Origin of the sequence: Vibrio sp. Y20_XG_PY13 (assembly GCF_024181925.1) — a bacterium.
In the GTDB taxonomy this organism is placed as follows: Bacteria; Pseudomonadota; Gammaproteobacteria; order Enterobacterales; family Vibrionaceae; genus Vibrio; species Vibrio parahaemolyticus.
This window is the reverse complement of sequence record NZ_JAMZAL010000002.1, coordinates 173,014-230,684: the sequence shown is the minus strand read 5'-3', so window position 1 is coordinate 230,684 and position 57,671 is coordinate 173,014. Positions and strand designations below refer to the sequence as shown.

The following is a 57,671-nucleotide window of genomic DNA, read 5'->3' as shown; positions in this document are numbered from 1 at the left end:
GTAATTGAGCATAAAGAGACGGATAATTGGAGCGAGTCACTCTACCCACTGCCAACCTACGCTGACCTAAAAAAAGCGAAAGTGGTACTAGAGGAGCGTAATCATGGCTAGGGCTAAGATTGAACAGCACTCTCTCTATTTGATGGGCCAATTAGTTGGACCGACTGGAGAAGCCATTACTGGCAATGGGCTTTATCCATTACCCGGTTTTGCGCTTGCCCTACCCGAGTTGGCGGTAGATAAAACTGCGGATGGTAGCAGTAGTAAGAACGAGTCACCATTATACTTCAGTGATTCATCAGGTCGGCTACAAGGCTGGAATACTAAGGTTCAATCTGTAAAAGAGCTTGATTGGAACAAACTTGCTTCTACGCCATTGGTTATCTCTAGCACTAAAGAGAAGCTGAAGCCGGTCTATATTCCACCATACTTAATGCCCGCTGCGGTTATGTCCGAAGATACTGATTGGACGAAACGCCTAGCACAATTAGCTAGAGAGGCCGTTATCACGAGTGCTGAAGTTGAAGTCTCACGTTTGCGTGACTGGCAAATCAGAGAAGATTTGGACAAAGATGTATCCGAGAGACGACTTTTAGTGCCCGAATTGGCCGAGTTTTTTATCCATAAAGCTGAAGCGGCAGAAGAGGAACTGTGTCAAAAAAAAGGCGCGTATAAACGTCTGTACGAACAAATTTATAGTGGAGACTATAAACATAATTTTTATTATCTGCGCATTCCTCAAGTTTGGACTATCAATCTTTTCTTCTCTGCCGACTATTTTGAGGGCGCGGAAGTTACTTTGTCTGGACAACCGGAAAACTTGATCATTAAAGGGGATGCTAAAGATATAGGCAATAAAATCACCAGTCGAGTGAGGCCAGTAACATACTATGATATTGCCAACCAAGCGAGTGACGCCCAAGATGCAGAAGAGGTGACTCAATATGTCGCCACATTTTGGATCACTGGCGGTCATCTAGATGATGATGAACAAATTAAGCAATTAGTCCGCTTTGATATAGATTTAGAGGGAATTAAGCGATATTGGGATGCATTACTTGAACCTTCAGATATCCAGATGGCTCAGGTTGCTAAGTTAAATCTCCCAAACAATTGCTACTCTTTGTCTGAGCAAGTCTTACACCTGCCTATTTATTCCATAGCAGGGCGCAGCATCATTGTGTCAGGTGATCCTATTTCTGTTGAAGAGTCGCTTTTCCAACATGCGCCAGACACGTTTAAAGGCTGGCTCGATTGGAGTAAAAATCTACCTTACACTAGCGAAAACAAACCTGCCAATGGTGTGCAACCGTCGATTAACATTCTCAATTCAATTGGTAAATATAAAGAGGTGATAGCCGCGTCAGCTTCTGGTGTGATGGACCCATTCAGTATGACGACGGTCCATAAAGCATTTAGCGCAGCTTTGAATCGAGAGCAAGCTGGAGATCCGCTCTTAAAGGCTTTAAAACTGGCAGTCGGTATTGATGCTAAAGCGAAGGGGTTCTTAGATTTTGCACAAAAGCTAAAGCCACCTGCGCAAGGTACACTTGCGCCTATTTCTGACTTAGCTAGTGCCCTTAACTGGTCAAATCACCTTGGGAATGCCTTACCGAGCGTTTATACGATTCCACCAGCGTTACAGCATTTTTGGCATAAGGTGGACGATAAGATCTTAACCCCTTTAAAGCCGGCCGTTCGGGCTATTGAATATGCACTTGATAAGCCTTTTGGCTTTGCAGAGCTTGTTTCTAGTGGCCTTGAAATTCCGAAAGGTATTGAGAATTCCGAGTCGGCGTTTAACGCCTATATTGATAAATCAAAGGAATATGGTCAGAAAACACAATCGGTAATATCAACACTTTTATTGAGTGATGAAAAAGATCGTCAGGCACTGCTTGAGTCTGAAGCGGAGCATAAAAAAGCGCTCCTTGAAGCATTCTCTGATAAAAGTGTAAGTCATAAAGTGCTGTTAAATGGTAGTCCGCTATTAGAAAAAAAACAGGCAAAAGAGGGTGAGGCAAGCTATCTCACACTGTTTTTTGAATTTGATAGTGCAAATGATGAACTTGCCAATTCTGATAAGAAGCTCGTTTCTAAAGTGGCCGAATATCTGCGTAATACAAAGTCAGAAATGTTGCTGAACATTGAAGGATATACGTGTGATATTGGCTCGGTGGAATACAACACTAAACTGTCAAAAAAACGTGCTGCGGCGCTTAAATCTTCTATTTTAGAAGATCTTGGCACTGATGCTATTAAGTGGGAGCATCGAATATCTGCCCTGGGTAAAGGCGTTTATGCCGATAATGATACGAGTAACAGGCGCTTAAGTCGTCGAGCGGAGATGAAGTTCTACCTCAACTCTGCTTTTGAATATCCTGCTTGTAGAAGTTGGCTGCTAGCTCTGGAGAAAAATCGACAGAAAGCGGTTTTAGCAGAGGTGAAAGTCCATGAGGAAATTTGGAAATTTTCCGGCCAAGCCTTTGATATTGCATTAGGCTTTGCTGCGCCAATGCTTGGTCCAGGAGCGGCGTTAGCATATGGGTTGTATTGGTCAGGCGAAACCTTGGTTTCTACTTTGGATGGTGCAGCCAAAATTCTTAATAAAGAAGTAGAAGAATATAAAGAGAAGCAGAAACGTTTTTCTGAATTTGATGTGGTAGGACAGGCGTTACTGTATCGCGGTTTACCTGCGTTCGATGAACTGAGTGTTGTTGGCAAGGCATATATAAAACGCGCTATAGCGCTCAATGGGCTGCTGCGATTGCTTCTACTTGAATCTCAAATAAAAGAAGAGAACAAAACAACGAATTACGTTTCGGAATATTACGCGGTTGATCACTTGACGTCAGGGCAAAGAGATCTTGATATTGAAGGCTATATAAAGACCTATCTTTTAAGTGATGATTGGGATTTGGGGGGGACTTGGCTTCCTTCTTTCCACCTTGATGAAGCTTGGCTAGAAACAAAGAATATTTACCGTAGTGCTTCGGAAAGTGTGCTGAGTTTTGCTGCAATGACGAGTTACGTAACATACCGAGCGAAGCAATCTCAGACTGGGATAAAAGCGCTTGAGCAATCGCAGATATATCAAAAATTCTGTCCTATACATACTATTGCAGACCCTAGTTTAACTAAGCTTAGATCGCTGTTAAAAGCGCCAGATTTATCTAAGCTCAATGACTCTATGTTTGCTGGGCATATGGTTTCGGTAAAAGTTAATGATGAATGGCTCCCGCTCGAAGACAGGATTAATAGCGGTGAAGCTATTACGCCGACTATGCCAATTAGAGTACTTATTATTCTTGATATGAAGGATGAAACGCTGACTAAGTTCAAAGAAGACGGTTTGCTAACTCTTGTGCCTGTAGGTGTTAGACCAGTGAGGCAAAATAGGTTTTTTGACGATTTGGGATCTTACACTATTGAGTATGTTCGTGAAATTGCACTGGAATCACTAGTTGAAACTGAGAGGACGTATTTAACAGAAAAACAAATGTTAGAGACGGATAGGATACTATACGGTGTTGTTGTAAGCCCTACTTATTACTTTGGCTGCAACATCATGAGTGGCATCAAGCCTATTGCTGATGATTACGGTAGCAAAGAGTGGAAGTCGGTGTTTGGTCAGGTAGATGAACAACACTCAGCGGCTTATGTGATGCGTTACCTTTTAGAAGTTGGTGTGCCTAACGTTGCTAAAACAGAAACAAAGCTAACATATAAAAGAGAGCTCGTATTTAAAACACAAGATGGTAAGGAGCTAACTTCTAGTACGGATAAGGCTTCCATCTTTAATTTAACAATGTCGAAAGAGCATGAATTCTTATATGAGAAAACCTTCTTAGCAAGAGCAGGGAAAAAAGCAGTCGAGTATCCAGAGTTATTCTCAGATGCTAAGGCAAACTTGTACATTTATGATGCTAGTGTGAAGAACCTTATTCCCGGAAGTAAGCACGACGATATAATGGAAGCGATCGGTTGGACGAAGAAGCAGCCATCCTATGATACTTCTGAAAAAGCAACGAAGCTGTTGCTCATCGTCAGTACAAAATCTGTTGAAAATGTTGAACAAATACTTGAACGAGGAGGGTTTGATCGTCACCGCTTACCTGTGGACATTCGTTTGAAAGCAAACGATGCAAGAGGTCTCTACAATTTTGAACATCAAGATGTAGATTTGTATCCATTAGGAAAGGTAGAAGTGAATCTCGAGAAGAAAGAGGTGTCATTCAAACCTAAATCAATACCGCAAAGCCTGAACGAGGTATCGGATCATCTTTCTAGCAACTTAAGTAAGCTTGTAAAGGACCTGGTAGTCAAGGAAGGAGGGCTATTCGATTTATCACCAGACTTTGTGGACACTGATCTATACGCAGTCGAGATATCACTGAAGTACACTAATGCAACCGGGAAAGAGATGACTGGCTTACGCCCGTTTATTACTAGAGGAAACGATGCCCCATACATCATGCTCGATATTGATGGGAAAGCTGGACTATCTTTAAACGCTTCATCACAAAGGCTCCCTGTTCGAGCTATAGATACAACGGCGCCAACTTTGTTCAACTCGCGAAAAATCCATTACAACCAGAGTTGGTATGAGATGAGTGAGAAGGAGTTTAAAGCTATTTCTGAATATACTGCAGGAACGACTGACAATGCTGATTCCAACTTAGCAAGTTTAAATCGTAGTAAGATGTCCCATAAGGCTACCCCTTTAAGTGTTTGGATGAATTCGGAGCCAATCATGAAAGATTACTCAGTAGCTAAGGAGCTTCCACTATCTGCACAACGAGAGCAAATACTCAAAAAGTGGTTGTTTGATGGAAAATAAAAAAACCGCCTTCGGGCGGTTTTTCTTTCCTTATCAATGGAAACTGAAGTAAGATTTTCTCGCTTCTCGCTTCTCGCTTCTCGCTTCTCGCTTCTCGCTTCTCGCTTCTCGCTTCTCGCTTCTCGCTTCTCGCTTCTCGCTTCTCGCTTCTCGCTTCTCGCTTCTCGCTTCTCGCTTAACCTGCCGCAGAAATGTCGTATTTCTTCATCTTATGGTTGAGAGTGCTCATTGGCAGCGCCAATTGCTCAGCGGCCTTCTTGGTGTGCCAATTACACGCATTTAAGCAATCGATGATCACTGTACGCTCGTATTGGCTGACAACATCCTTAAGGCTCTTTGAGGCGTCTTCTAAATCCGCTTGTGCTGGCTGCTCGTAAGCAGGTTGTTCTGGAGTAGGTGAGGCTGCTTTCACTTCGACAGTTGGTACATCTTCTGGGATTTGTTCGCCAAACTCAATGTGAGTAATGGTTTCAAAATCGGACAGTAGCACCGAGCGCTCGATGATGTTCTTAAGCTCACGCACGTTCCCTGGGTATTGGTAGGCAAGCAGCTGTTTACGTACATTGGCACTTAACCCTGGCGCTTGCGGCAAACCTAGCGTGTTGGTTGTGTGTTGCACGAAATGTTCAGCAAGGGGAATAATGTCCGACTTACGGGCTCTCAGGGGCGGCAATGTAATAGGGAAGACATTTAAGCGATAGAACAAGTCGGCACGGAATCCGCCATCTTTGATTTGCTGCATAAGATTACAGTGGGTTGCAGCGATAACGCGAACGTCGACTTCAATCTCTTTGCTGGTACCGATAGGGCGAACTTTACGCTCTTGCAGTACACGCAGTAACTTCGCTTGTAGTAGCATTGGCATATCGCCAATTTCATCTAGGAAAAGCGTGCCGCCGTTGGCTGCTTCAAACAAACCGACTTTGTCTTTGTCCGCGCCCGTGAATGAACCTTTCTTATGCCCAAACAGTTCAGACTCTAACAACTGTTCGGGAATTGCCGCACAGTTTTGTACGATCAAAGGCTGTTCTGAACGGTTGGAGTTTTCGTGAATGTATTTCGCGATCACCTCTTTACCAGCGCCCGTTTCACCACGCAACAGAACGTCTACAGGAAGAGATAGCACCTTATCAAGACGATTCAAGACATTGAGCATTTCTTCGCTCTCTGCAATAGGACCTTGATAGGCTTTCTGAGTACGTTTTTTGAGCTGAGTGTTCTCGCGCACTAGGGCTTGATTATCGGCACTGAGGCTTTTAATCACTTGCCCATATTGCTCTAACCAAACGGCTTGGCGAATATTACTCGCAGCCATACGACAAAACTCAGTCAAGGCTGCCTCGTTATCGATGACGTTCAAATCGAGTAAGACTAACAGCCCAATGGTTTTGCTTTCGCTATCAATCAAAGGCCAAGTCAGTAAGTTCTCGCTTTTTAGTCCCAATGTCTGCTCTGTTTGATAAATGCTTTCGCAGTCGTAGCCGTTGTATTTGTATAACTCGTTAATCAAAACCACTTCACCATTACGAATGGCAAAGTTAAATGGGTCGTTCTCACTAGCGGAATCAATCTGCAATGCCTCCCAAGGGTGGGAAACAATCGTTTTATCGTTATGGTGAGCGGTACTTGGAATCAACGCCTGTCCTGTCTGGTCCAAAACATAAATGATGCCGTGCTTTGCTAAGGTCATTTGTCTCGCAGCGGTCAACACGGCATCCAATGTTTGGGTAAGCTGGCTGCGATCAGCCAAAGATTGGCTGATCGCAAGTAGGGCGTTGCTAAGTTCGCTATGGTTAGCTGAACGCATAGGTCAGTGTTCCTTGCTCATCGACAGAAACTGTGATTTGCGTGTGTGAATCATCCTTATCATGCACCAATAGCTGTGTCGATAGCTGAGGCAGTAACTGACGGTTGATGACCGCGTCAATGTTACGTGCGCCTGTTTCAGCAAGGCGACAGTTACCTAGTACGAAATCGACCAAGCTTTCTTCGTAGTTCAGAGACAACTTGTGATGGTTATGTAGGCGCTGAGAAACTTTGTTTAGTTTGTGGTGGATAATTTCTGTCATTGCTTCGTCAGACAGAGGCACAAACGGAAGTACGGACATACGTGCCAACAGCGCCGGCTTGAAGTGTTGGTTCAAAGTAGGGCGGATGGCTTCTGCGATAATGTTAGCATCAATGTCTTTAGACTGGTGAACCAGAGATTCAATTTCGTGCGTCGCAAGGTTGCTGGTCATGATGATCAGCGTGTTCTTGAAGTCAATAGTACGACCTTCACCGTCGTTCAGCGTACCTTTGTCGAACACTTGGTAGAACAGGTTCAACACTTCTGGATCGGCTTTTTCTACTTCATCGAGAAGTACAACAGAATATGGACGCTGACGTACCGCCTCTGTCAGCATGCCGCCTTCACCGTAACCTACGTAACCCGGAGGCGAACCGATTAGGCGAGATACCGTGTGCTTCTCTTGGAACTCAGACATGTTAATGGTCGTCATAAAGCGCTCACCACCAAACATTTGATCAGCGATCGCACGAGCAGTTTCGGTTTTACCCACGCCACTAGGACCAACTAGCAGGAATACGCCTGTCGGTGCGTCTGGATTACCCAAGCCAGCTTTTGCGGTTTGAATGCCTTCAGACAGTGCATCGATAGCGTATTCTTGGCCTTTGATGCTTTGTGTTAGGCTCTCTTTCAGTTTTAGCGTGGTTTCTGCTTCGTCTTGAAGCATCTTACCCATTGGAATGCCAGTCCAGTCTGAGATAACGTGGCTGACTTCATCTGGCCCAACTTCAAAGTGAACTAATGGGTTGCCATTGCGGATTGCGTCTAACTGTTCTTGGCATGCTGAAATCGCAATGCGGACCGCTTCTTCATCCATTTCTGTATATGGAGAAACGTCTTGTTCTGAGTCTTCGTCTACAACAAGCTCTTCTTCATTTACTTTGCCAAAGACCAGTTCATGTAAGCGAGAGCGTAGAGCAATCATCTCTTGGATCTGCTCTTTTTCTTTGTGCCATTGCACTTCTTGTTCTGCTAGCTCTTCTTTTGTCGCTTCCATTGCCAGTTTTAGGTCTGGAATGTTAGCAAGGCTGTGCTTGTCGCCAGTTTGCTGCAGAGCATCACGCTCAAGGGCTTCAAGCTCGCGCTGTTGAGCTGCAAGTTCTTGCTGAAGAGTCTCAACAGAAGCAGGAATGGCATTAAGGCTGATGTTCACTCGTGCACATGCCGTATCTAGTACATCGATCGCTTTGTCTGGCAGTTGGCGACCAGAGATGTATCGAGCAGAAAGCGCTGCCGCTGCGGTGATAGCGTCGTCACGTACGTAAACATTGTGAGATTTCTCGTACGCCGGGCGCAGACCACGAATGATCAATGCTGCTTGCTCAGGAGACGGTTCGTCGAGTTTCACCAGTTGGAAACGACGCGCAAGAGCTGGATCTTTCTCAAAGTACTTTTTGTATTCCGACCATGTTGTTGCTGCGATTGTCTTTACTTCACCACGTGCTAGGGCAGGTTTTAATAAGTTAGCAGCATCGCTACCGCCCGCTTGGTTGCCGCCGCCAACAAGGGTGTGCGCTTCATCGATGAACAAGATGATCGGTGTTGGCGAGTTTTTCACTTCATCCAATACTGCATTTAGGCGTTTTTCGAATTCGCCTTTTACGCTTGCGCCAGCTTGCAGAAGACCCATGTCCAAGCCGTAAAGCTCAACACCTTTAAGGTTGTCTGGTACGTCACCTTGTACAATCTTAAGTGCCAAGCCTTCTACTACTGCGGTTTTACCAACGCCCGGCTCACCAACGGCAATAGGGTTGTTTTTACGGCGACGAGCAAGAATGTCTACAATTTGGCGGATTTCTTGGTCACGGCAGAAAACAGGATCGATTTCGCCTTTGCGTGCTTTACCAGTGAAGTCTGTCGTGAACTTGCTCAGTGCTGAACCATCTTCGCGTGCTTGAGTTTTCTCTGAAGTTGCGACTTGCGCCTCAATAGAGTGGCTTGTTAGTTCTGCAAAGTTACGTTTAAGGCTATCAGGGTTTACTGCTTCAAGGATAGACGCGTAACCATGTTGACCATAACGCAGAGGGTTGCTAACAAGAGTAAGGAGTAGGGCGCCAGAGCGGATTTGTGTTTCGGATAGATCTAAAGAAGAAACCAGCCAACTTTCTTGTAACCATTCGATTAATAAAGCAGAAAAAACAGGTTTGCTGCCATTTCCTTTGGCGTTGGTATCGAGTGTGGATCGAACCGATTGTCTCAATAAGTTCTCAGAACAATCAAAATGACTTAATAAGACGTCAAAATCACTATTTGGCCTTTCTAATAGACTCAGTAAATAATGCTCAATTTGAACTTCGTTTGCTTTTTCCGAGACTGCGAGTGCTGCGGCATCTTCTAATGCTACTTTAGCTATCGGGTGTAGACGCTGAATTAATGAAGAAAGGTTTATATTTATCATAGCCATTTTATTCTTTAGAGGAAAAGAGGTGACAGCTATTATACTAAAAGTGGTTACGCCATTTTTTTATCAAGATATTTTAACTATCGTTTTCTGGTGATTTGAATGGCTATGTCAGTGGGAATATTCATTACAAGTAATTATGCTTTGCTATTGTGAATTAATTATTGGTTAATACGACTAAAATGCCAGTGTTATTAACTTTATTTTGTTCTTTATATATGGTCATTTTAACTTTTTAAAATTGAATCAATTTATTATTATCTGATTCCAATTTATTGGTTTTTTATCCAATAAATTGGATGAAACAAATTAATCTATAATGGGATTTTCTTGTAACTTGTTGTTTTTGCTTTATTTTAAAAGTTGGCACGGAGTTTGATTATACCAAGTAGTCGCGGTGATAAGCGATTTGGTGATTTAAACAAAACAGATTTTAGAAAAGGAAATAGCGATGCCAACTCCAGCATATATGTCTATCAACGGTGAAACTCAAGGTCACATTACTAAAGATACATACTCTGCAGATTCAGTAGGTAACACATGGCAAGAAGCTCACGTTGATGAGTTCCTAGTACAAGAACTTGATCACGTGCTAACTGTTCCACGTGATCCACAAAGTGGTCAACCTACTGGTCAACGTGTACACCGTCCACTTGTTGTGACTAAAGTTCAAGACCGTTCTTCTCCACTACTATTTAACGCATTAGTGTCTGGTGAAAAACTTCCTGAGTGTTTGATTCGTTTCTACCGTACTTCAGTTCAAGGCAAGCAAGAGCACTACTACTCAATCAAGTTGATTGATGCGCTATTGGTAGATATCCAAACTCGTATGAACCACTGTCAAGATGCGGCAACAGCTGATCGCGTTACAGAAGAAGTTCTTAAGTTTACTTACCGTGCAATCGAAGTAACTCACGAAAACTGTGGTACAGCTGGTAACGACGACTGGCGTGCTCCACGCGAAGCATAATTGCTTTTTGCGTAAAGATTCAGGGCCAACAATTGTTGGCCCTAATTCGATTATTTGTATCAGGTAAAAGATATGGTGAATGACGTAGAATTTAAATTTGAAGTGCCAGGGTGTGGGCACGAGTTTCGAGTAGAAAGCTTTCAAGTAAATGAAGAGCTTTCGAAACCTTTTCACATAAGTCTCTCATTACTTTCACTTGATCCAGATATCTCTTTTGATTCGTTAATACGAAAAGCAGGTACACTGACTCTTTATGGACAAGGCTTAAGCGCGGCACGCATATTCAATGGTGTGGTGAACGAAGTTCGTTATTTGGGTACAGGCCGTCGCTTCTCTCGCTATCAGTTAGTTTTGGTTCCGCAGGCTTGGTTCTTATCACAACGCCAAGACTGTCGTATTTTCCAACAAAAATCAGCGAAAGATATAATTACAGAGGTGCTTGATGATGGTTCAGTGACCGACTATCGCTTTGAATTGTCTGGTATTTATCCACCAAAGGAGTACGCGCTGCAATACCGTGAGTCAGACCTACACTTTGTTCAGCGTATGATGGCAGAACACGGTATGTGGTATTATTTCGACCACACCGATTCAAACCACACAATGGTCATTGTCGATAGTAATGATGCCATTGCTCCACTGGTTAGCTCTCCTCTCAATGCATCTTATATTGGGCCGATCGTATATCATGCCGATAGTGGGGGTGTTGCTGACCGTGAGCATATCTCCGATCTCGAATTAGTTAACCGTGTCAGAACGGGTCAGGTTACTTACACTGACTACAATTACGAGCAGCCAAAGATCCCGCAAGAGATGACTCACGCAGGTGATCTGGACCAAGATTTAAAGCAGTTTGATTATCCTGGACGTTATGTTGACCCTGTAATGGGGCAGGTGAGAACCACTGAGTGGATGTCTGAGCACATTGTCGATAATCAGCAAGTAGAAGCGAGCAGTGATGTGATGCGTTTGGCGTCTGGTTACAGCTTTAACATCAGTGACCATCCTCGCTCTGAAATCAACCGTGATTACATCATGTTATCCGTCATGCACACTGGGCAAGACCCACAAGTGCACGAAGACGAAGCGAGTGGCATGCCAACTACTTACTACAACCAGTTCACGTGTATTCCACGTGATGTTGTATTCAAAGCGCCCAAGTTGGCGGCTCCAGTAGTGGATGGTCCGCAAACTGCGGTTGTAGTTGGTCCTGCAGGGGAGGAGATCTATACCGATAAACTAGGACGAATTAAGGTTCAGTTCCATTGGGATCGCTATGGTAACAACGATGAACATGCAAGTTGCTGGATTCGTGTGAGTCAATCAATGGCTGCTCCAACGTGGGGCGCGGTTTACTTGCCACGTATTGGCCATGAAGTCGTAGTGACCTTCCTTGAAGGCGACCCAGATCGCCCATTGGTGACTGGCGCAGTTTATAATGGTCTTCACTTCCCTCCGTACTCGTTGCCTGAGAATAAAACTCGTACTACGTTCCGTACGCAAACGCACAAAGGCACCGGCTACAACGAACTGAGTTTTGAAGACGAAGCGAACCAAGAAGAAGTCTACATTCATGCTCAAAAAGACATGTCGACCAAAGTTCTCAACAATCGTTACCGAGATATCGGTCAGGATGAGTTCTTAAAGGTTGCGCGTCATCAGACGAACGAAGTCCATGGTGATCATAAAGAAACCATTGATGGCCACAAAACAACCCAAGTAAACAGCACTTTTACCGAGACAGTAGAGCAAGACGTTACCGTTACATACAACGCCAACGAAACCCAATATGTGAAGAACAATTCTGATTTGGAAATTGGTGATAACCGCACAACCAAGATCGGCAAGAACGATGACTTGGATGTGGGTGAAAACAGCAACTTAACTGTTGGTGCATCAAAAAGCTCGGACATTGGTGCCGATGATAACCAAACAGTGGGTGGCAACTTAACCGTATCGGTAAAAGGCAATACATCTTACAAAGCCGATGGCGCGACACAGATCATCAGTGGTGACAAGATTGTACTGAAAACAGGCGGTTCTTCTTTAGTGATGAACAGTGATGGTTCAATCAAGCTCTCAGGGTCTTCAATCACCATTGAAGGCAGCGATAAAGTCGTCGTGAAAGGTGGTAACGTAGCGATTAACTAATGATGGAAAAACAAACTCTTATTAAAGAAACCATCACGAAACAGCAAGCCGATACACCGGCTTGCTTTTCGCGTTTTGGAACCATAGTCGCCATTAACGAATCAACAGGCAGTGTTCGCGTTGATTTTGATGGCAACCCATTTAACCAACCACTTACCGCAAGGTTAGGGCGTGGCTTTCGCCGCTCTGAATTGCAAATGGCTATCGACAATCGATTAAATTGTCGAATCGAATTTTTGAACGACGACTTAAGCTTGCCCCTTGTGACGGACATTTTTTTCTCCATTCTGGATGACTCTGATGAGTTTGTATTGCGGGCGAAGAAGATGGTCATTGAGACGGAGCAAGAACTGATCGTCAAAAGTGGTGAGACAGAAACTCGCTACAGCGGGCGTGATGGCCGTATTACAACTAAAGCGAAGTACGTTACTTCTCAAGCAGAAAAAGCACAAAAAATTCAAGGCGGAACGATCGCAATTAACTGATGACTATCAGTGTTAACTAATTGCTATCGCGTTATCGCACGCTAACAACGGATAAGTAGATGCGACAAAGAATTGGTGTCGAGCACCTAAAGGCACCCATAACCAATCAAGAAGTCGAAGGTGCGTTGGCCAAAGCTGAACGTGCTGTTAAAGACCTTTCCCAATTGCCAGATACATGGCTGGACTTCTGCAACGAAAAGCTGGCTATCACTTCTGAGAGCCTCGGTTTTTTGATCAGGCAGCGTGTTCAACTTCATAAACGTGGTTATCCGAGCCGTGAACTGGATTACCTGAAATTGATCGAACGCCAAATTGAAGAGCTCAAGCAAGTGTACTTGTCATTCTATCGATTAGCTCCAGGTCTGATTCATCAATTAAGAGGTCGAGAACCAGAAATCTATGCTTGGCTCACGCTACAAAAAGAGCTCGGTTCTGAGTTCGATAACCTCTTGTGTGGATTAAGTTTACTCGAAGAGTTAGACGCTCAAACCGCGATGGTCATTGTTACGCAATCGCCAGTTGAAAACATGGATAGCGTGATGTCGGAGCTCATTGAGGGCAAAGCGAAATCCAGTACGTTTTACTTTGAATACTTACGTGTCCGCCAGGCATTGAGTGTTGCGTTGATTAAACGTTGGCACAAAGCCGAAATTATTCGTTCTAATATCGCGCTACCTCTACTGGCATTGCAAGATGTGGAAGAGGGGATTGAATGGATTAATGATAATGTAAATACTGAACAATATCTGTTTGAACGTTTGATCACTAAACGTGACAGAGGCACATGGTTCCGTCAGTGTTTTGGTATCGAGCCGAGCGGTTTGCCTTCTGCACAAGTGTTGACCTTTGCAAAGCTATTGGAGATCAAAGAGTTTGAAGCGTTTGATATCTCCTCTTCATTAGCTCCCGTTGATTTTGTTCTGAGTGGCGATTGGAAGTTAGTGCCAGAAATCATCGAGCACTTGGAAAAACTGGAAGAGGATGAGGGCGAAATTTGGATTCAAGCTTTGTATGTGGTTTACGGAAAGCTTCTTCCCCTGACTCCTCAAGGTGTTGGTGTCGAGTATGAATGGGAAGAGATCGTCGATCTGCTCAATGAGTGGGTGGAAGATGAAAAATATATCCAAAACCTACCGAGCCGCTTGGGCTACGCATTGAGCTTCGAATCTACTTTAGCAGCGATGCAAGATGCCAACGTCGATGTCTTGTTTCGAGATTGGCTATGGCGACAAATTTGCATTCAATCTCGAGCCTACGTGCCTTGGGACATGGCGATGCCAGTTTACCAACAAGATTGGAATTTCAATAATCTAAAGGCCGCACCTTCTGCGAGTGAACGATTCAATTTAAGGAATAGCAATGCAGTTATGGGATATTGAAGCGTACCCAGAGCTATCGATTAAAGGCCGTTTTCAACGTGACGAAAACGGTGATGAAGTTTGGGTTGTGGTTGCGAAACGCACATGGCAATTCGACGGTGAGGTTTGGCACGAATTGGGTGACAGCGAAATCTTCGACGATCCCCAGTATTTGGGCGAAGAAGGTTTCTCTGCGATGAAGGTCGACCAAGAGTTCGCTTATACCAAAAACAATACGGATGTGCTTGTCTACGGCAAAGCTCGCAGCTACGCGAAAAAGCCAGTGACATACCAAGAATGTCGTGTGCTGATTGATGGTCATATCGATAAAACTCTCGCCGTTCACGGTGAACGCGTATGGGTTGAGCATGGCGGCAGCGTCACATTGAGCAAACCTGTGCCTTTTATTGAAAAGGATATCGATTACACCTGCGCAATTGGTGGTGATTTACGTAACCGAATTGGTGGTGGTGTGGCGGATTCGAACAAAGAACTGCTTGAGCAGAAAGTGCCTTCAGTGTTCTACCCGAGAGAAGAGTGGAGTTCTACTTCGAAAAACCTTCGGGTAGCGGGCTTTGGTCCTGTTCCTCCTTTCTTTGAATCGCGCCAAAAACTGGCGGGGACATTTGATGAGGATTGGATTGAAAACCGCAAGCCAATGTTACCGCTCGATTTTGATAAGCGTTTCTTTCAAAGTGCGCCTGCTGATCAACAATGCAAAGGCTTTCTTAAAGGTGGGGAGCGCTTGATGATGAGTGGTTTCTGTCATGATGACACGATTTCATTCCGCATTCCCAAAGAAAAGTACCGTGCAATCGCGACGTTCAAAGACGGCAGTTATCCAGTTGATATGGCGATGTACACTTTATTTGTTAATGCTGAAAAGAAAACTATATCAATTAGTTACACAGCTGCATTTCCTTGCCAGAGCAAAGAGCATTTATTGGTGTCGACGTCTATTACGAAAGTGGAAGAGGTAAGCGAACATGCATAATTCAGCAGGTCGTTACGTGCTGGGAATGGAAGTGATGACGCCTACTGGCATGAACTTGGATATTGCTACCAGTGTAGCAAATGCTGACTTAGCCAGATTCGACCAAGTAGTTGGCGAGGACGGAATTGAGCGTTTCACCTTTGCCAAAATTGAATACACAAAAGAAAGTGATTTGTTCGAAAAAACCTGTGAGTTAACGGCAAATTTATTGGATTCGCTTTTGACACAGCTGCCTCGTTCTTTGAAGCCGATTCCATTACTTATTGCTGTGCCTACGACAATTTCATTAGTGAAGATGCAAGAATGGCTTGGTGAAAGTGACTATTCTGACTTTCTTTCTGTGGTCGAAGCAGTTCACGCTAGTGGCCCTAGCTTCGTGCTACAAGCCATGAAGTCGTTGGATAAATACGATGCCATGATGTGTATTAGCGTCGATTCTATGGTCAACAGGATACAAGAACTCATCGACGATACTATGGTAATGAGTACCAATAATCCATGGGGTGTTATTCCAAGTGAGGGTGGCGCGGGCCTCATTCTTTGCCGAAGAAATACCGTAGAAACACTCAAACTTAAGCCTTTAGCGCAACTTGGTTATATCGATACAGAACTGAACACTTCAGACCGAAGAGGTATGTATCGTCTTGTACAGCGTGCGAGTAAAAAGCTTACTGCTTTCGGTGAAGTGTATTCTGACATGACGAACCTGCGCGCGCACAGTGAAGATTACGGTTTCGCGCTGGGTGCCAAAGCTGAGCGATTTATTAACCCAGAACAACCTTTGCTTATCAACGAGTTATGGGGCACGATGGGAAACTGTTCATCTCTTGCTCTTGGAGCATTTGCGGTTAAAAATCATCACTTTAACCAGCCCGTAACGCTGCTGATGTTTGACTTCTGGGGTGATAAAGCGCTACTTCAATTACTAGCGTGCTAATCATTCTTTGTTGAAATATATAATGAAAATGAAGTCATATTACGTTGTTGAAATTTTAATTTCTAAAACAACGTAATTCAAGTAGTGAAAGCGTAAGTCAAAGAGTCTAATAACTTAGTAATTATAACTAAAATAATAGGCTTACTGTTCGTTTTAAATACTACCCTTGAAACAAGGATGTTTCAGCAAATATTATTTCGGTCTAATAATATTTGTTCCATAAAAGAGTGCAAAGTGTCTGATATTCAGGGTGCAGCCAAAGGATACATTGATCAGTTGGTTGTTAAAGCCATTGAGAAAAAGAAACTGAACGAGCAAAGATTGGCGCAGAAAAATAAGCCAAAGCTTGAGTACGTTCTTTTTTCACAATTTGATGTATTAGACACGTTGCCATCTAAAAATGGTAGAACGACGGTTTACCACCTCGCAAAAAAAGGCCAACCAGAAAAACAAATTTGCTGCAAAGTCGTCAATGAAGACGCCCCAGAAGTCGCAAACAAAATGTTGGCGAATGAGGCAAGCAGATTAGAACTTTCTCAGCATCCAAGTGTTGCGGACTTTATTAAGTTCGGCAACGAGTTTGAACGACCATATTTAATGTATGAGTGGATTCAAGGCGAATCACTAGCGGAAAAAATGGAACGCTATTCTTCCAAAGGCTTTCGTCATGATCATATTGCATGGTTAGTTTATCAACTCGCAGGTGCGCTAGAATTTATGCACACTCGAGGTATTTGCCATCTTGATATCAAACCGTCGAATGTTCTGGTTAGTGAAGGCGACTACGTCAAGCTTATCGACTTTGGTGCAGCTCGTTATATCGGCGAGATTGAATCTCACGCGGAAGCGAGTTTAAGTTACGCGTCGCCACTTTATCTCGAGACGGGAACAACTGAGCCACAAGACGACGTTTATTCTCTTGCATTGCTTAGCGGTCACTTATTTTTAGGGGCGATTTTTGGTGATGCTTGGCACAAGCAATTAAAAGATCGCAAACGTCCTGCATTAATTCCGAACCATATTTGGAAGCTGCTCAAGCAAGTGATAAATAACCCAAGAGGGCATGGCTACACAGCTATTTCTTTTGCTCAGCAACTTGCCCGTATTGATACTCAATCCATCGACTCTCATTCTAATGCGCCCATTTTTAGTAGTTTGCGTAATGCGGATCTACTGCTGACTCATTGTAGACCTCAAGACAAAGCGGGCTATGGCCGCTTTAAAGTGCTTGAAGCGAGCTTGGTATTGAGTGTTGTAGCTATTACGGGTAATTACCTTTATCAACAAAGCCAACCAGAATGGAAAGCGATTGTAAAATCAGAACCTACGATTTCTAAAACCGAAACACCGTTGGTGAGTAATATCAAACCAGCGCAAACGGCGTCTTTTTTGGCTCAACCTCCTTGGATTATTGAAAAGGCTCTTAATGATATGGAAAAAGATGTTGTGTCGACAGCACCATATCGAGAAGCTTATCAAGTACAGCAAATGAAACTATCTGCGCTGTATAAACAAAACCAAGCACAATTAATGTCTTACCAAGCTTTGGCAGATGACTTGCCAAAAGAGTTGGTGGATTTACGCAAAGAGCTAGTCTTATTACGAGAAAAACTCGTTGATGATGGTGCGTTGTTTCCATACGCAGATAAGACTCTGACTCAAGTAATGGCAGGGTTAAACACAGCGTCAGTAAACTCGATGAAAATCTCCGCTGTTGCTGGAAGCAAAGATGAACGAATCGCCAATTTGATCTTGGATGGTGAAGCGAAGTTGGCTGATGAAGAGATGAAAGCGGCTTGGTTATTAAATCAATCAGAGGCTTACTTTTACAGCCAAGTGCTGCCAAACAAGGTGATGGCGAACATCAACGACTCTATTGAACAGCACGCAAAAGATCATTATTACACCAAAGCCATAGAAGAAGCGAAAGCCGCTAAAACGTACTTTGGAAATGCGCCAGAATTAAACAAAAAGGTGAAAGACCTGATCGTTGCTCGCAGCGAATACATTCTGTTTAGCACTGTGACGGAGCAATCGGTGTTTGATAAACAAAAACTTCACGATTCTCTGGCTGACCTTGAGCGAAATGCGCCGACAAAGTTTGGTGAAATTACTGAACTGCTTGAAAGCATGGCCACAGACTCTATCGATAAAAGTCATCAACTTTCTCGTCCTGCACGTGGTGCAATTGCAATTGAACGCGCCTTGAGAGATTACCTAGCAGAGGAGAGAAGTTAATGTCTGTGATCGAAATTGAACGTTTACTTGCGCCTATCTCTGACGTAAATCCTGTCGGTGAAGATGCTCGTTACGAGTTTTGTTATGAAATGATGGAATCCGAAGTGAAGAAGTTCGGATCCTTGTTTGGCGAAACGGTAGATTGGAGTGTCGTAAAAACGCACGCCACTGAAGTTCTTGAACACCACAGCAAAGATTTAAAAGCAATTTGTTACCTTGTTCGCGCGCTTACAGAAGAGTTTGGTCTGCAAGGTTTCGAGCAAGGTCTAAAGCTGCTTAGTGAAGCGTTAAATCGTTTTGGCGTTGAGCTGTACCCGTCGCGAAAACGGGGTAGAGATGGTGCGGTAGAGTGGTTGAACCATCAGTTTAAATTGGTGAGCAGCAGGTTTGCAGAAAGCGCTCAGTCATGGGATTTGGTTTCAGGTTGTATTTCGACTATCGAAGAAGTCCAACGTCAGTACGACGATATTTACCAAGACTCCGAAGCGGACTTCTTTGAAATTCGTAGTCAACTCAATGCGCTATCTCAACAAGCGACTGTCGATGAGCAAAGCGATGGTGCAATGGCTACCATCGAACAAACAGCTCCGCTAACGGCTTCACAGCCTGTAGCAGTAGAAACTCCGGCACAAAGTGAAGTTCAAACCGTTGTAGCAAAAGCGGTTCCGTCGGCTCCTAAACCTGCGCCAGTTAAGAAAACAGTAACAAAAGAAGTCGATGTTGATACGGATTTTTCATCGCCGACCGCTTCTAAACGTACACTTAAGAAAGTTGCGGAAGTTATGATTCATGCGAATCCAAGTGAGCCGCTAGCTTACCGAATTTATCGTCACCTAACTTGGGATGATATTGATGGTATTCCTGATCATCAAAGCAATGAAACGCCATTGAGTTTGGCTGTGTCGTCTGATCAGCAGGCTGAGTACCGCGATAAAGCCTCTCAAGAAAGCGACATTGATACAGTTAAGCGTTTGGAGCGCACGTTAACCGATGCTCCGTTTTGGCTGACGGGTCACTACTTTGTTTATTCGATGTTAAACAACCTAGGCTTTAATGACGCAGCGCTCGCTGTGAAGCAAGAAGTGAAGCGTTTTGTTGATTCATTAGAGGGCATTGAACTCCTCAAATTTAAGAATTCTATACCATTTGCAGATGAAGCAACGTTGAGCTGGTTATCGACTCAAGCTGCAACTTCTTCAAGTGCTCAATCTGTCGTTCAAACGATTGTCATCACAGATGAAGACTCACTGCCAATGGAAGATATCACCCTAGCCAACTTAGGGGAGTATGCCGCAGAACTCGCACACAAACTCGAACTGGATTTCTCGGGACGTGGGCAGTTTATGCTGCATTTACAATTGATAGCAGCTTACCAGTCTGTTGGATTATACCCGTTGTGTTTGCCTTACCTTGAAAAAGCTTGGGAAGTGCAACAAGCGTTTAATCTCGCGAGCTGGGAACCCCACTTATCGTCACAGCTAGAAGACCTGATTCGAAAAACACTGCATCAGTTATTCAGAAACAAGGATCTTTTGCCTGAGAAGTACGAAAAGTGGAAAGCAATTTATGACTAATTAAAGAGTTAGATAAGGAACTAATTATGTCACGTGACGGCTCGGTGGCTCCTAAAGAGCGAATTAATATCCGTTATGTTCCAGCAACTGGTGATACGCAAGAAGACGTTGAGCTGCCGCTGAGCATGATGGTGGTTGGTGACTTTACTGCACGTGCAGATGAGACGCCAATCGAAGAACGTACCCCAATCAACATCGATAAAGACAACTTTAATGACGTGTTAGAAGGCATGTCTCCAAACGTTAAAGTAAATGTTGAAAACCGCTTATCTGATGAAGAAGGCGCACAGATCGGTGTTGACCTAACGTTCCAAAATATGAAGGACTTCTCTCCGGAAGCGATCGCGAAAAGTGTACCTGAACTTAACAGTCTTCTTGAGCTTCGCGAAGCATTGGTTGCACTAAAAGGTCCTCTAGGTAACGTACCTGCGTTCCGTAAGAAGATTGCATCGGTTCTTCAAGACGAAGAAGCAAGAAAGAAACTGTTGGATGAACTAAGCATTGGCAACGACCAAGACGCGAAAGAAGAGTAAGGGATATCATGTCTGCAGAAGCACAAGCTCCAGAACAAGAAGCAGCCTTAGTTGAATCAGGCTCACTTCTGGATAGCATTCTTAACGAAACTCGTTTAAAGCCAAGTGATGAAGGTTTTGATGTTGCTAAACGTGGCGTAGAAGCATTCATTAGTGAGCTACTGAGCAGCTCGAATACAGAGAAAGTAGACCAATCTTTGGTTGACTTAATGATCTCTGAAATCGACCAAAAACTGTCTAAGCAAGTTGATGCGATTCTTCACAACGAAGAAGTTCAAGCGATTGAGTCAACTTGGCGTGGCCTGAAGTATCTTGTTGATCACACTGATTTCCGTGAGAACATTCAAATCGAACTAATTTCAGCGAAGAAAGACGAAGTTCTTGATGATTTTGAAGATGCACCGGAAGTGGTTAAGTCTGGCCTTTACAAGCAGATCTACACTCGCGAATACGGCCAATTCGGTGGTAAACCTGTAGGTGCGGTAATCTGTGACTACAACATGTCAGCGTCTTCTCCAGACATTAAGCTGATGGAATACATGGCAAATGTGGGCGCGATGTCTCATGCACCTTTCATAACGTCAGCATCGGCTAAGTTCTTTGGTCTGGATAGCTACGAAGAGCTACCAAACCTAAAAGATTTGAAGTCTGTTTTCGAAGGTCCACAATACACGAAATGGCGTGGCTTACGTGAACACGAAGATGCTCGTTACCTAGGTCTATGTACGTCTCGCTTTATGTTACGTACACCTTACTCTGTCGAAGATAACCCAATTAAGGCGTTTGACTACGACGAGCACGTAACAGATAGCCATGATAACTACCTATGGGGTAACTCTGCGTACGCGATGGCTTCTAAGATCAGTGAGTCATTTGCTAAGTATCGTTGGTGTCCAAATATCATTGGTCCTCAAAGTGGCGGTTCGGTTCATGACTTGCCAGTTTATAACTTTGAAGCAATGGGCCAAATCGAAACGAAGATCCCAACAGAAATCTTGGTATCTGACCGTCGTGAATACGAGCTAGCCGAAGAGGGCTTTATCGCTCTAACGATGCGCAAAGGTTCTGACAACGCGGCGTTCTTCTCTGCAAACTCTGTTCAAAAACCAAAAGTGTTTGCAAACACGCCAGAAGGCAAACAAGCAGAGATGAACTATAAGCTGGGTACTCAGCTTCCTTACATGTTCATTATCAACCGTCTAGCGCACTACATCAAAGTGCTACAACGTGAGCAAATCGGTTCATGGAAAGAGCGTTCTGACCTAGAAATCGAATTGAACAAGTGGATCCGTCAATACGTTTCTGACCAAGAGAACCCACCAGCAGAAGTCCGTGGTCGTCGTCCACTGCGTGCTGCTAAGGTTGAGGTATCAGACGTAGAAGGCGATCCAGGCTGGTATAAAGTATCAATGTCTGTACGTCCTCACTTCAAGTACATGGGCGCAAGTTTCGACTTGTCTCTAGTTGGTAAACTAGACCAATAACCCATTACTGAAACCATCAAGCAGCCAGTCTTCACTGGCTGCTTTTTTCGTAGGACCGAACATGGAAAAAGGTTATCGTCTTTTAGAGCGGATTGAACTAGGTGAGCCAAAAAACTGCTACGAGAAAGTGGTCTCCCACAAGCATTTGATTGAATCTATTCATTTGCATCTTGCAGATTTGCTGAATACGCATTCTGGTAATGCGATGATCGATAGTGAATATGGTTTGCCCGATTTTAATGACGTTCTGTCTAATAATACGAATCTCGTTCGCCACATCCAAAAGAACATCGCAGCGACCATAGAACGCTTTGAACCTCGGCTACTTAACGTCGAAGTTCACTATCGTGAAGACCACCACAATCCATTACAGCTCGGTTTTGGTATTCGCGGAGAAGTTTCCCATAACGGCGGTAAAGTTCCAATGTCGATCGATGTCTACATGGGAACCGACGGCCAATTCAACGTTTAGTAGGTGTCACTTGAGTAATAGTAAATACTTTCAAGATGAACTCACATATTTGCGCGAATCGGGTAGTGAGTTTGCCAAATATCATCCGAAGTTAACTCACTTTCTCTCTGAAGGAACATTCGACCCAGATGTCGAGCGATTGCTGGAAGGTTTCGCTTTTCTGACTGGACGTATTCGAGAGAAGATCGATGACGAACTGCCAGAACTGACGCAATCTCTGATGACTTTGCTGTGGCCGCATTACATGCGTTCAATTCCATCTTTGTGCATCAGCGAGCTAAAACCACATACGGGAAGTGTTACTGAAAAAACGGTGGTAAAACGTGGCGCAGAAATGGCCAGTGAGCAAGTGGAGGGCACGCAATGTCTTTTCCGCACTTGCTACGATGTGAATCTGTACCCAATCACGATCACCAACATTGAACAAACCAACAGCCGCACCAGTTCAGCGATTGATGTGACGTTGTCGACGGAGCATGGCCTAGAGCTGTCTCGAATTGGTTTAGATACGTTGCGTTTACACTTGCATGGTGAGATTCATATTACCCGCACTGTCTTCTTATGGTTGTTCCGCTACCTAGATTACGTCGAGCTAGATGTTGGTGGTGGCTACAAACATCGCCTAGGGCCAGAATATGTTAAGCCGGTAGGGCATGAAGAAGACGAAGCGCTTCTGCCTTACAGCAAAAATTCATTCGCGGGTTATCGTTTGCTGCAAGAATTATTCTCTTTGCCAGACAAGTTTATGTTCTTCGACATTACAGGTTTGGAGTGGCTAAAGGGTATTCCACAACGAAGCACAGTGAAAATCAAATTTCACTTTAAACGCGCATTGCCGTCAGAGGTTGTACTTAAAGATAAGCACTTAAGGTTGCACTGCACGCCGGCGGTGAATTTGTTTGAAAAAGATGGCGACCCAATTCGTTTGGAGCACCGTCGTAACGAATACAAAGTCCGTCCTCAAAGTAATTCGCAAGAGCACTATGAAGTGTATTCCATTGAGCAAGTTGAGAGTTGGAGCAAAGACGAGCGTCGCCGTAAACCGTTAATCGAATTCGAATCGTTCGAGCATCAAATCAACCAACGAGACAAGCGAGAATTCTACAAGTCGAAGGTAGGAGAGCGTGTTAGTGGAAGAGGCTTAGAGCGCTATATCTCGTTCCACACTCATAATGGTGATATTGCGGATTTAGGTACGGAAACCGTACTCATGAAACTGCAATGCAGTAACGCTGATTTGGCCGAACGTCTTTCGGTCGGCGACATTACTTACGCGACCCACAAATCGCCAACGTATGCGACATTTAAAAACATCACCAAGCCAACACAATCGGTAAGCCCACAGGTAAACGGCGAGCTTCAATGGCAGTTGATTGCCAATATGTCGCTCAATTATTTGTCTTTGGCAAACATTGATGTATTAAAAGTGCTGCTCTCGACCTATGACTTTCATTCTCGTGTTGACAGACAAGCTCACCGAGCATCGATTCACCGACTCGATGGCATTGTATCGTCAGAGATGAAACCAATTGACCGTGTATTCCGTGGCGTGTCTGTGCGTGGTAACCAGTTCAAACTAGTAACCAACTCTAAGTTCTTCGTCAATGAAGGCGATATGTTCCTGATGGCAACGGTACTGAACGAATTCATCCGTTTGTATTCGAGTGTAAACTCCTTTACCGAGCTAGAAGTATTTGATGAGGCAACCGGCGAAGTATACAACTGGAAAAGCTTAATCGGGCAGCAGACGATTCTATGATTAATACACTTTCTGAAAAATCGAATGAGTTTAGTTTTTATCAAGCGGTTCTTTTGCTCGAGAAGCACTACCAGTTTGAACCAAACTCTAACTTTGTCGCCGTGGGAGAGAACAAATATTTTCACCAGGAGCGAATTGAGTTCAGCGTGTCGCCTAATCTATGCTTCCCTAAGAGTGATATGGAATTTATCGTTCATATGGAACGAAATGGGCAGCAGTATTCACGAGTCGAAACGAACTTCCTTGGTTTGCATGGCTCGAGCTCTCCATTGCCTGCCTCTTATACGGAGAAACTTACTGGGCGTGAACCTGATGACAACCCGGTAAAAGATTTCTTTGATTTCTTCCATAATCGCTACACCAGTTTGCTCTATCGTGTCTGGAAGAAGTACCGTTATCATGTACAGTACCAAAGTGGTGCGACAGACGCTTTTTCTGGACGGATGCTGCACTTAGCTGGTTTATCAGGTGTTATGCAAGATTGTGGTGTTGCAGAGTTAGACCGTGCAAAAGTCCTGTCTTACGTTAATCAACTGTCGACACGTACACGTTCTCCTAAGCTAATTTCAGGTATCGTTTCACATTATTTCTCACTTCCTAGCGTTCGCATCGAAGAATGGGTTTATCGCCGTGTGGAGATTGCAGACAGTCAACGAAATAAACTCAATCGAGCCAATTGCATATTAGGTCAAAGCTTTCATTTAGGGCAGAGTATTGCAGATTTAAATGGTAAGTTTAATCTTTGCATTGATGACATTGACTTCGAGACATTTAAGCAGTTTTCTTACGAAGGTGAGTTGCATAAAACGTTGGTTGGTTTAATGAGATTCATCTTGCGTGACCCGATGTCTTGGGATCTCAAACTGACAGTTAATCTCGACAGTATTCCAAATAACCAACTTGGCAATGGAGAAGGGAACAACTTAGGGCAGACATTTTGGTTAGGCAATCCCACAGATGAAGATGTGAAGATCAGAGTAATTGGTAGCATTTAGATGCTGTAGGCCAAAAAGCCGCTCAATGAGCGGCTTTTTGATATGTGTGAGATTGGGAAAACTCTATCGACTGATCGGCTGATGAAGTACAACCGTAGTGTCTAGTTTTTGTATCCCATTAAAAGACTCAATTTCGTTACAAAGGTGGTGAATAGACTGAAGGTCTGGTGCTTCAATCAAAGCAATAATATCGAAGCTGCCGCCAACTACGCTCGTAAGACGTACTTCAGGAATTTCCTTTAGGGCGTTAGTTACTTCGTTTTTCTTTCCTTTTTCACATGAGATAAGTAAATAGCTAGCAGCTTTTCTCCCGTCACTTTCAATCCGAATTTGTGCGGTATAGCCTTTTATAATACCGGTTTTTTCCAACCTATTGATCCTTTCTGCGACAGCAGTACGGGACAAACCGATATTTCTAGAGAGATTTGCAATAGACTCACGCCCGTTTGTTAACAGGCTGGAAAGTATTTTGCGATCTAACTTATCTAAGCCTTGTAAAGTCATATTAGAAATCATGTGTTCTGCCTATTCTGGTTATTATATTGTTATCAAATCGACTCTGGGAGCGTAAAGTTGTACAACTCAGCCAAAGTGAAAGGGTTTTTTTGTGTCAAGGGAGTTATACGGAGGCTCAAATCCCTCCCTGATACTTTTATGTCACTAACGAAGCTACCGTTATGAGTGTTTGTCAGGGTCGAATCACCTAGCAATCTATATATCGCCCATTGACCACTCTTATTTAAAACGTGTTGTTTACCTTCGTCTGTCACATCTTGGATCGTGATACTAATGTTGAAGTCGCCGTTTTGCGGTGGCCACTCCATTTCACGAATTCGGCTCGGACCGTGATAGTAGTTGATATCAGTGTCAGAGATTTTCAAACTGGCTCTGATAGCACTTGAGTCAAGATCTAATACTTTCGCACTGAATGGAATATAAACTCGGTTAGTACTCTTATTGATCAGCGTATCGCGGATAACGTTGTAATTGCGCAATTGCACCAGTAAGGCTGAAGATAATGGCATTGTTTCACCATCCACCTGTTTTGGTACCCACAAGTTGGTATCGTAGAACGGTGCGAAGTTTTTCTGAATAAATGTGTCTAACAATCCACCTGAAGCAAACAACAGTTCGAAGTCTTCGATAGAAATCTCCTCTGTTGCTGTGAGATCAAATGGGTATTTACCAAGTCCTATCTCTTTAAATTTGGTGTAAATTTCACTATACCATTGGGTTTGAATGCCTTTTGCCGACTCGGTGATCATTACCGACCAGCTTTGCTTTACGACATCAAGTAACCAACTGCGTACTGGCTCTGGTGACTTCTGAGCAATCTGTTTAAGTTTAATTAGCGGATCGGCTTCAGAGCTGCTCATTCGGTGTTGAGCGGCTGCAAGTGCTGCCATTTGTGGATCGGGAGCATCCGCAATATCTTTCATGTAGGTGCGAACTCGGCTTAAAGCTGCGATAGTTTCGTCCCATGGAGTAGGGGAGTTAGGAGTCTCGCTTACTTGAAGCTGATTTAGAAGATGGAACGCTTGTTCTACACGCTTCATCAACAAGTAATCCGGCTGAACCACTTCTTCAACCGCTTCTGACGCAGAGTTCGCCACTTCTGCCAGTTTTGGGTCTACTTTCGATATGAGTACGTTTTTTTCTCCTACCGGTGAAAACTGAGTATTTGCATAGACCTGCTTTAATACAGTCGTCATTGGTGAAGATGGTCCAGAGATTAGGTCGATAGCATTTGTTAGATCACCCACATTGCTATAACTCTGAATTTTTAACTCACTGAGAGCGTTGCGCCAGTAGTTGATATAATCATCGGTGTACTTTTTACGTACTTGATTTTTAAACGATTCTTGCTCTTCTTTGGTTGGAATAACATAGCTGGACAATCCTAGCACCCAGTTATCACTGATCACTTGTTTAGACATCAAGTCGACGCGAGGGCGATAGAAGGTACTAAAGCCAGTGGAGGTATAAATCTTATCGATTACTAGTCGGTTGTCATCTAACGGCTCGTTAAACACGTTGTTAAATTCAAAGCCAACTGCACGTTGTAGATCGAGTGTGCCAAGATCGATAGCATCTGCTTGGTTTAAAATGCCTGCGTAAACAAGATCCACATTTGAATTTGCCAACAATGAGCGACGAGTTGCTCGAACGACATCCATGTTGATATCTACAGGTGAGAATTGAGTGCGGAAGTAGGCGTCCAAGTATCGCATAGCTTGATTTACCACATCCGGCTTATCGCTCAAGTCTGTCAGTGTTTGCAATGTTTGGCGTCGTAAAAACTGAATATCTCGCTTGGTCGGATCCTTCAACATCAAGTAGCCTTTTAATAACGGCAACGTTGCTGTGACATCATGTTGGTTGTGTGTCAGTTCAAAACGGTAGCCTTGCTCAATAACAGGCATAAGTTGTTGAGCAACCTCTTTAATCAATGCTTCATACGCTAATTTTGTGCTTTCGTTTAACCTGCTTATATTTAGCGGTATTACTTCTTCATCTAATGCTCGTGATCCTTCTAACCAAGCATTGTATGAGGGTTGGATAGCACGAGTAGCACTCTGCAATAACTGGTTGAAGCTTGCTTCTTGTTCTGTTTGAACTTTTTCGTCGATATTCAGCAATTGGTTAATAACACGCAAGTTACTGTCTAGTGTTGTGACAAAAAAATAAGTCCCGCCTGCCAATAAGACAACGGATGCCAGCATTGCCAAATGGCTTTGACGCTGAATCATGCGTAGGTAAGTCTTGTTCTCACCTGCGAAGTCACTCTCTGGGAGGATTTGAGAGTCAAGCAAGAAGCGAGAAAAGTACGGTGTTTCAGTTAGTTGCGTGTGCTCAGATGCGATAATTGGTAAATTGAAGTAATTACTGCAGCTTTTGGCTAACAAGTTGTACTTGCGTCCACCCTGCAAAGAAGAGCAGAAGAAGATTTCGCGAATATCCAACGAGTAAACGCCATTGTTTGTATCGCAAAGACGTTCAAGCACGTAGCTGATTTCACGTTGACAGAGCTCAAACTGTTTTGGGAAGGCAAGGATGGCTTGCTTTTCGTTGATATCTGTTGAGTTTGCCGATGCGTCTAAAGCGTTGCTTTCTAGCACTTTTACCAGATTATGGAAGCTATCTAGGTAGTATTCGGTAAGTACACCTTTCGCTTCCTTCAATGGAATGGACAGAAATTCAATACGTGTTTTTAGTGAACTAGAGTGAACGTATTCTTTAAAGCCATCTAGTTTGTCGAGTTTCGTCATCATCAAATAAACAGGTAGTGCAGACGAGGTCTTCTCAGTGATAGAGTTCAAACGCTGCAATAGCGCTGTCATGGTGTAATCTTTCTGTTCTGGCTCAGATACAATCATAAATTCGAAATCAACAAAGAATAAGCAACCTGAAAACGGTTTTCTCGGACGATGACGAATCACCTCATCAATAAAAGTATTCCAGAGAGAAGCATCACTGCTTGAAACTTCCTGGAAGATGAGGCGTTGATCTGGCTTAACATAAACGGCACCATCAGACTCATACCATTCGAAGAAATCGTTTTTTGCTGTGCGAGAACGGTCCATCGGCTTAATTGCGCTGGAATTAAACAAAAACTGACGTCGACCGGCCCCTTTATTACCAACCATCAGATAGATTGGCTTTTTGCCCGCATTAGAAAGAAGAGGGCGGATCACCATTGAAAGAGCTTCTTCTTCTGTCTCTAAACGTTGAACTTTTGAGCTGTTTTTTTTCTTAAGCCATAGGGAAAGCTGGAATGTAAAATAAAAACCAGTAATAACTCCTAAACCAACCCATAGATAAAGCTTATCTGCGTCTTCAAGTATGAATAAATATACCGCTGCAAATATCGCGGCTAATACCAAAGCCACTATGGTAGAAACCACGACTGGATTTCTTAGTATTTTTTGTTTGAACATAAGCCTGTAACTTCTTTACTTTTATTTATTGTCTTTTTCTGCAGCTTGTAGCTGGTTGATTTTATATAGGTAAGCGTTCAGCAAAAGAAGTGATCGTTCAATTTCCTTTCGCTGAGAGTTCTTTTCTGCATATTCAATTCGCCCAAGAAGGGGAAATAGCGAATTGCTGTACTCATATGCTTTCTTAGCGTCCTTGTCTGCACTTTGTTTTGCAATGTTGGCAAAGACCGTTCTAGCATATGCAAAACGTTTGTATATAGCCTCAAATTCATCTTCAAAATAAGAACGTTGGCCTAAAAAATTATCGCGAAGTTGTTGTGCAGAGGATGAGTCTGGATAGAGCTTGGTCAGGTCATTCGTTAACTGTTCAATGGTATTGACCTGGCTCACTTTGACTGGATCTAATGTCCAACCTGACATCAAAGTATGAAGACGCTCAACCGTGACAGAGCGCAAGTCATCTTGGTAATTTTTGTTTTCGACACTGAGCGAGTTAACAATCGTCACTAATTCAGTAAGTGATGCTGCCCCAATTCTTTCCTTGAGCATTGTGTATTGATGCTGTTTGTATATGAAGTGGGACGTAAAAGCTATGATCAGCAATCCGATCATTGTATAGATAATGAATCGGCTTGATTTGGCCTCTTCTTCCACTTTAGGCTGCTCTACTTTCTTTTGAACAGGTCTATTAGGCGGTGCTATTTCGACTCGGATGCCTGCCGAAGGAGGATTTGCCGCAGGTTTTGTTTGTGAGGTTTTCTCTTGTTTCGCCTTTTCTTCTTTAATCTCTTCAATCCACTGATTTAGGGGACGACGAATACGTCCAAAAGAAGGTGCCTTAATACCATAGTGAAGGCGAAGTTCCTCTTCGATACGTAGACAAAGCTGATGAGCCGCTTCAATTAGGGGGAGTTCTTCCGGCAGGACTCGGTGTTTCTTCATTCGTTTTTCAGTGTACTCAACCATCCATTCAATCGCACTAATACGGGCATTAGCTTTTGTGTACTCAGGATAGGCGGAGAACCAATAAACAACACACAAGTCGAGCACAGAATTTAAGCCCTCAACTAGGCCTTTTAGTCCGTCATTATTAATGGCTGCCACAGTAAAGTAACAGCTACAGCGAAAGTCTTTGCCTTTCGTTCTAAGGATTTCTTTTGATAGTGTCTGAACTGTCTTCCATGACACACGGCCTGTTACTTTGTTCAAGCCATTTATTTGACGTTTTATTTCATCAAAGTCGTCTAAGCCATTTGGATTGGTACCGCTTGGATTACTTTCATCGATCGGTCTTCTTGTGAAGTCGCTGAAAAACATAATGTTAAGTTCCAACTGAGTTGATAATAAAATAATAAAGATAGATTTTTTTATTGTATTCGCCTGCTATGCCAAATGACATGCAATGCATTTTTTCTGATTTTATAGATAAAAAAAGATTTTTAGACAATAAAAAGCCGATAAATCTAATTAAAATCCATTTTGTGTGATCTTTGTTCCTAATATTAATATCAATTGGCTAATTTGTGTGTAGGAAAAGTCCTATTTTTCATTCATTTTGTTAGTTTTTTATGATGTAAATGAACATTTTAATAAACTTAATATTAGGTGTTTTTTTATTATCAATTGCTGATATACGGTCTTTGCTTATTCAATTTTCTAGAATAATGCGGCTATTTATCAAGGTTCTATAATGCGCCTGTTAATGGTTGAAATGCCTATTTTGATAGTTAAAGTGTGCTTTGTTGTGGTCGCTTTATTTTATGTCTTGAAAAAGAGAGTGTAATTGATATCGTCCTTCCTCCAAATAATAAAAAATAGATTTTATTGGGGAAATCAATGTCAAAATCTAGTCAAGTTGGACTCATTTATGCCATGTGTTTTTTTTCTACTTTTGCGGTGGCAAAAGGGGAGCGATATGGTGCTTCAGTCAATATGATCACTGTAGAAAGTATTGACTATGACGAAGGCTCTAGTGGTGACGTAGATGCTTTACGATACGGTCTTGTTCATACCCGCCCAATCGATGAAAATAACAACCGTTGGCGCTGGTGGCTTGGGTTGAATTATCTCGCGGAAGATGTCAATGCCCCTTCAAACGGCCTTTATCAAGAAGTTACAAATTACGAGTTTCGTGTTGTTCCTCAATACGCTCTGAGCTCGTGGAGCATATTTACTCCTTATGTCGGTGCTGGCTTATCGTTTGGTTACTCGCAGTATTCAAACCGTTGGAAAGTAGACCAAGATGGCTACCGTTACGAAAGTGTCGAAGATGCAGATCAGTTTGAGTTGGGTGCAGTCGTTACATTTGGTACGGCCATCAAATTAGGCAGTAACCCTGATGCGCACATTCAAATTATTCCCCAAGCTTCCTATATTCTTCCAGTCGTTAATGACGGAATTGGTGGAGTTGAGCTTTCTGTTTCTCTACTCTTTTAAGGTTTAGCAATGCAAACACATCAGCTAGTCCTATTTATTTCTAAATGCCCAGAGGAATATACGGGCGCAAAGCATATTGAAATGCCAGAAGGTGGTGGCTCAGTTGGACGAGCGCCTAGCTGCACTCTGTCTTTAACGGACCATAACCGTTTTATCTCTGGTACACACTGTTTGATAAGTGTATACGGTGACACTTTCTACATTAGCGATGTGTCGACAAATGGCACTATGGTTAATGGTAATAAGATTCTAAAGAATCAACCGATATCTATTGTTGACGGTGACGTTGTTTCATTAGGGCAGTACGAGATTGGCGTTGCATTAGAGCATATATCCGCTGTTCAAGATATTGCCGCCGATATTGCCCCAGAAAGAGTATCGAATGATCCACTCGTCAATCTCGGTGAGGCGGTCGTAGAAGAGGAAGAAAAAGTCGGTGCATTAGAAGACTTGTTCATGGAGACCAGGCAAGATGGTGTTAATACTGACGATCCTATTGCGCATCTAAAGTTTTCGATGCAGCGTGAAGACGACTATCTTATCCGCGATGTTGAAAAGCCTGAGCCTGCACCGGCTAAGACAATCGAAAATACGCGACAAGTCGTTGATGACAGTTTCAGTATCCATTCCGAATTCGATATTCCAAATTTAATCCCTGAAGATTGGCTGGGAGGCGTTGCCACGAGTAAAGAATCTGTTGAACCAGCGGCAGAGCAAGCTAAGCAAGCCGCGTTCATTCCAGAAGATTTTGCGCACACGAAGCCCGTTTCGCCTCAGGCTAGTGTGGTTCAACCAGACGTTAACCAACCTCAACAGCCTCAATATGAAGTGCCACTTAGTCACGCGACGTCAAATGTTACTCAAAGAGCAGAGCCTGTTAGCCAGAAATGGGAAGAGGTAACACAAGCCTTTGTTCCATCAGCACAACCTACTCAGCCAGAAACGAAAGCGAAAGAGGCCCAACAAGGTTTTGTAAGCAACGAGTCTCTAGCGACGGAGAGTGCGGCTCATTCTTCAGATATCGGTAAAGCGTTTTATGAAGGCTTGGGTATTAGTAACCCTGATCTGATCAGTAACGAAGCTCTGCTGTTTAAACAAATGGGGGCATGTCTTCGTTTGTGTATCGATAACTTGCAAAAAGACTTGCATGAAGTTGAGTCACTTAAAGGTGAACAAGGTTTAAGCGAAGCGGATTCAAACTTAGCGGAACTGATGTTAACGCTAAATAGTCAGAACTTGCTGTCTCCGAATGAATTGGTGGAGCAAATGTTGGATGAGCTCAACGATCATCAAATTATTTTTAACAAGGCACTCAATGAGTTGCTAATTGAACAATCTGAAACGAATGACCCTGTCACGTTTGCAAACGACGTTGCAAGTAAATCCATGTTCACCACCAAATCAAAGTTATGGGGTGAGTATCTTGAGTTCTACGCCAATAACCGTCGTCAAATGAATGAGACGTCATTGAAAGGTTTGATCAAGAAAAGCTACACCAAAGCGATTAAGGGAAGCCATGCGTAGTATTGCAATATTGCTCGGATGCGCCTTGCTATCCGGTTGTGCCATGTGGGATCAATTTAAAGAATCAACAGGCATCACGCCTGAAACGTCCTCGATTGAGTTGGTGATTGAGGCGTCTTCGGTTCTAAATGTTCGTGAAGGCGGACAATCCTCTCCGGTTATTTTGCGAGTTCACGAACTGACGTCACCAGTGTTGTTTCGTAGCTTAGACTTCTTCGCATTGTTTGAGAACGATAAAGCATCACTGGGTGATGAATACATCAAACGTTATGAATACCAAATGCAGCCCGGTGAAAAGATCCACGAATTTTTGGAACTCGACCCAGCAACCCGTGCGGTTGGATTCTCAGTCGCGTTTCGCGATATTGACGGTTCTTCTTGGCGTAAAGTCGAAGTGATTGAAGAGAAGAGCGAGTACTACATAAAACTCAAGTTAGAAGGCAGTGAGTTAATTTCTGACAACACTCGCGGCATTGAACAAGTTTATTTTTAAGGAATAAAAGCATGTCTTTATACAATCCAGTTGTTTGGCAAGATGGAATGTTCATGAAGCCGCAGCACTTTCAGCAACTCGATCGTTCACAAAGTAAACTGTCGAGCATGCTGAGCGCAAATGCATCACCTTTGCATTGGGGCATTAAGCGCTTAGAGATTAACTCGCAACTACTGGCGTTGGGCAAAATTGGTATCACTCGCGCTGAAGGTATTCTTCAAGACAGAACACCATTTGAGCTGCCGCTGCTGGCTGAACTTCCAGAAGTGAAAGACGTTGATCCTTCGATTGCTGACAAAGTGGTTTACCTTTGTTGTCCGTTACCTTCTGAGCGCTCTGAACTATTCGGCACGAAGAAAGACGGCGCACGTTACACGCTGGAATCTCAAGAGGCGGTTGACGCTTGTTATGATTCAGAAGACATGGCAAATATCGTAGTCGGTAAGCTTAACTTCTGCTTGATGTATGACCATGAAGATAAGAGTGCTTACACATCAATTCCAATTCTGAAGATCTCAGAAGTGAAGCCCGACGGCAGTGTTATCTTGGATGAAAGCTTTATCCCGACTTGTATCGATATTCATGCCTCTACCGTGCTAAACAAGTTCGCAACCGAGTTTGCCTCTATGCTGAAACACCGTGCAGAATCCATCGTTCAGCGCTTAGGTGTGGTTGACCAGCAAGGCGTATCTTCAGTTTCTGATTTCATGCTGCTGCAAGCTCTAAACCGATACGAGCCGCTATTCTGGCACTTTGCGAGCGCAGAAGGGGTTCATCCTGAATCGTTTTATCGCATTCTTCTTCAAGCGGAAGGTGAGCTTTCGACTTTGTGTTCAGCATCTCGTCGACCAATCGAGTTCACCAAGTACAACCATGGCGACCTAACCAGCTGTCTATCGCGTACATTGGATAGTGCGAAGATGACACTAAGTGTGATGTCTGAGCAGCGTGCAATTCCACTGACGTTGAAAGACCAAAACTACGGTATTAGAACGGCAGCGATTCCAGACAGTAAGATTATCGACACCACGACCTTTATTCTTGCGGTTAAAGCCGACGTTACTTTGGATGTTCTTCACACCCAGTTTGTTAGTCAAACGAAGATCGGTTCTATCGATAACATTCGTGACTTGATTAACCTGCAACTGCCGGGCATCGAGATTAAACCAATGCCAGTCGTACCTCGCGCATTGCCTTACCACGCAGGTTACACCTACTTCGAACTGGATAAGACTGGTGAAGAGTGGGCAGCACTGAAAAACACGGCTGCAATTGCGGTTCACGTAGCCGGCGACTTTGCTAACTTGTCGCTGCAACTATGGGCAGTTCGTCTATGAGTTACGCAGAAACTGACGTTACTGTAGTCTTATTCCAACCAGAGCCAGGCAAACCGATGGAGGTGATGCCAGCGCCTGACTTGTCTCGTAATATCGCGGTACAAGACCTAAACATCGAAAACATGGGCATCAACCCGTTGGTCGACCAGTTCTCATGGTTGATCGCCAGTTTGTCTTGTATGTCTTCGATTCCTTGGCTTGATGACCCAATGCCGTTTCGTGAACAAGTAGCTCGTGAGATAAGAAAAGGCGAGCGTAAGCTCAATGAAATGGAACTGGATCGCGCATCCATTTTGGTCATCCGCTACTGTTTGTGTGCTGCGATTGATGAGTCGGTCTGCCGACAAGAGTGGGGCGCTAACAGCCATTGGAGCCAGAACAGTTTGCTGTCAGAGTTCCACAATGAAACATCTGGCGGTGATAAGTTCTTCGTTATTCTCGAGCGATTAAAAGCAGACCCGCGCAAATACCGTCACGTTATCGAGTTTCTGTATTTGTTGCTTCAACTTGGCTTTCAGGGCAAATACGGCCGTGAAGAGCGCGGTAACGAAAAGCTAGCAGAAATCGGCAATACAATTTATCGCTTAGTACGTGATGAACGCTTAGCAGAGCAAGAGAAAGTCTCTCTCGTTAACCTTAAGGCCAAATACCTTAAGAAGCCGTTAAAAAGGGTGATTTCACCCAAACTGATTTTAGGCATCAGTGCGATTACCTTCGCAATCATGTATGCCGCGACTTACATCGTCATAGATTTAAAGTTTCAGCAATTACTTGAAGTGTATCGATAAACAGAAGATCTCGAAATGAGATCTTCTGCCAGTTTTAAGGTTTATTGTGAATGTCACTAGCGATTTAGTGAAATTCACTAGTCATTTAGAGGGATTGCAATATGCGATCTCTTTTATTATTCAATCAACAAAATTCAAATGGATTGGTTATGGGCGTAACAGTTGGTGCAAATGGACTTTCGATAGTTCATAAAGGCTCAGGTGGTGAAGCGAATGCAACGCTCCCAGATGTTTGTTTAACGAAGGTCGGTAAGCCGATCGTTCCTATCCCTTATGGCAACAATGCCAAATCAGCAGATCTTGCTGGTGGCACTACGACTATCTCTATGGATGGTGGCAACAGTGTCGCGATCAAAGGTAGTACGTTTTCAAAAAGTACCGGTGATGCGGGTGGCGATAAAAAAGGCGTAGCATCCGGCACCATAGAAGCCGAAGCAAAATTCATCTCAGCCTCACCAACGGTTAAGTTTGAAGGTAAGGGCGTATGTCGCCTGTCCGATCAAATGACAATGAACAAAGCCAATACCATGTGTCTTGGCGGCGCACAAAATCCATCGGTTTCTGTTACGGAAGATCAGGAGGGGACATATACGGTTGACTTATACCTCTCATACTCAGACGGTGAACCCGTTCAAGGTGCGACTTACACTCTAACCGACCAATCTGGCGCCGTATTTGAAGGAACATTAGACAACAACGGTAAGGCTTCTGTTGGTGGCGTTGCTCCGGGTGAGTTTGCCATAGAGTACGGTGAGGACAGTCGCGACTTTATGCCGAATGTCCCAACTAAGACCAACCCAAACTTCAATCCAAGTGCGAACGCTCAACTGATCATTGAAGAAACAAAGAAAGGTGAAGTTGGTTTCTGGGAAAATGCTTGGACGCGAATGTCTGGTGCGGCCAGTTGGATTTGGGGTGTGATTCTTGGTGATTTCAACGATGATGCTTCTGTAGAGCAGATCATCGCCAATACAGCGCTGACGATGATTCCTGTCGTAGACCAAGCCGCTGACGTGCGCGATTTATCTGCAAACATTATGACTTTGTTGAGTGAAGAAGAACGTGATAAGCCCGAAAACTGGTTAGCACTTTCACTTACCCTTGTCGGCTGCGTTCCTACATTTGGTAGTGCAGTCAAAGGTACGTGTAAAGTTGCGCTAAAAGGCGGCAAAGGAACATCAAAAGATACTTTGCTAGCCGTTTTAAGAGGCATGGGTAAAGGCGATCCAGAAAAATTCTTGCGTACATTAGATTGGGTGAATTACGCCAAACAAACCAGCCAGATTGTTAGCGATGTTCTAAAACCTTGTATTGAAGTGGCAACCGAGTTGGCTTCATACGCAAACAGAATGGGCGCAGATGAGCTCGGTGCGTATTTCTTAAAGTTAGCGGATGAGGTAAAAATCATCGATAAGATGGTGCCGGACAAACTAAAAGAAGCGATGGGCGAGTTTGATAAGCTTTTTGCTCGCATCTTAGGTAAGGGTGAAAAAACATACCCAGCAAAAGTAAAACATAATACCGGTGAGTCTGCTCAGTCAGGAAAGAACTCTGCAAAGGCAAATGAAGAAAAAGATAAAAAGCCTGTTAGGTGTAAGATTTGTAAAAGAGTTGCTGGCAAAAAAGAGGGAGAGTGCGCCGATGCTCTAAGAACAAAAGGGAAGAACAAATAGTGAAAAGACAAGAAGCGAACCCTAGCAATACGGTGAAAGAGTTTGAAGGTGATGTATTTCGCCAAACTGACTCTTATAAGTTAGCGAGTGCCGATATTAGAATGTCCCACCCTCTGAACCTTAAGTCAGGCGCTCTCGATGCACACCATATAATAAGTGATATGGTTGTTAATAGTCTAGCAACCTTTAGAACATTACAAATGCAACGAAAAGGTTGGTCGATGAATCATGGAACCAATCTAGTTTTACTATCATCAGATGAAGAAATTTGTTGTTATTACGAGACTCCTCAACATTCTTCTGGCCATACTGATTCAAGCATTTCGAACTCTTTTTATGGCACTAAAGCGAAGATGCTTAAAGAGTCATCAAAGATAAAAGACAAAGGGCTTAAAAAGTCTATCGATTCTACAATTGGTTACCATAAAGTAGTTGCGATAAAGTTAGCATTGACATTGAACAAATTGAATTGCGACACTGATTACTTAATCTATGTCGATGAGATTGATGACGTATCGAAAAAAATACTTGGTTATATTTCGAACTTTAAACTGCTGCTAAAAGGTGATGGAGTTAGGTTTAAGAAAGGAAACATAGGATGTGGTGTGTGTAGTAGTAGAGACGCTCACTTTACGCCCGGAGGCTTCAAGTTTTTCAATAAACGGCGGGACATAGCAGAAAAGGATTCGCATACAAGAGAAAGCGAAGGCTTGGTTAAGTCCAACATCACGTATCAAAAAAATAATAAAGAGTACAGTACTTCAGTTAAAAACAATATGGTGTACGAAAATATTTATAAAAAAATTGAGCCGAAGGATGTCGTGAAGGATATGATCTTCGACAGTAGTGAGCGTAGGTTAAAGAACATCAAGGAGTTGTGAGCAAATGAGTACTGAACAACTAACAACATTTAGCGAAAACTTATTAGGTAGTGATATTATTGCCAAACCAGCTGATGGCAGAGAATTTTTATATTCTACAGATATATTCGTTCCAGTTTCAACATCTGCTCCTATAGTTTGGACTGCTGGTGAACACCCACTCGAAGACGTTCCCGATATAATCGATAAAGGTGATCGGCTAGTTTCTAGACTGATAATGGAAGCTATTATGGCGTGGGATCCATATGGTGTGATATTCCTGCCTGCCGAGCTACATTCCACTTGCAGGCAACTAACGGGCTTTTATATCATGTCGGTTAATAATACCATTGACGTTATTAATGATGAGGAAAGTTTTGTCTTTACTAGGGATAAGTCTCATCTAGGCTTACCTCCAAAGGTAGTAGTCTCTGAGCTATACATATCTGAGTCGAAGTACAACGCTATTGAACCACATAAGAAGCATATATTCAGAGTGCAAGGCTCAGATGACACGATTTTCTTTTCTACTGAATTGGTTGATAATGTTTGGGAAATCGCAGAGAAAAATGGCGCAGTAGGTCTCGTGCAAGAGCCATTTGATTTTGATGAAGAGGCACCTGTATTTTAATTATGAAAGAACAATATCATTTACTAACTAAACAAGACCTAGTTAACTTTCCATTCCAGCAAAGCCCCAAGCCAATTGTGCCAGTAGAGCCCGATTTACTTTTGGAAATGACCTTTTCTCCGAAGCTATTTATCATCAGTGATATTGCGTCAAAAGTAGAGAAACTGGTCGTACACGGAGTAGAGTGGTTAGACGCTCGCGTGGATTGTTCTCCAAGCCAGCCATCTGATGATGAAATTAAAGTTTACGAAGATTATCGTATGCCTTACATCCATCAAACTTATAAATTGACGGATAAAGAAAAACAATACGGCAAGTTGAACTGGTTCGACATCGAATCAACAGAGTTTGATTTCTCTAAATTAGAAAATATTCCCTTAGAAGAACGGTTAATATTTAAACTAGAAGAAGATTTTGGCTTAATTTTCATTCACCAAAGTGTGATTGACCTTCTTAAAAAAGACGTCAAAGACGTTTGGATAAGAGATGTATAATTAGCGCCGAAAGGCGCTTTTTTATTTGTCACAAGATGGAGTCTAAAGGTAGGAAAATGAACCATTTTAATGGCTAAGATAATACTCCTAGTACTATAGAAGTAAAAGCATTTTGCTATAGTGGTCGTCGATTAAAAACAATCAAAGAACAAAAATAAAGTAGGGTATATATGTATTTTTCATTGATCTCCGAAAACTACTTCTCTTCAAGTGTTAACTTTGTTTCTGTAGATAACAGAGAGTCGTTGTATAGTACAAACCATTATCATCCAACTTCATCGATAAACCCTGTTGTGTGGGTGGATAGTGAAGGAGGAAGTATAAAAAACGTTGGACCGATAGTTGATTGTGGTGATTTATCGGTAAGTCGTCTATTTGCTGAAATCTTAATGAGTTTCGACCCTTTTGGTATTGAATATTATCCTTCTCAGCTGAAGTTGGAGGATGGAGAAGTACAGAATCGATACATTTTAGCTATCAATAATATTATAGATGTACTAGATGAAGAGCGTTCAGATATCGAAATCTCTCCAAGAAGCGGTGAACTGATAGTCCACGAATTATTTATTTCTGAAGAAAAGTTAAAGCAAATTCCGTTATCTAATAGAGTAGCGTTTCGAGTAAAAGGTGCTGAAACGGCGATGTTTTTTTGTGAAGAATTGTTTGATGTGATTGACTTTATGGCAGAATTTGACTCTTTGAGAAAAGCTAAGATTAGCACTGATGACCTTGCTCCAAAGTTTTGAGGCTTAAAATGAAAGAACAATATCATTTACTAACTAAACAAGACTTAGGTAACTTCCCATTCCAGCAAAGCCCCAAGCCAATTGTGCCAGTAGAGCCAGATTTGCTTTTGGAAATGACCTTTTCTCCAAAGCTATTTATCATCAGTGATATTGTATCAGAAGTAGAGAAACTGGTAGTACACGGAGTAGAGTGGTTAGACGCTCGCGTGGATTGTTCTCCAAGCCAACCAACAGATGATCAAATTAAAGTTTACGAAGATTATCGTATGCCTTACATCCATCAAACTTATAAATTGACGGATAAAGAAAAACAATACGGTAAGTTGAACTGGTTAGATATCGAGTCAACAGAGTTTGATTTCTCTAAATTAGAAAATATTCCCTTAGAAGAGCGGTTAATATTTAAACTAGAAGAAGATTTTGGCTTCGTTTTCATTCACCAAAGTGTGATTGACCTTCTTAAAAAAGACGTCAAGGACGTTTGGGTTAGGGATGTATAATAAGCGCCGAAAGGCGCTTTTTCTTTTAATTACAATCCAATTACTATTCTTAATAGTTGATGTATTGCTGGGTGGCTTGCTGATGGCCGAAGGCTTCGCAATCCATATCAATAAAGGGTATGTGTACTTTGCGATGGCGTTTGGTTTGGTGCTGGAACTGTGTCACATCCAACTAAAGAACAAGCAGCGCCGAACTATCCAGCGAATCAGACCGATTCATCAACCAACCGTGGTTTATGGTGCCCGATAACTTACTAATTTAGCCGCTCAAGAGAGTGGCTTTTTTGTGTGCTTTTCTTTCAATTTTATTTGCTGATTCAGAATTTGTCGTTTCGACAAAAAGTTGCATTTGTTGCATTGGATTGAATTTTTTATATAAACCGCCCAATCCACACGAGTGAATAAAATAAATGAACAAGCTGATCGATGCGTTAGCAACGGATGGTTACTACATTTGGGATGACTTTCTTTCAGAAGAAGAAGTAACCCAATTGCGTGATTGCATACCGGATAATTGGAAGAAAGCACGCATTGGTCGAAATGATGATGTGACCCGAATTGAATCAATTCGCAGTGACAAAATTCAATGGTTAAAACCAGCTATGGGCCAGTCAATCGCGAATTATTTGAGCAAAATGGAAGAGATTCGACAAGAGGTGAACCGCCATTTCTTCTTGGGTTTGTTTGAGTATGAAGCGCACTTTGCTAAGTACGAAAAAGGCGATTTTTACCAAAAACACCTTGATTGCTTTAAAGGGAACGAAAACCGTCGCTTAACCACGGTGTTCTACATGAATGAATCTTGGAGTGAAGAGGACGCGGGCGAACTGGTCGTCTATGACCTCAATGACAAAGAAATCGCGACAATACCGCCTCGTGGGGGGCGTCTACTGGTGTTCTTATCTGAACAGTTTCCTCATGAAGTGTTGCCGACTAACGCGGAGCGTTTCAGTATCGCAGGCTGGTTCAGAATTAATGGTGTGAGAGATAACCTTCTGGATATCGCGAGTTAACATCTAGACACTAAATACTAAAAAGGGCGCGTGATGCGCCCTTTTTAATGTCCGGAAATCGGCTTTTAGTGGCAAATAGATATGTTGTAGCAAGCCGTCATATTCTGCTCTAACACCTCATAGACGTGAGCGCAGAGTTTATTCTGCTCAATTAGGTCATCCATGATCTCAGCAATTTGTGTTTGGCTCATTCGTCCTCGATAAGGGCGATCTTGCGATAGTGCCTGAAACACATCGGCAACGGCAATAATGCGAGAAGGGATGTCGAGTTCTTCTGCTGTTTTATGGTAAGGGTAGCCAGAGCCGTCCAAGCGTTCATGGTGATTTGAAGCCCATTCTGCGATTTTGGCGTTTGGGAACACCTTATACAGCGCAAGTTGAGTATCTATCGTATGTCGTTTGATTCTCGTGTATTCCTGCTTACTGAGCGCGCCTTCCTTATGTAGAATTTCATCCGGCGTCTTTAGCTTACCTATGTCGTGAACCAAACCGGCAATAAACAGCATTTCTTGGTCGTGTTCATCGAGTCCTAATTTGCCCGCCAAATAGCGCGACAACTCAGCAACTTTTTGCGAGTGTTGATAAGTAAATGGGCTTTTCGCATCGACAATGCGCGCCAGAAATAATCCAAGGCTGTTCATGTCCCAAATGGTTAACTGTTTTTGTAACCAATCAATGCTCTTAAAATTCAGACCAATGGTTTCGATGTTTTCTGATTCCATCGCGAACCAAAATCCGTCGGTCATGATGAGCTTAACCATGGCTTTGCACATGACTGGATTAAATAAGGTGCCAGCATTCGCCAATACACATTCTGCAATCAATTCCTCATGCAGCGTGACAATGTCACAGTGGCAGTTCATTACATAGCGTGCACGCATGAAGTCTAGTCGATCAGAAAGGTAGAGTAGGGCCGCAACGTCTTTTTCGAATTCAGGCAGGTCGAGATGTTGCAGCTCATCCCAATGGGTGTGGTGATAAAGCACTGGAACGGCAAATTGACTTAAAAGGCGACATTGTTTGAGCGTTTGGTAGCCGCGCAGACAGTGCGCTTTAGCATCTTGAGGGATGAGCTCGTCCAGCAGCATTTTATGTTCTTGCGTTTCAGAGACGCCACAATCGTGAATCATGCCTGCAAAGTAACAAAACTCTGCTTTCTTTAAATCCCAATTTAAGGCTAGAGCACATTGGTAGGCGATGTATGCGACGCGGTGACTGTGGTGAGTGTCATCGACACCTACATAGTCGAGTGCACGGGCGACCCAGATAAGTGCTTGTTTTAGATCGACTTCAAAACCCGCAATAGCATCGGGAGAGGAAGAATGCTTCATTATTTATACCGACATGTTTTTAAGCCCACGCAAACCGACATCATGGCCTGATATTTAGAGAAAGGGCGCGACAGCGAAAAGAACCCTTAAAGGTGGGCTATTTGGACGTAATTTTAATTATGGCGTAGATAATAATCCTAGTTGCATAAGAATATCACTCGAAGCTCACTGTTTAACGTCAGTTCTTTGAGCTGAGTATTGGTTTTAAAAGATTCTTGTTGCTTTGGTTGACTTCTTTGAAAACGACAATAAATCATGATGCAACGTATTCTTATTTCTACTTTTGACTAAAACATCAGCAAACAAAGGGGGAGAGACGACTTTAGGGTTTTCGGCCTCAAAGTGACGTTGCACGTTTTGCTGCCACTCTCAATGTAAATCGTAAAGACGGTGCAGATGGAATATCTATTGTGGTGGTCACTGTAGGAAAGAAAACATCCCCATTTTGTTTCTTAATTAGCTCAATGAGTTAATTAAGAAAAGGTAAACGACTCGATTGCGAATTTGTGAAGCTGCAAAGAAGAGTTGCCTGAAAAAACTACTAGACTAAATGCTCCAACTCAAAAGGAATTTGTATGTTGAAACATTGTTTGTATCGCAGTTACACCAAAGGGCTAAAAATCGCAGCGCATGTGCTGCCACTTCCACGGCCGACGCTGTTTTCTGGTTCGGGAGCCGTATCTGAGTTGTTGGAGGCGATATCTGATCTAGGTTTTCGACGTTTGTTGCTAGTGACCGATGAGGGATTAGTTCGAATAGGTATGGTAGGTAAAGTCTTGGAGCAAACGCAGGGGTTGGGTTTACAGGTGGGCGTGTTTTCTGAAGTAAAACCAGACCCAACTTACGATCAAGTGGAAGATGGATTACGTGCTTACAACGCCTCTCAGTCGGAAGCCATTTTGGCGTTAGGTGGCGGATCTGCCATTGACTGTGCAAAAGTGATTGCTGCAAGAGTAAGTAACAAACGCTCAATCAAAAAGCTCTCAGGACTTTTCAAAGTATGGCGAACCCCAGCGCCTCTGTTTGTTATTCCAACCACTTCTGGCACTGGTTCTGAAGTGACGATCGCGGCAGTGGTTTCAGACCCAAATACGCATTTAAAAACGCCCTTGATGGACCCGAAACTGGTGCCGATTATGGCCGCGCTCGATCCTGACTTGCTTATCGGTTTGCCAGCCAAAATCACTGCTGACACAGGGATTGATGCGTTAACTCATGCGGTAGAAGCCTACATTTCGCGCAATTCGACACCAGAAACTCAAGCGTATTCAGTCGCTGCAATCAAATTGATATTTCGTTATTTACCCAAAGCAGTGGCTCAGGGGGGAGATATTGAAGCTCGATACAAAATGGCCATGGCGTCTTACTACGCAGGGTTAGCTTTTACCAAGGCAAGTCTAGGGTACGTGCATGCTTTTGCGCACAACTTAGGGGCAAGGTATGGTTTGCCACATGGCATGGCAAATGGATTAGCGTTGCTACCCGTCTTAAAGTTCTCTTTGCCTGAAATTGAAGATGAGCTAAGAACGCTTGCCGAGAAGACCAATATCAATACGAAAGACAAACCAAGTGCTGAGCATTTCTTGGAACAGATTGAATCCTTGTACGATGCTATTGGTATCGAAAAATGCACAACAGCCATAAAACAAGATGATATCGAAGACTTGGTTGACCTGATTCTGAAAGAGGCACATTGGAATTACCCCGTTCCCAAGTTTATGAATTCTGAAGAATGTGCTCGCTTATTGATAGAAATAAGCGCTTAGATTGTTTTGTGTAAACATAATTTTACGGACGTGGTTTTTTATCCTTACACTTTGCTTGATCTTCTCTCAAAGATCCTACAATATCGTGTTTATTACAAATATGGTGTCAGTTTTGGTGCGCCGTTGCCCGATCTGATGCTGATAATTCCCAATAAGATGTAAAGATAAATATACAATGAGTCGTTCTAAAGTGTTTGGTAGTACCCTAATTATTGCTGGTACTACAATTGGGGCTGGTATGCTAGCTCTTCCTCTTGCCTCTGCTGGCATTGGTTTTACTACATCACTGGTCATCATGTTGAGTTTGTGGGCGTTAATGGCCTTTACTGCGCTACTGATGCTTGAACTTCACCAATATGCTGAAAGTAGTGCGACACTTCATACCTTGGCGAAACAAATCCTTGGTCAAAAGGGTAAGTGGGTTGCCAGTTTTGCGATGCTATTTTTGTTCTATTCATTGTGTGCGGCATACATCGCTGGTGGCGGTGCCCAATTTGGTGATCGCTTATCTCAGTGGTTTGAGTTAGACATTTCTGGCCCGACAGCGACAGTGATTTTCACTCTGATCGTTACTTTAGTGGTGACTATTGGTACAGGAACAGTTGATAAAGTAAACCGCGTGTTGTTTGCGTTAAAGCTAGTCGCAATGGTTGCGGTACTGTCATTTTTAGCGCCAAACGTTACCGAGTCATACTTGCTAAGCATGCCTATCGAACAGGGACTTATTTTTGCGGCGATTCCAGTGATTTTCACATCGTTTGGTTTCCACGGCAGTATTCCTGCAATCGTAAACTACCTAGATGGCGATACGTCGTCTTTGCGCAAAGCGGTTATTGTTGGTTCGACGATTCCTTTAGTTATCTACATTTTCTGGCAAATCGTTACCTTAGGCGTAGTAAGCCAGGATGCACTTATTGAAAATGGTGGCTTGAGTGCACTTATTGGTCAATTATCTCAAACTGTTCACAAATCCAACTTGAGCAGCATTGTAGGTGTATTTGCCGACCTTGCACTTCTCACCTCGTTTTTAGGTGTGAGCTTAGGTTTGTTCGAATTTTTAGGTGATACGATCAAAGGCAAAAGTGAGAAACCAAATCGCTTGTTAGCTGCAGTGATTACGTTTACTCCACCACTTGGTTTTGCGCTTTTTTACCCACAAGGCTTCATTATGGCGCTGGGTTACGCGGCGATTGCATTGGCTATTCTTGCGATTTTCCTTCCTCTTGTCATGGTGATCAAGGTTCGTCGTTCCGATAATTTCTCTGGTGAATACCGTGTCGCTGGTGGGCAAGGAGCGCTGGTCGTCACTGGTATAGCGGGTACGGGCATCGTTTTAGCGCAAGTGCTAATCACTTTAGGTGTATTACCTGCTCTAGGTTAGTTCCACAGTTTAAATTGAACGCGAAAAGCCAATAGGGAAACCTGTTGGCTTTTTTAATCTGGATCAAATTACCGTAAGATATTCGGTGAAAAAATTGGCGGAAATCTGTTTTTATTTCGTACACTTAGGTTGTGGTATATCAATTATTTAAGTGGGGAAAAGCCGCTCTAAGATCATCAAAATTTCTGACAGAAAGGAGCTTTTTCTTCTGGTTTCTCTACTTGGGTGTGGAGGTGAAGTATGGCGCACCGGAGTTTTTACCCGTTTGCTAAACCGCTTAATGAGCAACTGCAAACGTTGAAGAATAGAATGCAGGCACATTTGCCGTGTATCGATAGGGTGTCGTTTGCGAAATATCACCCTCATCAAGACATGCTCAAATCTTTCGCCGAAAGTGAATTTGATACTTGGTGCTTGGCCCATCATGAGGCGCCGTTTAGAAAGCTCCACAACCTTACTATCTCCGCTGAAAATGCAATACCACGTATTGTCGATGATCTTCACGACATCAATCATTGTTCCCGCATACAAACCCTGCTTAAAGAAGGCTATCAGTCATCAGTCGCGATTCCTTGCTATGACAACAAAGCCTTTACTGGGTTTGTCTTTTTAAATTCTGTCCAGCCCCAAGCTTTTAAGCTTGAAGCATTGAATGGACTTAAGCCTTATTTTGAGATGGTTCAATTTGCTGTTGAGTCTGAGGATCATGTCGTCCATGCCATCGAAACGCTTGCCGATCGAATGCAGGGTATGATGCCGAGTTATTCGCCAGAATATTATGCCCATACTAAACGGATGAAATATTACAGCCAGTTAATCGCCACACAACTCGCGGATCATCATCATTTCAATGACGAAACGGTTGAGCATATTGGTACGTTTGCGCAATTTCATGCACTGAGCGATATTCAACTGCCGATAGAGATAGCCTGTAGTAGAACACGTTACACGAGAGAGCAGGAGGCGATTCTTCTTCAACATATCGAGCAGTGTATCGAATCTGCAGACGATATAGTGGCGCGTATTGGTAATCCAGTTCACCCAAGCGTGACGCTGTTTTTGCAGATGATTACGTACCAATACGAAAACCTCAATGGTTCTGGTTATCCGTACGGTTTGAAGAAAGAGGCGATCCCAATTGCAGCGCAAATCGTTGCCGTGGCTAACACATTCGATGTGCTTACGACTCACCACCCATATCGCCAAGCTTGGTCGATACCTTACGCCTTGCTGGAATTGGAGAAATGGGTGTATCAAGGATTGTTGTCCAGAGAATGTGTCAACGCGCTGCGTGAGCATCAAAATTATCTAAAACAAATCATCCATAAATATCCTGAGCACTACACAGGCTTAGGGCTGATGTAATTCCCGTAAACGAAGGAGCACGAATATTGACTAGGAGGGAATTATAAACAATACTGTTTTTATATACAGTATTTAGTTTGGAGGTGAAGTATGTTGTGGGAAACCCTTGAGAGAGTAAACCGCTTACGCCAACAAGCACTTGCGAACCCTGAGTTTGTGCAGTCAGCGAAAGAGCATGAAGAAGCACTTCAGGAGCAAGAATATCACTATCATGCAAAGAAAAAGCGTTCAGCCAAAGACAAACAAGGTAAGAAGTCGCTGGCCGATATCTATAAAGAAGTAGAATTTGGCGCTGACGCTCGTCATTAAATTAACCGCTATGGCGTAATTTCAATCCTTCAACGCCATAGGTCAAAAACGAGAACTCAAGTATCTCGAGTTTACTTGAGTTGAATATCAGTCTTGCATTTTTATTGTATTAACGTGTAGATAAACACCCCTAAATTTAGGGGTGTTTAATTAGATGTCTGCTTTGCGTACAAAGTGAGGATTTTTGTATTTTTTCTCTGGACCAAAAGTGGATATAACCAATTTGTTCCACAGCGTTTTATCGAACTCGCCTTTTGGAATGGAAGGGTAGAGTGTTTCTTCTTCTTCCCTTGCAAAATTCATGTACTGCTTTTTCTTGATTTGGTTGTATTTTTTCGCAATCTGATTGTGTTTTTGAACCCACTCCAATTTGTATTTTCGAAGTGCCTTTTCACCATCTTCTGCATTCATACGCGACATAAACAGCCGCTTATACGATACCTTTCTATCTAACATGGTACGCATGACTGTTTGGATGTACTTACCGTGGTGCGTAATGGTGATGTCGTTTTCGTCAATAGGAGTAACACACCAGCCTTTAGGTAGAAAGTCTGGTTTTTTAAACTGTTTATTACGCTCCATTAGCGCCTGATGTAAAACCAAATCAGAGGTGCCGCGGAACGTTTTTTGCCATTTACCGATACGAATTTGAATCGAACCAGGCAAGCGATAGATGTTAGTAAACTTATCTTTGTCCATGGACTTGTGTCATGAGATTAATATGCAATATGAGAAATAGGTAATCAGCTCACCGAGTCATCGGCAAGAAGTTGAGCTGAAGTTCGCTACGATTTTACAACGACCTTGCGTTATATAGCGAGGGGTTATGTCAATAATAGGTAAGAAATAAAAAATTAGTTTAAATTGTGAATGGATTTAACTAAATGGCGCCACCTGCATTGCGATTTGCAGGTGGCTTGTACAGTGCTTAAACAGCTTCTTCTAGTTGTTTAGCATCTTCTTGCTCAATCTGTTGAAGGTGTCTATTCGCTTGTTGTAACTGGTACATTTGAGCGTAGCGACCATTTTGTTGCAATAAGGCTTTATGCGCGCCTTGTTCGACCAAGTCACCATGGTGTAGAACCACAATTTGGTCTGCATCCAATATGGTGGACAGTCGGTGAGCAATGACCACTAACGTCATGTTTTGGCGCAAAACTTTTAAGCTTTTTTGAATGAGAGCCTCAGTTCCTGAATCGATGTTCGCCGTTGCCTCATCCAAAATTAAGATTTTTGGTTTCGCCACTAACACTCGGGCTAACGCAAGTAATTGCTTTTGACCTGCCGAAAGGTTGGTTTCACCTTGGCCGAGTTGAGTGTCTAAGCCGTTTGGATAGCGGCGAATTTGCTCCGATAAACCTACCTTATCTAACGCATCCCATATCTGCTCATCGCTCACTGCTCGGCTAAGAGAAATGTTCTCACGTACAGAGGCTGGGAGAATGTGCGGATCTTGTTGAACCATTGCTACGTCTTTGCGAAGTACGTCTTTACCCAATGTATTAAGTGGCCGCCCATCAATCAATAACTCGCCCACATTGGTTGGATAAAAGCCCATGAGCAAAGATGCTAACGTGCTCTTGCCGCTGCCAGTATGGCCGACCAGCGCGATAAAATCTTGATGAGCCGCTTTCAAGGATATGTCTTTTAATACATCTTGCTTACCATCATAACTGAACGTCAGCTTACTTAGCTCAATCGAGCCCGTTTTAAGCGGTTTATGATCGTCACCGTAAGTTTGTGGCCTCGCATCAATCAACTCAAAAACACGTTCACTCGATACCAACGCTTGTTGTAAAAGTGCAAGTTGTTGAGTCATTTCAATCAGAGGTTCGGTCACACGCGCCAAATAACTGATGAACGCATAAAGTACACCGACACCAATCAACTCGACACCATTAAAGCCAAAGATGGCAACTAAGCAGAGTAGGGCAAGTCCAGCCAACAGATCCATGAGAGGCCGCAGCAGATACCCGTTTAAGCGAATGACTTTTTTGGACGCGACCAAATGCTCAGCAGTGAGTTCGTTAAATTGTTTGTTAAAGCGCTCTTCTTGTTGCATCAGCTGAATCACGCTCATCCCTTGGATTGATTCGCTTAAGTTGGCGTTAATGTCCGTGAGCAAGTCACGCATTCTGCGATAACTCTCGGTGCTGAGTTGTTTAAACAGATACATAAAGCCAATTACGATCGGTAACAGGACGAGAACAACCAGCGTCAACTTCCAACTCATGAAGAACATGACACCCAACATCACCACGATCATCACAACGTTCTTAACCACGGTCGCGATTAACAACTCGTAAAACTGCTGAAGTGATTCTGTATCATTCGTGATTCGAGAAACAAGCTTACCAGCAGGCGTGTAGTCAAACGTAGAAAGTGGCTGTTTAATCACTCCCGAAAACACTTGCTTGCGAATGGTTTTGATCGTGTTCGTTGCCACCATGCTAAATTGCAACGATTGAAGATATTGGAACGTTGCTGAAATGACTTGAAGTGACACGTAGCCCAACGCTAAAGCAATCAATACGTTACGAGAGTAGTCGCCTTTGGCAATGTGTTCATCAATAAAATACTGGATCAACCAAGGGCCACTCGCACTCGCTAACGCCGCGATAAACAGCAAAGCTAAGCCTTTTATCATTGGCTTCGGCTGAGACAATGGATAAGACAACAACCGCTTAAATGTACTGGTTTGTTTCATTGATTACTCCTCCATTGCTTGTTCGAGTTTTTGGTACTGGAACATTTCTGCGTACCAGCCTTGGTGTTCGAGTAGAGAATGATGTTTTCCTCGCTCGGTGACATGGCCATGATTAAGAACGATGATTTCATCAGCCGCTTCCAATGCGGTTAATCGGTGTGCGATAACGATCAACGCTTGATCACGGTAGTGTGTTTCAAGGTTCTTGAGAATCTGATGTTCGGTTCGACCATCTACGGCGGATAGGGCATCATCTAAAACTAACACTTGAGCGTTGAGAAGCATGGCGCGTGCAATCGCAATACGCTGCTTCTGACCGCCAGAAAGAGTAATGCCTTTTTCGCCAACTTCGGTTTGGTATCCGTCAGGGAATTTCTCTATATCGTCGTGGATACACGCCAATTTCGCTGCTTGATAAACTTGCTCCTTTGTTGCTTGAGGATTGCCAAGAGCGATGTTGTCAAAGATCGATTTTGAGAACAGAAATGGACTCTGATTCACAACCGCAAAGCGATTACGCCATTGAGGTAAGATAGCGTCTTTGATTTTGACATCGCCAAACTGAATGGTGCCATTTTCTAAATCATGTTGACGCAATAGCAGGGAGAGTAACGTCGATTTGCCACTGCCTACTGGGCCAGCAATTCCGAGCATTTTCCCTGGCTCTAACGTTACGTCCACAGCGGCAAGAGCTGGTGGGAGTTCTTTACTCCAATGGAACGCGTCAATCTTGATGTGCAGCGGTAATGGTTTTTCATCTAAAGGCTGTGTGCCACCGATGATCTCTGGTTGTTCATCGAAGATTTCTTGTAGCCGATTCCATGCGGCAGAACCGCGCTCTAAGATGTTAAACAAGAATGCGAACGCTAGCATTGGCCAAATCATCAAACCCAAGTACATGGTGAAGGCTGTCAAATCACCAAGAGTGATTTCGCCTTTGTCGACCAGATACGCGCCTGCCGCCACACTAAGAAGAAACGAAAGACCAATCGTCAACTGAATCGCAGGGTCAAAGCGCGCATCTACTCTTGCTACCGCGATGTTTTTAGCACCGGTATCGTCAACGACATCTTCAAATCGTTGTTGCTCTTGGTTTTCTAAACCAAAAGCACGCAGCATTCGCACACCATTTAGGGATTCTTGCGTCATATCGGACATCGAAGAGAATGCTTCCTGCGCGACACGAAAACGTTGGTGAAGAATGCGGACGATAAAGAAAATAATTACCGCGAGAAATGGCATTGGCAACAGGGCCATAACGGTCAGTTTCCAACTGACTTGCGTGACCATGATGATCAACACTGCTATGCCTGTGATAACAGAGTCGGCTGCTGTTAATACCCCTTCGCCAGCTGTCATAACGATGTTTCTTACGTCGTTCGTGCCGCGCGCCATCAAATCGCCAGTTTTGTATCGTTCAAAAAAGCGGGGAGGTTGAGTCGAAAGGTGGCGGTAAAGGCGGTTGCGTAAAATGGTTCCAAGTTCCCAACTCGCACCAAATAGCCATATACGCCAGAGGATTCTGCACCCGTAGATGGTGAAAAGTAGAACAATAAGGCCTAACAACCACATGATTAACGTGTTTGTTTCTAATGTGTTATCAACAACGCCATCGACAATCACTCCGACTGCCTTGGGTGGAACCAGCTGAAGGGCAGAGATTACTGCAAATAAAAGAATGGAACCCACATAATGTTTCCATTTTTGTCGGAAATACCAACGCAGCTGCCAGAAAATTCTCATTACGCCTCCTGCTTTAAATTATTGAATTTGTTATGGAACTATTATTGAGCGAAATGATGAGTTTACAAGCACAATTTTTGAGCGAAGAAGAAAACAACAGATTGTGTCGATTTTGAATATATGCACTCAGGAATTACTTGCTTTCTCGCTGCAAGAAAACCATGCAACAAAATTATGTGAAATCTATGTTAAGTTGAGGTTTTGGCGCGTAAGTGAGCGCTAAAAGTAGAAAGCTTCAAAATGTACAATTTTGAAGCTTGTTTGGGAGGGTTTTTAGCAGTCTTCAGTTTGAATTCCATAGCGAAGTTGTCCGCCTGGTGTTTTAGGGTAGTACACTTCGACATAACACAGGTGATGGATGCTCACGGGTTTGTTGGCAAAGCCGATAAGGAAGTAGGGTTCAGTCTCTGAATCGGCGCCGTACCATTTGTTGATGGTGAGTTGTGGGTCAAAACCGGCAAGCTCTTTTGCTGGAATCACGTTTTTGATTAACCCAAAGTAACCAATAAGATCGTTTACTCCGTCGTTATCTAAGTCGATGTTTCGCGTGTCTTCTGAGTTGATGTTCTCTTGAGACTGAATAACGGCTTTAGTGTAAACAAGGTTGTTGGCTGTCATTAGCGCTTCTCTTGCGCCATACAAAACGGCAATTCGTGCGTCTTTTTGTATTCCGAGGAACTTGGGTAGGGCAACAACGCCAACAACACCAAGAATGATGATGCACATTATTAACTCGATAAGGGTAAATCCTCGTGAACCACGCACAACCAGCCTCCAGCTTTGTCATTTTATAGGCTGCTATTCTGGAATAAAAATGGGGTTATATCGGTATTAAAAAAGAATGAGAAGGTGTGACTGCAATTGCAAATCTCATATATAAAACAAGTTGCCTATTTATTCATTAGAGATTGAAGCGGTTTCTCAATTGGGATTTTAAAGAGAGGAGGAAAAAAGATGAATAAAGATGTGCTCGGGAGGAAAAATCTCCCGAGCCGGAGTACTTAAGACGCGTCCGTTACCGTTTGGCCACTGCGTTTAAATACAAATCTCCAGATGAACAGGACTACTGCGATATAAGCTAAGCCGACACCAAGTGCTTGCCACTCCATACCGTTATACATCGCGATAGGCATCAGAGAGATGATAAAGATATCCGTGATTGAACCAGGTACATAAGCAATGGCGTAGTCATCCAGAACTTTGCTACGCATTTTAGGGTCAACAATGCGCAATAGCGCGATGCCCATTGCAACTGTGCCTGTTAGCCAGCCCCAGGAGAATATGCCTTTTTCAAACCAATCATCGTCCATAATTCGAGGCGCAACCCAGAAGATCAGACACAACGTAAATGCGATGCCACCAATGGCGAGTACGATCATTGGCGCAAGGTACTGAGCAAGAACAGTAATTTTGATTGCTGAAATACCAAATATGATCAGGTAGTCGGTGCTGATACCAGCCGCGTGCTTAAATGCTCCATCACAAAGGTATCGTGACGCTTTGGTTTGTTTCGCGACAATTCGTACGAGCATTCCGCCCAAGAAGCCCGTTACAAATGTCGGAATTTGTACTTTGTCGTGGAACGACGATAAGTAGTTTGCTGCGACATAAGAGAAAGCCGTAACGACGACGACAAGGGCTGCGTGAATAGCAAATGAATCCACAGAGAGTGAAGACATTGTGTCTTTCATCACTGGTTCTTGTTCTGTTGGTCTTACAAGACCTTTTCGTTCATGTTCATCCATGCTGTCAAAAGTTGTAAAGCTTCGAATCCAACCCATTTTTAGAGCAAATTGAAGCATCAGCATGCCGATGGAAATTGAGATGAAGATACCGACTGTCGCAAAGGTCAAACCAAGCGTGAAGCCATCTTCCCAACCAAGACCCGTGAAAATATCTCCCACAACTGAGGCTGAACCATGACCACCCATGAAACCCGCAGACATTGTTACGCCAAAACCAGGATTGATTTCTGGCCAGAAAAATGTAGTTAAGAGCAGGCCAAACATTGCAGCAAATAACCACTGTGAGACAGAAGCAATTTGGTTAAATGCCCATAACGAGCCTGCACGTTGTGCGACAACTTTTGGGGATGGAACATCCGTTGCTAACCCTAACGCAGAAAAAAGTGCAGCGGTTAATAGGCTTGCGTTAGCGGTAAACGTGTCTGTCCACGGTAATAGATCGAGCATGGCAGGGCCAAACACGAGACCAAATAAACCTGCCAATACAGCAGATGGAATGTACATGCGTTGTAGCAATGGCGTATGCACGCGAATCACTTTCGCTACAATCAAAAGTAAGCCTGCGATGGCTAAGTCAGTCAGCATTAGACCTTTTGGCATTTTTTGTCCTCCAGTAAATGCATTCAAGGGGCATCATCCTTTTGACCAACCTTGATGAAATAAATAACTCCACGTAAGAAAGCGCGAATACGAAATCTTTCGAGTACGGAGCAATGGTCGTTTCAATCAGCGCTCAAGTGCGCTAAAAATCATGAAATGAATATAAATGTCGAGAATGTTCGTGAACTGTTGAGAAACTCGAGCAAGTTTCTCGATTTTATTTTTGATAGTTCACTCAGGAAGGGCGTGTATCCTAGTCAGTTTGAATAGGCAATGCAATTGAGCAGAATCAATAAAACATGCCTAATAAAACATCAACCATAGGTAGGTGTTTGATAAATAAAAATATTGTATGAAAAATTAATTTTATCGATACGACAATTATTTGTAATTCTCAAGATGGGAAGGTGGTTGAAGTTTAATGAAGCCAAGAGTGGAGCTAGAGATATGGCCAGAAAAAGCACACTGTGATAAGAGCCAATGTGCTTATCAACTTGTCGTTAGAGTCGATTATCACCGGTACTAAATGCAATGATTTGACTGATTTCGGTGAGGCTACGACCGCTCTCTTTTTGCCATTGCATAAACGCTTGGGTTGCTGCATCGTGAGATTTTTTGGTGTCTTTTCCGCCTTCGATGATTTTGCAATTGCGCAAGTATGCTTCCACATCGTTAGACAAAATAAACGTATCAGCACCCATTTGACGTAAAGTATATGGCCCTGTATTACCGCCCAAACGGTTGCCATGTTTTTTTAGATACGCCCAAAGCTCAGTGATTTTCTCCTGAGGCCAATCTGCAACCATTTTGCCAAATGACCCATGCTGGATTGATGCTTCGTGGATCATTCGAGCATTGGCAGGAATCGACATCACTTTCGTTAGGTGGCGAATAATGCGCTCATCGGTCGCTTTGGTTTCCCATTGTTCGTCAGATAGCATCAGCAATGGTTCAATCTTAAAGCCGAAAAAGACCTCTTCGAAGTTCGGCCATTTCTTACGAACTACGCTCCACGAGATGCCACTTTGAAATACCTTCATCGAAAATGCCGCTAACCAACGGTCGTTTGGAATGGCAGCTAACTCTTCTTTACTTAATGGATGCGACAGCAGTGCTTCGAGCTGATCTTCTCCACCTTTTCGTTCGGCGGCACGTTGATAGATGGCGTCAAATTTTTCGATACTCATAAAAGAAGTTAACCTTAGTGTATGTCGATATTTAGGAAACATACTACGCTTAAGTGGCTGAATCGTAAATTGATGGAGTGTCACAAATGAAGAAGGTCACATTAACGTTTGTCGGAGAAGGTTCGGAGCGTATTGCGGATAAATTCTATTCTTGGCTTGCTGATGGTGGATTAGAAGACAGCCTAATTGAGACTCTATCGGATAGAGAAGTGTCGGTGGTCGGTATTAGTGATATGGATAACGAAACGCGCGATGTGGTGATTACGACAGAAATGAATTAGCGCGTTGTGCGCGGTCAAAACCAAAAGAATGCGATAAAACAAAGCCCTTTGTCGGAAGGGCTTTGTACGTTTAACTCATCTTCGTTTATAGAGTGGATTTAATGATGAACCAGCGTTAAACCGCTTGGTAAAGCATCACCGAAGACACGTTTTGACTCGCTTTCTGAAAGCTCTTTCACTTCTTCAACCAGCGATACCCACGACTCAGGTACTTTGCTCTGTTTGAGTTTTGTTAGAACTTGTTCCCGGTAGTCGTCAGAAATATCGAATAATCGGTCACCTGTCTTACGACAAATCATTACGGCTGCGAAAGCGATCATTGGTTCTTTCAGCCAATTTTGTTCCAAAAGCTTAGGTAACCATTGCTCAGCTTGTTCACGAGGAATGACGTTGTGCTGGCTGCCATAAAGCGGTGTGCGAGAAGCCAAACGTCCCATCGCCCACCAGTGTGCTTGTTCAAACTGGTTTTGGTTGATGGCTTTGCTTAAGAACCACGTCGCCAGCAGGACTTTATCTTCAACTTCTAGATGCTCCAGAGAGGCTGAAAGACGCACCATGGATTCGTACCCCATCTCCTGAGCCGCTTTTGCTGACTGCGGATTTTTCATCGCGCCGGGATGCAGATATTTAGCGATGTCTGCCAAAATGCTTTCTTGTTGTTCTTGGCTTAGACCGCCCGCGATACGTCGCCAGAATACCCACCAGTCTGTCCAGCCTTGATGGTTTTTGAACTGAATATTTTGTTGATACAGTCCCCAAACTTGCTCAATACGCCAAGAGTCTGTTGGATCGCCAAAGCCCGGACGCAGTGCAAAGCCAGCCAAACGAAGCCAGTTTTTCTCATGTTGTTCAGAGCGACGACGACGCTTACGACCTTGCGCAAAAGTATCGAAAAGTTGACGGAGTGTGGTGAAATCCCACTCATCGCGTTTGCCGAGTTTCTTCTCAAGATCTTTTGCTAAGGTTTTGATTTCTTTGCCTTCAGCACTTTTCTTGTTGCCGCTGTATAGACGAGCAATCAGCTCCTTGCATTCGTTCAACCTTGGATGAAGCTGAATTTCTTCACCGTTATCGGCTTGTTTATTGCGAACTTCAAATTCCAGTTCCCAACGTTTGTTGTCGTCTTCGGCACTGACACACTCCATCTTAAGAGTGCCGACTTCGGTTAACTGACACGCCAGTTGCACTTCTACGCGCTCTTTCTGGTTGGCTTGTAGTTCTGCGCCTTCACCTTCAAGTGTGGTGATGTAAGGCGGTAGCGGAGCAAACAAGTCTGGGTCAACGTCAACCATCACACCGTTTTGAATCGCCGTGTTGTTGGTTAAGGTATCGTGTGTAGAAGTCAGCAGGTTAAAGCGGACTGGCTCACCTAGGGTAAGCGAGAAACGACGACCACTTAAGCGGATTTCATGGCCTTCTTCTGTTCCTTTAGCAAGTAAACAGAGGGCTTTACCCATTTTGTTTTTTTCTTGTAGATGCAAGAAGTAAGAGCGTGCAGCACCACCGCCAATTTTCAGTTGTGCGCCACGACGCGCTTTACCAAACGCAACAGCACCTAGTGCGA

45 protein-coding genes and 1 pseudogene (2 of these 46 only partly in view) are annotated in these 57,671 nt (G+C 43.3%); 33 read left to right on the top strand and 13 right to left on the bottom strand.

The features are described 5' to 3' along the window. Window positions 1-111: the end of a hypothetical protein gene (locus NL646_RS06205; RefSeq protein ID WP_253663983.1), read on the top strand. Its footprint begins 1,131 nt before the window's first position; 111 of the gene's 1,242 nt are visible here — the last part of the coding sequence; its start codon lies beyond the left edge, outside the window; it ends in the stop codon at window positions 109-111. After that, window positions 104-4,840 (top strand): OmpA family protein, encoded by a 4,737-nt coding sequence (locus NL646_RS06200; RefSeq protein ID WP_253663982.1) that lies wholly within the window; start codon window positions 104-106, stop codon window positions 4,838-4,840. The genes NL646_RS06205 and NL646_RS06200 overlap by 8 nt, the downstream gene beginning before the upstream one ends. A gap of 175 nt (window positions 4,841-5,015) precedes the next feature. On the opposite strand, the gene NL646_RS06195 is transcribed toward NL646_RS06200, so the two are convergent. After that, on the bottom strand, window positions 5,016-6,647 hold the full coding sequence (locus tag NL646_RS06195) for a sigma-54-dependent Fis family transcriptional regulator (protein WP_218766646.1): 1,632 nt from the start codon (window positions 6,645-6,647) through the stop codon (window positions 5,016-5,018). Further along, entirely contained in the window at window positions 6,634-9,306 is a 2,673-nt protein-coding gene (gene tssH, locus NL646_RS06190) for a type VI secretion system ATPase TssH (protein ID WP_053047831.1), read from the bottom strand. The genes NL646_RS06195 and tssH overlap by 14 nt, the downstream gene beginning before the upstream one ends. A 454-nt stretch (window positions 9,307-9,760) precedes the next feature. On the opposite strand from tssH, the gene NL646_RS06185 reads away from it, so the two are divergent. The 13 genes from NL646_RS06185 (at window position 9,761) to tssG (ending at window position 25,259) form a co-directional block, all read left to right on the top strand. After that, window positions 9,761-10,279, top strand: a complete 519-nt coding sequence (locus tag NL646_RS06185; RefSeq protein ID WP_005480650.1) for an Hcp family type VI secretion system effector — start codon at window positions 9,761-9,763, stop codon at window positions 10,277-10,279. 72 nt (window positions 10,280-10,351) lie between these two features. Next, window positions 10,352-12,430, top strand: a complete 2,079-nt coding sequence (gene tssI / locus NL646_RS06180) for a type VI secretion system tip protein VgrG (protein ID WP_005495208.1) — start codon at window positions 10,352-10,354, stop codon at window positions 12,428-12,430. Then, complete coding sequence (locus NL646_RS06175; protein WP_005480759.1) at window positions 12,430-12,915, top strand: hypothetical protein; 486 nt, start codon at window positions 12,430-12,432, stop codon at window positions 12,913-12,915. Before tssI ends, NL646_RS06175 begins: the two co-directional genes overlap by 1 nt. A 59-nt stretch (window positions 12,916-12,974) precedes the next feature. Then, entirely contained in the window at window positions 12,975-14,294 is a 1,320-nt protein-coding gene (locus tag NL646_RS06170; RefSeq protein WP_218766644.1) for a hypothetical protein, read from the top strand. Then, window positions 14,275-15,267, top strand: coding sequence for a DUF2169 domain-containing protein (locus tag NL646_RS06165; protein WP_218766643.1), 993 nt, complete (start codon window positions 14,275-14,277; stop codon window positions 15,265-15,267). The genes NL646_RS06170 and NL646_RS06165 overlap by 20 nt, the downstream gene beginning before the upstream one ends. Next, entirely contained in the window at window positions 15,260-16,204 is a 945-nt protein-coding gene (locus NL646_RS06160) for a hypothetical protein (RefSeq protein ID WP_140335596.1), read from the top strand. The genes NL646_RS06165 and NL646_RS06160 overlap by 8 nt, the downstream gene beginning before the upstream one ends. A gap of 234 nt (window positions 16,205-16,438) precedes the next feature. Beyond that, window positions 16,439-18,442, top strand: coding sequence for a protein kinase family protein (locus tag NL646_RS06155; RefSeq protein ID WP_180944465.1), 2,004 nt, complete (start codon window positions 16,439-16,441; stop codon window positions 18,440-18,442). Next, window positions 18,442-20,016 carry a type VI secretion system protein TssA gene (gene tssA, locus NL646_RS06150; protein WP_140332161.1) on the top strand — a complete coding sequence of 525 codons (1,575 nt, stop codon included), beginning with the start codon at window positions 18,442-18,444 and terminating at the stop codon, window positions 20,014-20,016. The genes NL646_RS06155 and tssA overlap by 1 nt, the downstream gene beginning before the upstream one ends. Window positions 20,017-20,042: 26 nt before the next feature. Further along, on the top strand, window positions 20,043-20,549 hold the full coding sequence (gene tssB, locus NL646_RS06145) for a type VI secretion system contractile sheath small subunit (protein ID WP_005480589.1): 507 nt from the start codon (window positions 20,043-20,045) through the stop codon (window positions 20,547-20,549). 8 nt (window positions 20,550-20,557) lie between these two features. Continuing rightward, window positions 20,558-22,033, top strand: a complete 1,476-nt coding sequence (gene tssC / locus NL646_RS06140; protein ID WP_005480731.1) for a type VI secretion system contractile sheath large subunit — start codon at window positions 20,558-20,560, stop codon at window positions 22,031-22,033. 61 nt (window positions 22,034-22,094) lie between these two features. Further along, a complete protein-coding gene (tssE, locus tag NL646_RS06135) occupies window positions 22,095-22,505 on the top strand; it encodes a type VI secretion system baseplate subunit TssE (RefSeq protein WP_218766642.1) in 411 nt (136 codons plus the stop codon). Window positions 22,506-22,515: 10 nt separating this feature from the next. After that, on the top strand, window positions 22,516-24,264 hold the full coding sequence (gene tssF, locus NL646_RS06130; protein WP_218766641.1) for a type VI secretion system baseplate subunit TssF: 1,749 nt from the start codon (window positions 22,516-22,518) through the stop codon (window positions 24,262-24,264). Further along, on the top strand, window positions 24,261-25,259 hold the full coding sequence (gene tssG, locus NL646_RS06125) for a type VI secretion system baseplate subunit TssG (protein ID WP_017448484.1): 999 nt from the start codon (window positions 24,261-24,263) through the stop codon (window positions 25,257-25,259). The genes tssF and tssG overlap by 4 nt, the downstream gene beginning before the upstream one ends. Window positions 25,260-25,322: 63 nt before the next feature. On the opposite strand, the gene NL646_RS06120 is transcribed toward tssG, so the two are convergent. From NL646_RS06120 to NL646_RS06110, 3 genes are read right to left on the bottom strand one after another with little or no spacing between them, the layout of a single operon-like run. After that, window positions 25,323-25,775: an Lrp/AsnC family transcriptional regulator gene (locus tag NL646_RS06120; protein WP_005480668.1), complete on the bottom strand. Its 453-nt coding sequence runs from the start codon at window positions 25,773-25,775 to the stop codon at window positions 25,323-25,325. A gap of 32 nt (window positions 25,776-25,807) precedes the next feature. After that, a complete protein-coding gene (tssM, locus tag NL646_RS06115; RefSeq protein WP_025546746.1) occupies window positions 25,808-29,197 on the bottom strand; it encodes a type VI secretion system membrane subunit TssM in 3,390 nt (1,129 codons plus the stop codon). Window positions 29,198-29,218: 21 nt separating this feature from the next. Then, a complete protein-coding gene (locus NL646_RS06110; protein WP_042763535.1) occupies window positions 29,219-30,514 on the bottom strand; it encodes a type VI secretion system ImpA family N-terminal domain-containing protein in 1,296 nt (431 codons plus the stop codon). Between the two features lie 519 nt (window positions 30,515-31,033). Between NL646_RS06110 and NL646_RS06105 the strand changes: the two genes are divergently transcribed. The 13 genes and pseudogenes from NL646_RS06105 to NL646_RS06045 all read left to right on the top strand — a co-directional run bounded on the left by NL646_RS06105 (window position 31,034) and on the right by NL646_RS06045 (window position 41,692). Further along, on the top strand, window positions 31,034-31,633 hold the full coding sequence (locus tag NL646_RS06105) for a hypothetical protein (protein WP_218766640.1): 600 nt from the start codon (window positions 31,034-31,036) through the stop codon (window positions 31,631-31,633). A gap of 9 nt (window positions 31,634-31,642) precedes the next feature. After that, window positions 31,643-33,157 (top strand): type VI secretion system-associated FHA domain protein, encoded by a 1,515-nt coding sequence (locus tag NL646_RS06100; RefSeq protein WP_140321635.1) that lies wholly within the window; start codon window positions 31,643-31,645, stop codon window positions 33,155-33,157. Further along, window positions 33,150-33,650 (top strand): type VI secretion system lipoprotein TssJ, encoded by a 501-nt coding sequence (tssJ, locus tag NL646_RS06095; RefSeq protein ID WP_011105829.1) that lies wholly within the window; start codon window positions 33,150-33,152, stop codon window positions 33,648-33,650. The genes NL646_RS06100 and tssJ overlap by 8 nt, the downstream gene beginning before the upstream one ends. An 11-nt stretch (window positions 33,651-33,661) precedes the next feature. After that, window positions 33,662-34,987: a type VI secretion system baseplate subunit TssK gene (gene tssK, locus NL646_RS06090; protein WP_005480714.1), complete on the top strand. Its 1,326-nt coding sequence runs from the start codon at window positions 33,662-33,664 to the stop codon at window positions 34,985-34,987. Next, complete coding sequence (icmH, locus tag NL646_RS06085) at window positions 34,984-35,775, top strand: type IVB secretion system protein IcmH/DotU (protein ID WP_005449458.1); 792 nt, start codon at window positions 34,984-34,986, stop codon at window positions 35,773-35,775. Before tssK ends, icmH begins: the two co-directional genes overlap by 4 nt. A 149-nt stretch (window positions 35,776-35,924) precedes the next feature. Continuing rightward, window positions 35,925-37,448 carry a PAAR-like domain-containing protein gene (locus tag NL646_RS06080; RefSeq protein WP_079857815.1) on the top strand — a complete coding sequence of 508 codons (1,524 nt, stop codon included), beginning with the start codon at window positions 35,925-35,927 and terminating at the stop codon, window positions 37,446-37,448. Then, window positions 37,448-38,329, top strand: coding sequence for an AHH domain-containing protein (locus NL646_RS06075; RefSeq protein WP_005495175.1), 882 nt, complete (start codon window positions 37,448-37,450; stop codon window positions 38,327-38,329). Before NL646_RS06080 ends, NL646_RS06075 begins: the two co-directional genes overlap by 1 nt. A gap of 4 nt (window positions 38,330-38,333) precedes the next feature. Then, on the top strand, window positions 38,334-38,939 hold the full coding sequence (locus NL646_RS06070; protein WP_005495174.1) for a DUF1629 domain-containing protein: 606 nt from the start codon (window positions 38,334-38,336) through the stop codon (window positions 38,937-38,939). Window positions 38,940-38,941: 2 nt separating this feature from the next. Then, a complete protein-coding gene (locus NL646_RS06065) occupies window positions 38,942-39,433 on the top strand; it encodes a hypothetical protein (RefSeq protein ID WP_047706445.1) in 492 nt (163 codons plus the stop codon). A 170-nt stretch (window positions 39,434-39,603) separates the two neighbouring features. After that, a complete protein-coding gene (locus NL646_RS06060; protein WP_025555207.1) occupies window positions 39,604-40,179 on the top strand; it encodes a DUF1629 domain-containing protein in 576 nt (191 codons plus the stop codon). An 8-nt stretch (window positions 40,180-40,187) separates the two neighbouring features. Continuing rightward, complete coding sequence (locus tag NL646_RS06055; RefSeq protein ID WP_029861603.1) at window positions 40,188-40,679, top strand: hypothetical protein; 492 nt, start codon at window positions 40,188-40,190, stop codon at window positions 40,677-40,679. A 31-nt stretch (window positions 40,680-40,710) separates the two neighbouring features. Beyond that, window positions 40,711-40,929: pseudogene (locus NL646_RS06050) on the top strand (hypothetical protein); the annotation flags it as partial. A gap of 160 nt (window positions 40,930-41,089) precedes the next feature. Beyond that, window positions 41,090-41,692: a 2OG-Fe(II) oxygenase gene (locus tag NL646_RS06045; protein ID WP_253663981.1), complete on the top strand. Its 603-nt coding sequence runs from the start codon at window positions 41,090-41,092 to the stop codon at window positions 41,690-41,692. Window positions 41,693-41,757: 65 nt separating this feature from the next. Here NL646_RS06045 and NL646_RS06040 read toward each other — a convergent pair whose 3' ends face one another. After that, window positions 41,758-43,023, bottom strand: a complete 1,266-nt coding sequence (locus NL646_RS06040; protein WP_140379965.1) for an HD-GYP domain-containing protein — start codon at window positions 43,021-43,023, stop codon at window positions 41,758-41,760. Between the two features lie 575 nt (window positions 43,024-43,598). On the opposite strand from NL646_RS06040, the gene NL646_RS06035 reads away from it, so the two are divergent. The 4 genes from NL646_RS06035 to NL646_RS06020 all read left to right on the top strand — a co-directional run bounded on the left by NL646_RS06035 (window position 43,599) and on the right by NL646_RS06020 (window position 47,844). Continuing rightward, a complete protein-coding gene (locus tag NL646_RS06035) occupies window positions 43,599-44,789 on the top strand; it encodes an iron-containing alcohol dehydrogenase (RefSeq protein ID WP_140204723.1) in 1,191 nt (396 codons plus the stop codon). A gap of 175 nt (window positions 44,790-44,964) precedes the next feature. After that, entirely contained in the window at window positions 44,965-46,170 is a 1,206-nt protein-coding gene (locus NL646_RS06030; protein WP_229608021.1) for an aromatic amino acid transport family protein, read from the top strand. 240 nt (window positions 46,171-46,410) lie between these two features. Beyond that, window positions 46,411-47,535 (top strand): HD-GYP domain-containing protein, encoded by a 1,125-nt coding sequence (locus tag NL646_RS06025; RefSeq protein WP_025502820.1) that lies wholly within the window; start codon window positions 46,411-46,413, stop codon window positions 47,533-47,535. Window positions 47,536-47,625: 90 nt separating this feature from the next. After that, entirely contained in the window at window positions 47,626-47,844 is a 219-nt protein-coding gene (locus tag NL646_RS06020; RefSeq protein ID WP_005455055.1) for a hypothetical protein, read from the top strand. A 150-nt stretch (window positions 47,845-47,994) separates the two neighbouring features. Here the strand turns inward: NL646_RS06020 and NL646_RS06015 are convergent, their stop codons facing one another. The 6 genes from NL646_RS06015 to NL646_RS05990 all read right to left on the bottom strand — a co-directional run bounded on the left by NL646_RS06015 (window position 47,995) and on the right by NL646_RS05990 (window position 55,826). Further along, on the bottom strand, window positions 47,995-48,543 hold the full coding sequence (locus NL646_RS06015; RefSeq protein WP_015296689.1) for a hypothetical protein: 549 nt from the start codon (window positions 48,541-48,543) through the stop codon (window positions 47,995-47,997). A gap of 229 nt (window positions 48,544-48,772) precedes the next feature. Then, entirely contained in the window at window positions 48,773-50,551 is a 1,779-nt protein-coding gene (locus tag NL646_RS06010) for an ABC transporter transmembrane domain-containing protein (protein WP_253663980.1), read from the bottom strand. Between the two features lie 3 nt (window positions 50,552-50,554). Further along, window positions 50,555-52,294: an ABC transporter transmembrane domain-containing protein gene (locus NL646_RS06005; protein WP_253663979.1), complete on the bottom strand. Its 1,740-nt coding sequence runs from the start codon at window positions 52,292-52,294 to the stop codon at window positions 50,555-50,557. A 273-nt stretch (window positions 52,295-52,567) separates the two neighbouring features. Continuing rightward, window positions 52,568-53,059 carry a prepilin-type N-terminal cleavage/methylation domain-containing protein gene (locus NL646_RS06000; protein ID WP_005454955.1) on the bottom strand — a complete coding sequence of 164 codons (492 nt, stop codon included), beginning with the start codon at window positions 53,057-53,059 and terminating at the stop codon, window positions 52,568-52,570. A 236-nt stretch (window positions 53,060-53,295) separates the two neighbouring features. Beyond that, on the bottom strand, window positions 53,296-54,639 hold the full coding sequence (locus tag NL646_RS05995; protein ID WP_253663978.1) for a sodium/glutamate symporter: 1,344 nt from the start codon (window positions 54,637-54,639) through the stop codon (window positions 53,296-53,298). 500 nt (window positions 54,640-55,139) lie between these two features. Further along, window positions 55,140-55,826, bottom strand: coding sequence for a DNA-3-methyladenine glycosylase I (locus NL646_RS05990; protein WP_025502828.1), 687 nt, complete (start codon window positions 55,824-55,826; stop codon window positions 55,140-55,142). Window positions 55,827-55,912: 86 nt separating this feature from the next. Here NL646_RS05990 and NL646_RS05985 point away from each other — a divergent pair, with 86 nt between their 5' ends. Continuing rightward, window positions 55,913-56,107, top strand: coding sequence for a hypothetical protein (locus NL646_RS05985; RefSeq protein ID WP_005455030.1), 195 nt, complete (start codon window positions 55,913-55,915; stop codon window positions 56,105-56,107). 98 nt (window positions 56,108-56,205) lie between these two features. Here the strand turns inward: NL646_RS05985 and NL646_RS05980 are convergent, their stop codons facing one another. Further along, a protein-coding gene (locus tag NL646_RS05980; RefSeq protein WP_253663977.1) for an Hsp70 family protein crosses the window boundary here: on the bottom strand, window positions 56,206-57,671 show its 3' portion. The gene runs 1,342 nt beyond the window's last position; only the last 1,466 of its 2,808 coding nucleotides appear in the window; its start codon lies beyond the right edge, outside the window; the stop codon is at window positions 56,206-56,208.

Bases quoted from the DNA above. Each gene is read 5' to 3' on its own strand.
- NL646_RS06200 (WP_253663982.1), top strand. From the start codon at position 104: ATGGCTAGGGCTAAGATTGAACAGCACTCTCTCTATTTGATGGGCCAA.
- NL646_RS06195 (WP_218766646.1), bottom strand. From the start codon at position 6,647: ATGCGTTCAGCTAACCATAGCGAACTTAGCAACGCCCTACTTGCGATC.
- tssH (WP_053047831.1), bottom strand. From the start codon at position 9,306: ATGATAAATATAAACCTTTCTTCATTAATTCAGCGTCTACACCCGATA.
- NL646_RS06185 (WP_005480650.1), top strand. From the start codon at position 9,761: ATGCCAACTCCAGCATATATGTCTATCAACGGTGAAACTCAAGGTCAC.
- tssI (WP_005495208.1), top strand. From the start codon at position 10,352: ATGGTGAATGACGTAGAATTTAAATTTGAAGTGCCAGGGTGTGGGCAC.
- NL646_RS06175 (WP_005480759.1), top strand. From the start codon at position 12,430: ATGATGGAAAAACAAACTCTTATTAAAGAAACCATCACGAAACAGCAA.
- NL646_RS06170 (WP_218766644.1), top strand. From the start codon at position 12,975: ATGCGACAAAGAATTGGTGTCGAGCACCTAAAGGCACCCATAACCAAT.
- NL646_RS06165 (WP_218766643.1), top strand. From the start codon at position 14,275: ATGCAGTTATGGGATATTGAAGCGTACCCAGAGCTATCGATTAAAGGC.
- NL646_RS06160 (WP_140335596.1), top strand. From the start codon at position 15,260: ATGCATAATTCAGCAGGTCGTTACGTGCTGGGAATGGAAGTGATGACG.
- tssA (WP_140332161.1), top strand. From the start codon at position 18,442: ATGTCTGTGATCGAAATTGAACGTTTACTTGCGCCTATCTCTGACGTA.
- tssB (WP_005480589.1), top strand. From the start codon at position 20,043: ATGTCACGTGACGGCTCGGTGGCTCCTAAAGAGCGAATTAATATCCGT.
- tssC (WP_005480731.1), top strand. From the start codon at position 20,558: ATGTCTGCAGAAGCACAAGCTCCAGAACAAGAAGCAGCCTTAGTTGAA.
- tssE (WP_218766642.1), top strand. From the start codon at position 22,095: ATGGAAAAAGGTTATCGTCTTTTAGAGCGGATTGAACTAGGTGAGCCA.
- tssG (WP_017448484.1), top strand. From the start codon at position 24,261: ATGATTAATACACTTTCTGAAAAATCGAATGAGTTTAGTTTTTATCAA.
- NL646_RS06120 (WP_005480668.1), bottom strand. From the start codon at position 25,775: ATGATTTCTAATATGACTTTACAAGGCTTAGATAAGTTAGATCGCAAA.
- tssM (WP_025546746.1), bottom strand. From the start codon at position 29,197: ATGTTCAAACAAAAAATACTAAGAAATCCAGTCGTGGTTTCTACCATA.
- NL646_RS06110 (WP_042763535.1), bottom strand. From the start codon at position 30,514: ATGTTTTTCAGCGACTTCACAAGAAGACCGATCGATGAAAGTAATCCA.
- NL646_RS06105 (WP_218766640.1), top strand. From the start codon at position 31,034: ATGTCAAAATCTAGTCAAGTTGGACTCATTTATGCCATGTGTTTTTTT.
- NL646_RS06100 (WP_140321635.1), top strand. From the start codon at position 31,643: ATGCAAACACATCAGCTAGTCCTATTTATTTCTAAATGCCCAGAGGAA.
- tssJ (WP_011105829.1), top strand. From the start codon at position 33,150: ATGCGTAGTATTGCAATATTGCTCGGATGCGCCTTGCTATCCGGTTGT.
- tssK (WP_005480714.1), top strand. From the start codon at position 33,662: ATGTCTTTATACAATCCAGTTGTTTGGCAAGATGGAATGTTCATGAAG.
- icmH (WP_005449458.1), top strand. From the start codon at position 34,984: ATGAGTTACGCAGAAACTGACGTTACTGTAGTCTTATTCCAACCAGAG.
- NL646_RS06080 (WP_079857815.1), top strand. From the start codon at position 35,925: ATGGGCGTAACAGTTGGTGCAAATGGACTTTCGATAGTTCATAAAGGC.
- NL646_RS06070 (WP_005495174.1), top strand. From the start codon at position 38,334: ATGAGTACTGAACAACTAACAACATTTAGCGAAAACTTATTAGGTAGT.
- NL646_RS06065 (WP_047706445.1), top strand. From the start codon at position 38,942: ATGAAAGAACAATATCATTTACTAACTAAACAAGACCTAGTTAACTTT.
- NL646_RS06060 (WP_025555207.1), top strand. From the start codon at position 39,604: ATGTATTTTTCATTGATCTCCGAAAACTACTTCTCTTCAAGTGTTAAC.
- NL646_RS06055 (WP_029861603.1), top strand. From the start codon at position 40,188: ATGAAAGAACAATATCATTTACTAACTAAACAAGACTTAGGTAACTTC.
- NL646_RS06045 (WP_253663981.1), top strand. From the start codon at position 41,090: ATGAACAAGCTGATCGATGCGTTAGCAACGGATGGTTACTACATTTGG.
- NL646_RS06040 (WP_140379965.1), bottom strand. From the start codon at position 43,023: ATGAAGCATTCTTCCTCTCCCGATGCTATTGCGGGTTTTGAAGTCGAT.
- NL646_RS06035 (WP_140204723.1), top strand. From the start codon at position 43,599: ATGTTGAAACATTGTTTGTATCGCAGTTACACCAAAGGGCTAAAAATC.
- NL646_RS06030 (WP_229608021.1), top strand. From the start codon at position 44,965: ATGAGTCGTTCTAAAGTGTTTGGTAGTACCCTAATTATTGCTGGTACT.
- NL646_RS06025 (WP_025502820.1), top strand. From the start codon at position 46,411: ATGGCGCACCGGAGTTTTTACCCGTTTGCTAAACCGCTTAATGAGCAA.
- NL646_RS06020 (WP_005455055.1), top strand. From the start codon at position 47,626: ATGTTGTGGGAAACCCTTGAGAGAGTAAACCGCTTACGCCAACAAGCA.
- NL646_RS06015 (WP_015296689.1), bottom strand. From the start codon at position 48,543: ATGGACAAAGATAAGTTTACTAACATCTATCGCTTGCCTGGTTCGATT.
- NL646_RS06010 (WP_253663980.1), bottom strand. From the start codon at position 50,551: ATGAAACAAACCAGTACATTTAAGCGGTTGTTGTCTTATCCATTGTCT.
- NL646_RS06005 (WP_253663979.1), bottom strand. From the start codon at position 52,294: ATGAGAATTTTCTGGCAGCTGCGTTGGTATTTCCGACAAAAATGGAAA.
- NL646_RS05995 (WP_253663978.1), bottom strand. From the start codon at position 54,639: ATGCCAAAAGGTCTAATGCTGACTGACTTAGCCATCGCAGGCTTACTT.
- NL646_RS05990 (WP_025502828.1), bottom strand. From the start codon at position 55,826: ATGAGTATCGAAAAATTTGACGCCATCTATCAACGTGCCGCCGAACGA.
- NL646_RS05985 (WP_005455030.1), top strand. From the start codon at position 55,913: ATGAAGAAGGTCACATTAACGTTTGTCGGAGAAGGTTCGGAGCGTATT.